The sequence below is a fragment of the Burkholderia sp. PAMC 26561 genome (genome assembly GCF_001557535.2).
Classification (GTDB): Bacteria; Pseudomonadota; Gammaproteobacteria; order Burkholderiales; family Burkholderiaceae; genus Caballeronia.
The window spans coordinates 1,205,749-1,263,419 of the sequence record NZ_CP014307.1; the positions used below are offsets into that span (position 1 = coordinate 1,205,749).

At 60.2% G+C, this 57,671-nt stretch carries 51 protein-coding genes (2 of these 51 only partly in view); 23 read left to right on the forward strand and 28 right to left on the reverse strand.

Annotated features, from left to right (window positions below):
• Both AXG89_RS21035 and AXG89_RS21040 read left to right on the forward strand, forming a co-directional pair.
• Positions 1-1,897, forward strand: partial view of a hypothetical protein gene (locus AXG89_RS21035; protein WP_062172283.1) — the 3' portion only. The gene continues 251 nt to the left of window position 1, outside the view; only the last 1,897 of its 2,148 coding nucleotides appear in the window; the start codon falls outside the window, past its left edge; its stop codon occupies positions 1,895-1,897.
• A 695-nt stretch (positions 1,898-2,592) separates the two neighbouring features.
• A complete protein-coding gene (locus AXG89_RS21040) occupies positions 2,593-3,717 on the forward strand; it encodes an alkene reductase (protein ID WP_062172284.1) in 1,125 nt (374 codons plus the stop codon).
• A gap of 734 nt (positions 3,718-4,451) precedes the next feature.
• Here the strand turns inward: AXG89_RS21040 and AXG89_RS44680 are convergent.
• Positions 4,452-4,898, reverse strand: a complete 447-nt coding sequence (locus AXG89_RS44680; RefSeq protein ID WP_442861750.1) for an FmdB family zinc ribbon protein — start codon at positions 4,896-4,898, stop codon at positions 4,452-4,454.
• Between AXG89_RS44680 and AXG89_RS21055 the strand changes: the two genes are divergently transcribed.
• Positions 4,819-5,187 (forward strand): hypothetical protein, encoded by a 369-nt coding sequence (locus AXG89_RS21055; RefSeq protein WP_062172286.1) that lies wholly within the window; start codon positions 4,819-4,821, stop codon positions 5,185-5,187. The genes AXG89_RS44680 and AXG89_RS21055 overlap by 80 nt on opposite strands.
• A 30-nt stretch (positions 5,188-5,217) precedes the next feature.
• On the opposite strand, the gene AXG89_RS21060 is transcribed toward AXG89_RS21055, so the two are convergent.
• Complete coding sequence (locus AXG89_RS21060) at positions 5,218-6,402, reverse strand: fumarylacetoacetate hydrolase family protein (RefSeq protein ID WP_062172287.1); 1,185 nt, start codon at positions 6,400-6,402, stop codon at positions 5,218-5,220.
• 115 nt (positions 6,403-6,517) lie between these two features.
• Between AXG89_RS21060 and AXG89_RS21065 the strand changes: the two genes are divergently transcribed.
• Positions 6,518-7,288 carry an IclR family transcriptional regulator gene (locus AXG89_RS21065; RefSeq protein ID WP_062002519.1) on the forward strand — a complete coding sequence of 257 codons (771 nt, stop codon included), beginning with the start codon at positions 6,518-6,520 and terminating at the stop codon, positions 7,286-7,288.
• A 134-nt stretch (positions 7,289-7,422) separates the two neighbouring features.
• Positions 7,423-8,367 (forward strand): cupin, encoded by a 945-nt coding sequence (locus tag AXG89_RS21070; RefSeq protein WP_062172288.1) that lies wholly within the window; start codon positions 7,423-7,425, stop codon positions 8,365-8,367.
• Positions 8,368-8,377: 10 nt separating this feature from the next.
• Here AXG89_RS21070 and AXG89_RS21075 read toward each other — a convergent pair whose 3' ends face one another.
• From AXG89_RS21075 to AXG89_RS21090, 4 genes are all read right to left on the reverse strand, one after another.
• Positions 8,378-9,349: a LysR family transcriptional regulator gene (locus tag AXG89_RS21075; RefSeq protein WP_062172289.1), complete on the reverse strand. Its 972-nt coding sequence runs from the start codon at positions 9,347-9,349 to the stop codon at positions 8,378-8,380.
• 91 nt (positions 9,350-9,440) lie between these two features.
• Entirely contained in the window at positions 9,441-10,454 is a 1,014-nt protein-coding gene (locus AXG89_RS21080) for a porin (protein ID WP_082771551.1), read from the reverse strand.
• Between the two features lie 167 nt (positions 10,455-10,621).
• Positions 10,622-11,968 (reverse strand): guanine deaminase, encoded by a 1,347-nt coding sequence (gene guaD / locus AXG89_RS21085; protein ID WP_062172290.1) that lies wholly within the window; start codon positions 11,966-11,968, stop codon positions 10,622-10,624.
• Positions 11,969-12,039: 71 nt separating this feature from the next.
• Entirely contained in the window at positions 12,040-13,323 is a 1,284-nt protein-coding gene (locus AXG89_RS21090; protein WP_062002522.1) for an MFS transporter, read from the reverse strand.
• Positions 13,324-13,420: 97 nt separating this feature from the next.
• Between AXG89_RS21090 and AXG89_RS44175 the strand changes: the two genes are divergently transcribed.
• Positions 13,421-13,555 (forward strand): hypothetical protein, encoded by a 135-nt coding sequence (locus AXG89_RS44175; RefSeq protein WP_256701203.1) that lies wholly within the window; start codon positions 13,421-13,423, stop codon positions 13,553-13,555.
• A 259-nt stretch (positions 13,556-13,814) separates the two neighbouring features.
• Here the strand turns inward: AXG89_RS44175 and AXG89_RS21095 are convergent, their stop codons facing one another.
• Both AXG89_RS21095 and AXG89_RS21100 read right to left on the reverse strand, forming a co-directional pair.
• Positions 13,815-14,942 carry a pyridoxal-phosphate-dependent aminotransferase family protein gene (locus AXG89_RS21095; protein ID WP_236873483.1) on the reverse strand — a complete coding sequence of 376 codons (1,128 nt, stop codon included), beginning with the start codon at positions 14,940-14,942 and terminating at the stop codon, positions 13,815-13,817.
• A gap of 171 nt (positions 14,943-15,113) precedes the next feature.
• A complete protein-coding gene (locus AXG89_RS21100) occupies positions 15,114-15,428 on the reverse strand; it encodes a DUF2917 domain-containing protein (protein ID WP_062172291.1) in 315 nt (104 codons plus the stop codon).
• Positions 15,429-15,573: 145 nt separating this feature from the next.
• Between AXG89_RS21100 and AXG89_RS21105 the strand changes: the two genes are divergently transcribed.
• A complete protein-coding gene (locus tag AXG89_RS21105) occupies positions 15,574-16,998 on the forward strand; it encodes an aminotransferase-like domain-containing protein (RefSeq protein WP_062172292.1) in 1,425 nt (474 codons plus the stop codon).
• 4 nt (positions 16,999-17,002) lie between these two features.
• On the opposite strand, the gene ydiK is transcribed toward AXG89_RS21105, so the two are convergent.
• From ydiK to AXG89_RS21125, 4 genes are all read right to left on the reverse strand, one after another.
• Complete coding sequence (gene ydiK / locus AXG89_RS21110; protein WP_236873435.1) at positions 17,003-18,142, reverse strand: AI-2E family transporter YdiK; 1,140 nt, start codon at positions 18,140-18,142, stop codon at positions 17,003-17,005.
• A 36-nt stretch (positions 18,143-18,178) separates the two neighbouring features.
• A complete protein-coding gene (locus tag AXG89_RS21115) occupies positions 18,179-19,009 on the reverse strand; it encodes an alpha/beta fold hydrolase (RefSeq protein WP_062172293.1) in 831 nt (276 codons plus the stop codon).
• Between the two features lie 100 nt (positions 19,010-19,109).
• The gene (locus tag AXG89_RS21120) at positions 19,110-19,475 is read right to left on the reverse strand and encodes a hypothetical protein (RefSeq protein ID WP_062172294.1); all 366 of its coding nucleotides are present in this window, start codon (positions 19,473-19,475) and stop codon (positions 19,110-19,112) included.
• A 314-nt stretch (positions 19,476-19,789) separates the two neighbouring features.
• Entirely contained in the window at positions 19,790-20,245 is a 456-nt protein-coding gene (locus AXG89_RS21125; RefSeq protein WP_075358932.1) for a hypothetical protein, read from the reverse strand.
• Between the two features lie 1,021 nt (positions 20,246-21,266).
• Between AXG89_RS21125 and AXG89_RS21130 the strand changes: the two genes are divergently transcribed.
• Together AXG89_RS21130 and AXG89_RS21135 are read left to right on the forward strand one after the other, a co-directional pair.
• Positions 21,267-22,781 (forward strand): AarF/UbiB family protein, encoded by a 1,515-nt coding sequence (locus AXG89_RS21130; RefSeq protein WP_062172296.1) that lies wholly within the window; start codon positions 21,267-21,269, stop codon positions 22,779-22,781.
• A gap of 70 nt (positions 22,782-22,851) precedes the next feature.
• On the forward strand, positions 22,852-23,079 hold the full coding sequence (locus tag AXG89_RS21135) for a hypothetical protein (protein WP_062172297.1): 228 nt from the start codon (positions 22,852-22,854) through the stop codon (positions 23,077-23,079).
• A 16-nt stretch (positions 23,080-23,095) separates the two neighbouring features.
• Here AXG89_RS21135 and AXG89_RS21140 read toward each other — a convergent pair whose 3' ends face one another.
• From AXG89_RS21140 to AXG89_RS21155, 4 genes are all read right to left on the reverse strand, one after another.
• A complete protein-coding gene (locus AXG89_RS21140) occupies positions 23,096-23,329 on the reverse strand; it encodes a hypothetical protein (protein WP_062172298.1) in 234 nt (77 codons plus the stop codon).
• Positions 23,330-23,461: 132 nt separating this feature from the next.
• On the reverse strand, positions 23,462-23,716 hold the full coding sequence (locus AXG89_RS21145; RefSeq protein WP_062172299.1) for a CsbD family protein: 255 nt from the start codon (positions 23,714-23,716) through the stop codon (positions 23,462-23,464).
• Positions 23,717-23,811: 95 nt separating this feature from the next.
• Positions 23,812-24,168, reverse strand: coding sequence for a response regulator (locus AXG89_RS21150; RefSeq protein WP_062172300.1), 357 nt, complete (start codon positions 24,166-24,168; stop codon positions 23,812-23,814).
• Entirely contained in the window at positions 24,165-25,664 is a 1,500-nt protein-coding gene (locus AXG89_RS21155; RefSeq protein WP_062172301.1) for an ATPase domain-containing protein, read from the reverse strand. The genes AXG89_RS21150 and AXG89_RS21155 overlap by 4 nt, the downstream gene beginning before the upstream one ends.
• 365 nt (positions 25,665-26,029) lie before the next feature.
• On the opposite strand from AXG89_RS21155, the gene AXG89_RS21160 reads away from it, so the two are divergent.
• The 3 genes from AXG89_RS21160 (at position 26,030) to AXG89_RS21170 (ending at position 28,308) form a co-directional block, all read left to right on the forward strand.
• A complete protein-coding gene (locus tag AXG89_RS21160; RefSeq protein WP_062172302.1) occupies positions 26,030-26,308 on the forward strand; it encodes a hypothetical protein in 279 nt (92 codons plus the stop codon).
• A gap of 196 nt (positions 26,309-26,504) precedes the next feature.
• Positions 26,505-27,212 carry a DUF2968 domain-containing protein gene (locus AXG89_RS21165; RefSeq protein WP_082771520.1) on the forward strand — a complete coding sequence of 236 codons (708 nt, stop codon included), beginning with the start codon at positions 26,505-26,507 and terminating at the stop codon, positions 27,210-27,212.
• Between the two features lie 394 nt (positions 27,213-27,606).
• Positions 27,607-28,308: an OmpA family protein gene (locus AXG89_RS21170; RefSeq protein ID WP_062002536.1), complete on the forward strand. Its 702-nt coding sequence runs from the start codon at positions 27,607-27,609 to the stop codon at positions 28,306-28,308.
• Between the two features lie 104 nt (positions 28,309-28,412).
• On the opposite strand, the gene AXG89_RS21175 is transcribed toward AXG89_RS21170, so the two are convergent.
• From AXG89_RS21175 to AXG89_RS21185, 3 genes are read right to left on the reverse strand one after another with little or no spacing between them, the layout of a single operon-like run.
• On the reverse strand, positions 28,413-28,916 hold the full coding sequence (locus AXG89_RS21175) for a methylated-DNA--[protein]-cysteine S-methyltransferase (RefSeq protein ID WP_062172303.1): 504 nt from the start codon (positions 28,914-28,916) through the stop codon (positions 28,413-28,415).
• A gap of 47 nt (positions 28,917-28,963) precedes the next feature.
• Positions 28,964-29,224: a hypothetical protein gene (locus tag AXG89_RS21180; RefSeq protein ID WP_062002538.1), complete on the reverse strand. Its 261-nt coding sequence runs from the start codon at positions 29,222-29,224 to the stop codon at positions 28,964-28,966.
• Entirely contained in the window at positions 29,217-29,996 is a 780-nt protein-coding gene (locus AXG89_RS21185) for a DNA/RNA non-specific endonuclease (RefSeq protein WP_062172304.1), read from the reverse strand. The genes AXG89_RS21180 and AXG89_RS21185 overlap by 8 nt, the downstream gene beginning before the upstream one ends.
• A gap of 173 nt (positions 29,997-30,169) precedes the next feature.
• On the opposite strand from AXG89_RS21185, the gene AXG89_RS21190 reads away from it, so the two are divergent.
• From AXG89_RS21190 to AXG89_RS21210, 5 genes are all read left to right on the forward strand, one after another.
• Complete coding sequence (locus AXG89_RS21190) at positions 30,170-31,237, forward strand: alpha/beta fold hydrolase (protein ID WP_062172628.1); 1,068 nt, start codon at positions 30,170-30,172, stop codon at positions 31,235-31,237.
• Positions 31,238-31,583: 346 nt separating this feature from the next.
• Positions 31,584-32,990: a circularly permuted type 2 ATP-grasp protein gene (locus AXG89_RS21195; protein WP_062002541.1), complete on the forward strand. Its 1,407-nt coding sequence runs from the start codon at positions 31,584-31,586 to the stop codon at positions 32,988-32,990.
• Between the two features lie 69 nt (positions 32,991-33,059).
• Complete coding sequence (locus tag AXG89_RS21200) at positions 33,060-34,013, forward strand: alpha-E domain-containing protein (RefSeq protein WP_062003617.1); 954 nt, start codon at positions 33,060-33,062, stop codon at positions 34,011-34,013.
• 23 nt (positions 34,014-34,036) lie between these two features.
• Entirely contained in the window at positions 34,037-34,834 is a 798-nt protein-coding gene (locus AXG89_RS21205; RefSeq protein ID WP_062002542.1) for a transglutaminase family protein, read from the forward strand.
• A gap of 163 nt (positions 34,835-34,997) precedes the next feature.
• On the forward strand, positions 34,998-35,867 hold the full coding sequence (locus AXG89_RS21210) for a proteasome-type protease (RefSeq protein WP_075358928.1): 870 nt from the start codon (positions 34,998-35,000) through the stop codon (positions 35,865-35,867).
• Positions 35,868-36,031: 164 nt separating this feature from the next.
• Here AXG89_RS21210 and AXG89_RS21215 read toward each other — a convergent pair whose 3' ends face one another.
• From AXG89_RS21215 to cobA, 5 genes are all read right to left on the reverse strand, one after another.
• A complete protein-coding gene (locus AXG89_RS21215; protein WP_062172305.1) occupies positions 36,032-37,192 on the reverse strand; it encodes a porin in 1,161 nt (386 codons plus the stop codon).
• A 359-nt stretch (positions 37,193-37,551) separates the two neighbouring features.
• Positions 37,552-38,853, reverse strand: a complete 1,302-nt coding sequence (locus tag AXG89_RS21220; protein WP_062172306.1) for a YihY/virulence factor BrkB family protein — start codon at positions 38,851-38,853, stop codon at positions 37,552-37,554.
• 334 nt (positions 38,854-39,187) lie between these two features.
• The gene (locus AXG89_RS21225; RefSeq protein WP_062172307.1) at positions 39,188-40,330 is read right to left on the reverse strand and encodes a CmpA/NrtA family ABC transporter substrate-binding protein; all 1,143 of its coding nucleotides are present in this window, start codon (positions 40,328-40,330) and stop codon (positions 39,188-39,190) included.
• 11 nt (positions 40,331-40,341) lie between these two features.
• The gene (locus AXG89_RS21230) at positions 40,342-40,917 is read right to left on the reverse strand and encodes an ANTAR domain-containing response regulator (RefSeq protein WP_062172308.1); all 576 of its coding nucleotides are present in this window, start codon (positions 40,915-40,917) and stop codon (positions 40,342-40,344) included.
• Positions 40,918-40,980: 63 nt separating this feature from the next.
• On the reverse strand, positions 40,981-41,736 hold the full coding sequence (gene cobA, locus AXG89_RS21235) for a uroporphyrinogen-III C-methyltransferase (protein ID WP_062172629.1): 756 nt from the start codon (positions 41,734-41,736) through the stop codon (positions 40,981-40,983).
• Positions 41,737-42,231: 495 nt separating this feature from the next.
• Here cobA and AXG89_RS21240 point away from each other — a divergent pair, with 495 nt between their 5' ends.
• Genes AXG89_RS21240 through AXG89_RS21255 form a run of 4 tightly spaced genes read left to right on the forward strand, consistent with a single transcriptional unit; the run spans position 42,232 to position 50,597 of the window.
• Positions 42,232-43,560, forward strand: coding sequence for an MFS transporter (locus AXG89_RS21240; RefSeq protein WP_062172309.1), 1,329 nt, complete (start codon positions 42,232-42,234; stop codon positions 43,558-43,560).
• A 13-nt stretch (positions 43,561-43,573) separates the two neighbouring features.
• Entirely contained in the window at positions 43,574-46,108 is a 2,535-nt protein-coding gene (gene nirB / locus AXG89_RS21245) for a nitrite reductase large subunit NirB (RefSeq protein ID WP_062172310.1), read from the forward strand.
• Positions 46,109-46,119: 11 nt separating this feature from the next.
• On the forward strand, positions 46,120-46,467 hold the full coding sequence (nirD, locus tag AXG89_RS21250) for a nitrite reductase small subunit NirD (RefSeq protein ID WP_062003619.1): 348 nt from the start codon (positions 46,120-46,122) through the stop codon (positions 46,465-46,467).
• A 5-nt stretch (positions 46,468-46,472) separates the two neighbouring features.
• On the forward strand, positions 46,473-50,597 hold the full coding sequence (locus tag AXG89_RS21255; RefSeq protein ID WP_062172311.1) for a sulfite reductase subunit alpha: 4,125 nt from the start codon (positions 46,473-46,475) through the stop codon (positions 50,595-50,597).
• A gap of 30 nt (positions 50,598-50,627) precedes the next feature.
• Here AXG89_RS21255 and AXG89_RS21260 read toward each other — a convergent pair whose 3' ends face one another.
• The 4 genes from AXG89_RS21260 to AXG89_RS21275 form a co-directional block, all read right to left on the reverse strand.
• Positions 50,628-51,353 (reverse strand): haloacid dehalogenase type II, encoded by a 726-nt coding sequence (locus tag AXG89_RS21260; protein ID WP_062172312.1) that lies wholly within the window; start codon positions 51,351-51,353, stop codon positions 50,628-50,630.
• Between the two features lie 71 nt (positions 51,354-51,424).
• The gene (locus tag AXG89_RS21265; protein ID WP_062172313.1) at positions 51,425-52,819 is read right to left on the reverse strand and encodes an MFS transporter; all 1,395 of its coding nucleotides are present in this window, start codon (positions 52,817-52,819) and stop codon (positions 51,425-51,427) included.
• 69 nt (positions 52,820-52,888) lie between these two features.
• Positions 52,889-54,139 (reverse strand): metal-dependent hydrolase family protein, encoded by a 1,251-nt coding sequence (locus tag AXG89_RS21270; protein ID WP_062172314.1) that lies wholly within the window; start codon positions 54,137-54,139, stop codon positions 52,889-52,891.
• A 159-nt stretch (positions 54,140-54,298) separates the two neighbouring features.
• Positions 54,299-55,477, reverse strand: coding sequence for an acyltransferase family protein (locus AXG89_RS21275; RefSeq protein WP_062172315.1), 1,179 nt, complete (start codon positions 55,475-55,477; stop codon positions 54,299-54,301).
• Between the two features lie 300 nt (positions 55,478-55,777).
• Between AXG89_RS21275 and AXG89_RS21280 the strand changes: the two genes are divergently transcribed.
• Positions 55,778-56,977 (forward strand): acyl-CoA dehydrogenase family protein, encoded by a 1,200-nt coding sequence (locus tag AXG89_RS21280; protein WP_062172630.1) that lies wholly within the window; start codon positions 55,778-55,780, stop codon positions 56,975-56,977.
• Between the two features lie 102 nt (positions 56,978-57,079).
• Positions 57,080-57,671, forward strand: partial view of a Gfo/Idh/MocA family protein gene (locus AXG89_RS21285; protein ID WP_062172316.1) — the beginning only. The gene runs 728 nt beyond the window's last position; 592 of the gene's 1,320 nt are visible here — the first part of the coding sequence; its start codon is at positions 57,080-57,082; its stop codon lies beyond the right edge, outside the window.

A 57,671-nucleotide genomic window follows, 5' to 3' on the forward strand; every position in this document is an offset into this window, starting at 1 on the left:
CTCCATTCCTTCGATAGGTGATCTGGCTTTCAAGCGACCCGACGGCGTGTCCGACATTCGCCTGCGCTTCCGTCAGGCATGCGTGAATCACGATTTTTGCTATCGACATGGCTTTGCCACTTATGGCTACACGCAGAATGATTGCGACACTGCGCTGCAGGAATCGGCTTACCGTTTGTGCCGGCAGATTCAGCGCGGAGGCGGCAACGACTCGAAAGGCGAATTCGAGGGCGGAATCAATCCTTATAGCTATTGCGAAACCGAGGCGAAGAAGGTGCTTCTGGGCGTCGCACTCGGCGGCTCCGGCTCGTATAAGGCCGCAGGCAGGTCGACTTATTTCGAATATGACCCGATGCCGGAGCGTGCCGACAACTATGTGATCGCTCGCGCGTTGCCTTCCGACGCCGTCGCGATGGATCCGAGCGACCTCGGATTTCGTGCCTTTCTCTATAAGCGGAATGCGGTCATGATGGCCGGGCAGCGTGAGACGAGCCCACCCGATCGTCCGTTGACTCCGATGAAATCTGATTTTGTCGCGTTTCCAGACGGTCGAGTGGCGACGCCGCCTCAAGTCACGCAAGGTTTGTTGGGCACGCCGCTCGCGGCCCTCGCACGCGCCGGTTTCACCGACACGAGTCTGGAGGTCGAGCTTTTCCGTCCGGCCGCGAAAGATGACACCAGCACGCTCACTATCGATTCTCGGCGTGATGTGATGTTGTGCAAGGGTAAAAAGGGACTTGTTGATTGCGACGCATCGGTCTACAAATTCACACAGAAGGATGATGTCTCCGAAGTCCTGTCGTTGACACATAGAGGGTCACTCGGTTCCGGCAACGGCCCCAGGATATTGGAGCATAGGCTCGTGCCTGGCGCCGAAAACGAAGTGCACGGACTCGATACCCAGGATGTACACAATGCGTACCGATTCCTCGTCCACGACATGCTCGTCGAAAAAGACTCGCGCGGCAACGCCACGCACGCCTGGGTGTTTGCGCGTGGCGTAGGTGTTGATCAAAGTGGCCACTACGTTACCGATAATGCTGCCTCGGACTTCTCGGAGCAGGTGCTCGTGACTCGGCAGGGACTCGGCGACGGCCCCGACGAAGAGACTCAACGTTTCATGATCGATGCCACGGAGAAGAACGAGCCGCTTAACTTGGTACGCGTGAGTAAAGACGGGACGACTGCATTGATCGGCGTGGATTGGCGTGAACAAGAAGCCGAGCGGCGCGGCATGACGCCCAGACTGAAAACATGGCTGCTCAGCAACAATGCGCTTGCCGAAAAGGGCACGCTCATCGAACTCATGGACGAGACCCGGAATTGCTACCTGGAGATTCCACCAATCGTCGCCCGCTTCCCGCAGATGAACGATGCACAAATGTTCTTCCCGCGTTTCACCAACGCCCGGCAACGTGACAAGGACATGTGCGCGACGCCCGACGACGCCACCGACTCGAGTTTTCAGTTCGATGTCCTGCTCGCGGGTCTGCATCTCAATAGTCGGTCCGAACTCGACGTTCTTCCCGGCGGTGGCGTCGTCTGCGAAATCGATTTGACCGCTCAACTCAAGAGTCCTTCCGCGGATAAGATTCGGGAGCGCGCCAACCGATCGTTCGCGACAAATTCCGCAGCTGATATCAAGCCCGGCACTTCCGCTTGGGATGCAGCGATGCTCGATCTGAGCCACCGATGGAGAATGAGCCAGGTGATCGCGTCGGAGCGCACGCTGGCTACCGGTGAACAGGAAGTCGCTTTAACGATCGTGTTCAGCGGCTTCACGGGAATGTCATTCCAGTTGCTGTTTCATCTCGATCCGCAACGAGGGCTCGCCTTCGACCGAAAGGCCGGCGGCGAGCAATTCGTCCGATCGTGCGGCCGCTCCAACGCGAACTAGAACGTCGTCGCAATTGGAGTCGGCTACCTGAAACCGTGACGGTGTACCCCGCAACCTGTTTTATGGCACTTGTATCCGATGCTGCCGTGACCGACGCGCAGAAACGCCACGCACGCATTCGAGCGGAAGTGAGGTTGCTCGCCGGTGATTTGCGGTCGTTGCATTATCGCAACGTTGCGTACTAGTTTTTGCAAGGACTCTGTATAGCGCAAACATCGATTCTCGCTGACGTTGTTCCAATCTGTTCCACCATTTTTGGGGGTAGTTTTGGGGGTAACTGGTCACAACCCACATCGAGAAGTTCTTATGTGACGGGCGTCCAGCGCGGGTAATGTGAATCCCACCCGGCCCACCAGGATTCCCGAGCGTTTCACGCTACTTCCATGTGCCGTTAAGCATCGCATACCCTCCTGGGGGGCATGCTTAACCGCACGATCGGCCATACTTTGCTTTCTCGGCGCTTTGAGGCGGGGCAAAGTCAAATTGTCGTCGCCGATAAGTCTCCCTGTACATTTCAAACCGCGCTGTGTCAGCGCGGTTTTCGCATTTGGGCGACGCCTTCCGATGAGAGGAGTCGCTGGCGAAAAAGCGGGCAGCCGATTCTTGCTTTACCATTTGAGACCGCATCTCCGCTTGCCTTTATATGGCGTGGATTTCGCCAGGCGCAGCCGAATTCATTCACCGATAGGAATAGCATGACGAAAGAAACCAGCAATGCCGCTATCGACGACTATCTCTTCGAACCCGTTCAACTGGGGCCGCTCTCGCTGCCCAACCGCATTGTGATGGCTCCTCTCACTCGCAGTCGCGCGAAAGAGGGCGATGTACCGAGTGAACTTGCCATCGAATACTATTCGCAGCGTGCGTCGGCCGGTTTGATCATTGCCGAAGCGACTCAGATCTCGCCGCAAGGCAAAGGTTATGTTTTCACACCGGGCATCTACAACGACGAACAGGTTAAAGCCTGGAGGCGCATCACTGATGCGGTTCACGACAAAGGTGGCCGGATGTACCTCCAACTGTGGCACGTCGGCCGTATTTCGCATCCTTCCATCCAGCCGGATAATGCATTGCCGGTTGCACCCTCAGCGATAAAACCCGAAGGGCAGGCTTTCACCAACGACGGTTTCGTGCCGCTCGTCACACCGCGTGCGCTGGAAACGTCAGAACTGCCGGGTATTGTCGAGCAATATCGAACGGCCGCGCAGAATGCGAAGACAGCAGGCTTTGACGGAGTGGAGATTCACGCCGCCAACGGCTATCTGCTAGACCAGTTCTTGCGCGACAAGACAAATCGACGCACCGACCAGTATGGCGGTTCGATCGAGAACCGGGCCAGGCTCCTGCTTGAAGTGGCTGACGCCGTGGTCGGTGTATGGGGCGGCGACAGGGTCGGTGTGCGAATCTCTCCACTAAGCAGCTTCGGCGATATCTCGGATACCAATCCGGAGCCGCTTTACACCTATGTCGTTGAAAAGATCAACGCGCGGAAGCTGGCTTATCTCCATGTCATAGAGGGTGAAACCGGCGGTACTCGCGACGTTCCAGGTGCATTTGACCTGCAAGTATTGCGTCGGGCTTTCGACGGCTTGTTCATGGCCAACAATGGTTATGACAAGGCGCTCGCACAATCGACATTGGCCACAAAGCGTGCGGACCTTATCGCGTTCGGTCGTCCGTACATTTCGAACCCGGATCTTGTCGAACGCCTGAAGGCAGGCGCCGCGCTCACCGAGCCGGATCAGGCCACCATGTATGGAGGCGATGCGAAAGGATATATCGACTATCCGTCAATGAGTGACGAAGCGGCTGTCCGGTAAATGGCAAGTCCCGCAGTCGCATCTGGACTGCGGCTAGGATTCCTGCACTTGTGCTGACACGCCGCTTCCGATACTACGCATTTGCCGCTCGTTCACTGTCGACGTACAACGGCGACGGGCGAGCGGCGTTTTTGTATGAGCCACAGGCGTTCCGGTGCGCTTTGCGCGACCGGCAGTCTCATTCGGACCTCGTCCGGGATAAGCTGCGCGGTTTTCTGCCGCTTCGACGACATCTAAAAAGCAGACACTGTTCGATGCGCGCATTCCGACAATGCAATGTACGAAAGCCACTGAATGTGATCATTCTTATCGGACGCTTCCATCCGTTAAAGAAAGCAGAATGCAAGATCGGGAGTGCTTTTCATATGTTGCTTTCCAAGCGCAAACGTAGCGACATCCATTTGAATCGGAGCCGCTGAGTACGTCTTAAAAACTACTTGGCAACCCTGTCCAAGACGAAATAGAACGGACGGAGGGCGCATGCAATTTGAATATCGCGGGTTCAACATCGAGTGTGCCGCCGTGCCCGGTGACGGCAACTATGCCGGGAGCGTGTCGGTATGGCGCGTATCGAATGGTGGCGACGATCCTTTCAATTCGTGCACTTCGAAGCCATTTCCGACGCCTTTACAAGCGATCAACTACGCACGCGTGTGGGCTGAGATATGGTGCGATTCTCAACTCGACACGGCCCGTCCTGCTGCGATCTTAAGAAGACGATGAGGCTCACGACCTTACCGGCAACACGCGCACCCACCCATGTGCCGCATCCCGTACCCCCCGCCAGGCTCGGGCGTCTCGCCTGACAACGACGGCGCACCGACCATTACTCGCTGCGCGGTCATCCCACACTGAGGGCAAGCGGTTGCGTCATTGCGCTCGGCAATACGTCGAGCGGTTTCGAACTGGCCGCATTCCGGGCATTCGTAATCGTAAACTGGCATGGTGTTGAGCGTAAGGCGACGGTTCACACGAGACATCTGCTTCAGGTGCTTAGGGTAACGTTTCCGATGAATCCGCGGAAGTGACGAAAGCCGGCGCCGGGTAGTGGAATGTGACTTGCTGTCAGTATTGACCACGGCAAACGGACAGGAACGCATCATGACCCAGACAGAACGCGAGAAGAATAGCGGCAAGCCGTTAGGCGACAGTGGTTCAGGCGCAAGCGGGGGTGGATCCATCGGCAACTTGCCGGGTGGCGCCGCAACGGGCGGTGATGCTCATCAGGGTGTACGTCAGCCCGACGCACCGTTGCACGAGCCCGATGCAAGAGTGGATACGCCCGATACTGAAGGAACGGACGCGCCACAGCGCCCTGCAACACCGATGGAAGGCAACGATTACGCCCAGGCCGAAAAGGCGAAAGGCGCATCGTCAGGCGGGGACGACTCGGCGAACAGCACACGACCGCAGACGGCGACGGAAGCTGCGTTACCCTCGACTATCGATAAAAACCCGCGCCCTTCGTAGTAAGGCGCGTGCTGGCAGCTTGTCCAAGCCTCATTTCTGGTCCAGCGCGATCCCCCGTGCTGCCAGATTCGCATACAGCGCCCGGACGCCGAACGTCCATGGCGTGATCTCTTCCGAGCGGCGCACGGTGTTCACCAGCGCGCCGAGTGCGGGTGCCGAGATTGTCACGGCGTCGCCCATGTGGTGAGTAAAACCGCCACCCGGGGTGTCGCGATCCTTGATCGGCGAGAACATCGTGCCGAGGAACAGCATCAAACCGTCCGGGTACTGGTGATGCGCGCCGATCGTCTGCTCGACGAGGTCGGCGGGGTCGCGGCTGATTTCGCTCATGTGGCTGATGCCATCGAGCGTGAAACCGTCGTCGGCGCCTTCGATCCGCAGCGAGACGCTGGCCTGGCGGACGGAATCGAGTGTGAACTGGCCGTCGAAGAGGCGAATGAACGGACCGATCGCGCATGACCCGTTGTTGTCCTTCGCCTTGCCGAGCAGCAGTGCGCTGCGGCCTTCGATGTCGCGCAGGTTCACATCGTTACCGAGCGTCGCGCCGACGATCTTCCCTGCGCTGTTCACGGCCAGCACGATCTCCGGCTCGGGGTTGTTCCACATCGACGTCCGATAAAGCCCGATATCCGCGCCAAGTCCCACAGATGACATCGGCTGCGATTTGGAAAACACCTCGGCGTCCGGCCCAATGCCGACTTCCATGTATTGCGACCACGCGCCGCGGCGCTCGAGTTCCGCTTTCAGCTTCTCCGCGCTTTCCGAACCCGGCACTATCTTCGAGAGATCTGCGCCGATCAGCGTGTTGATGGTCTCGCGCACTTCCTTGGCCTTGCTGGCGTCGCCGCCGGCCTGCTCCTCTATTACGCGTTCGAGCAGGCTGACCGCGAAGGTCACGCCGCATGCTTTCACGGCCTGCACGTCGCACGGCGCGAGCAATTTGACGCCCGTGGAGTGCGGATCGAAGCTCGCGCGCACGATGTCCTCGATCGAACCCAGGGATTCACCTTCGGCATTGCGGACGATATCGAGTGCATCGGTACGTTCGAACAGATCGGCCGTAGTCGGCGCGATATGCGTGATGTCGATGACCTGGCCATTGCGAACGCAGACCACCGATGGGCCATTGACAGGCGCCGGGCGCCACACGCGTCCAATGAGCACTGCACGGTCGAGATCGTCAGGAAGGCACGCGGACGGGGAAATCGAGGCCATGAATAGGTGTCCGGGCTGGTGGAAATCAGGGCCTTGATCGTATTATCGGGGTATCGAGTTGTCCATTATGTTGTAGATAATTCCAACCTGTTGGACAAAAAACCATCCCCATCAGATGAAAAACGATACCGCCGAACGCGTCTACGAAGTGCCCGCGCTGCGACGCGCCAACGACGTGCTCGAGGTCCTCGCCAACGCGCGAACGCCCGTGCGAGCGTCCGCGCTGCACGAGGCCACGGGTTTATCGCGCAGCACCTTGTATTTGCTGCTGGACTCGCTCGAGCGCCAGTTCTGGATCGAGAAGCGGGGCGATGGCTACATCATCGGCGTGAAGCTGTTCGAGTTGGGGAGCGCCTTCGTTCGCCACGATGGCTTTCAGGCGGCGTTCCGGTCGCAGGCGGCGGCGTTCGTTGCGACGCACAACGAAGTCGTGCAACTCGCCACGCTCGATGGCCGCGACGTGGTGTATATCGCGCGGGAAGATTCACGCCGGGCGGTACGGCTGGTATCGGATCTCGGGTCGCGGCTGCCGGCGCATTCGTGCGCGCTAGGCAAGGCCTTGCTGGCGACGCTGCCCGATGACCAACTGCTCCAGCTCCTGCCCGACAGGCTCACGGCTGCCACGCCGCGCACCATCACGCGACGCGCCACCTTGCTGCGTGAACTTGCGCGGGTCCGGGAGACGGGGCTTGCGAGCGAATGCGAAGAAGCGGCGGCAGGGCTCACCTGCTTCGCGGCGTACGTAGGGGAGACGCCGCACGGCAAGCGGCTCGCTGTCAGCACGAGTGTGCCGACGGGGCGCATGGATGCCCGGCGCGAGAAACGCATCTGCGTCGCGATCGCGCGTATGGCGCAGCAGATTGGGGCCAAATGCGCAGAAGCCTGAGCGGTCCCAGGACCGTCGCGTCTTCCATACCCCCTTTTACGCAAAGGTGATTTCGATGCAAGGCGCTTCTGCGCCAGCCATCCCTTCCTTAAAGTGGCGTTACCCCATTGAACGCCACTCGCAAGGAGCTCACCATGTTGAACAGGACATCCCCCGCCACGCTCGCCGAAGCATCGCCCGCGACCGATGACGCGCAGTACTTCGAATACACGTCGTCAGCGAATCCTATTGGCGCAAAGCTCATCTCGCGTGTGCCGTTCCGCAACTTCTCGCCTGCGCTTTATGCGGATGGCGAGACCCGCATCGTGCCGCTCGACTTGTCCGCTGAGCTGAACTGCCCGAGCCCTGCGACGGGTCCAAGCCTCAGCGCGAACTTCGTGCGCATCAACGCCCGCGATGAACTCAAGCTCGCGCAGACAGCGACATCGCTGGTGTGTTACGTGATCAGCGGCGCCGGACATGTCACGCAAGGTGCGGTGAATTTCCCGTTCGCACAGGGCGACTTCTTCACGCTGCCGGGCGGCGAATCCGCGAGTCTTCGTTCCGACATCACCGCCATGCTCTACTACGTAAACGATGCGCCTCTGCTGACCTATCTCGGCGTGACGTCGGTGCAACCACGTTTCGCCGCGACGCTTTATCCGGCGGCGCGGGCGCAGGCCGAGTTGAAGAAGGTCCGGGAGGACGCGAACGCCGCCCGGCGCAACCGCATCAGTGTGCTGCTCGGCAACGTCAATTTCCCGCAGACGAGGACGGTGACTCACACCCTCTGGGCGATGTTCGGCGTCGTGACGCCCAATTCGGAGCAGAAGCCGCACCGGCATCAATCGATTGCACTTGATTTCATCGCGGGATGTCAGGCGGGTTGTTATACGCTGGTTGGCACCGAGCTGGACGAGAGCGGCAGGATTTCAAACCCGACGCGGGTGGATTGGGAGCCTGGGATGGCGTTCGTCACGCCGCCGGGATACTGGCATGCGCATTTCAACGAATCCGATGGCGACGCCTACGTGATTCCGATCCAGGACGCCGGTCTGCAAACCTACTTGCGCACGCTCGATATCCGCTTCGCGCATTAAGGCGCATCGTTCAGACGTCAAGACCGTCGTCCCAGTACGGCGGCTCGCCGATCACTTCGGCGAGAAAATCGACAAACGCACGAACTTTCGACGATACGATTTTCTTCGGCGGATAAACCGCCCAGATCGCCGGTTCGGCACGCGCGGTGCGCGCTTCCCAATCGCCGAGCACATGGATGAGGCGCTTATCGCGCAGAGCTGTTCCGACAAGCCACGTGGGCAGCAACGCCACGCCGCAACCCGCAAGCGCGAGTTGCAGCACGGCCTCCGAATCGTCGCCGCGAAAACGCCCCTTCAACTCCACGAGCGTCTGCTCCACGAGCATCTGCTCCACGAGCGTACGCTCCGGCTTTTCGGGCGCGTCCTTGCGCTTCGTGAAAAACCACCGGTCATCGGGTTGCAGCGCGAGCCGCAGCGATTCGTGATGCGCAAGATCATCGGGTTCGGCGGGCGTGCCGTTGCGTTCGAAATATCCCGGACTCGCGCATACGATCCGGCGGTGCGGCGCGAGCCGACGCGCCATCAACAGCGAATCGGGCAACGCGCCGATCCGCACCGCGACATCGACGCCCCCTTCTATCATGTTCAGCGTCTCGTCTGTCACGACGATATCGACGCCGATATCCGGATAGCGCTTCATGAACGCCGGCAAATGCGGCACCACATGCCGATGCCCGAACGCCACGGGCATGGTGATGCGCAGCACGCCTTGCGGCGTCTGGTTCAGCGATGACGTCAGCTCGCGGGCGTCATCGAGTGCCTGCAGCGCAAGAAGCGCATGTTCGCGAAACACGCGGCCGCCTTCAGTGAGCACGAGCCCGCGGGTGGACCGGTTGAACAGGGCGATGCCCAGATCCTTTTCCAGCTCGCTCACATAACGCGAAACGGTCGATGTCTTGACGCCCATTTCGAGCGCCGTCTTGCTGAAGCTTTGCCGTTCGGCTGCATGAACGAACGCGCGTACCGCTGCGAAATAATCCATGGGTTTGTGCGTTTGCCCGTCGCGTTTCCTGAGAAACGCCAAGACTAAAGCAAAAACCCGTGGTGGACCTTATATCGGTACGCGCAGGGGCCTAGAACTTCGCCCGGACGCCGGCGCCGAAGGTCTCGCCCGTCGATTGACTGGTAATACGGTCGCTCATGTAGGCGGCGTAGAGATCAGTGCGTTTGGAGAGCGGATAGTCGTAGCCGAGTGCCCAGGTTTGCCGCGTCTGGTCGAGGCCGCCTGCGTCGCGCGAATAGGCGTAGGAGGCCATCACGGTGCCGGGGCCGAGAGGCACGGTCACGCCGCCTTGTGCCGTGTTGATATGGAAGTTGCCGGTGCGTACGGTGTTGTCGGTGTACATGTATTGACCGAAAAGCTTGACCACACGCAGGTCGTAGGACACGCCGAGCTGCGCCACGGCCTGGCTCTGCATGCCGGAAACAAGCGAACTCAGGTCGTCGGGCTGCGTGTTGAAATTCACGTATTGATAGACGCCCGTTGCCGCGAACTGACCGCTGAGATACAGGAACTGCGCGCTCAGCTTGTGCTGGCCGTTTTCGCCGGCCTTGTCGCCGAATGCGTACATGGCTGTCCCGCTCAAACCGTGATAATCCGGCGTCGAATATGAAATTGCATTGTCCCAGCCGGAGTCGCCGACCACGCCCTGGTCGGTCGTGTAGGCGGGGAAGGTGCCAAGGCCGAGGTACACGTGATAGACCATCGGCGAGAACGTGTAAGAGTCGGCGAAGGGATTGAAAAGTATCGTCGATACAAACAGCGACGTGGTCAGCCGCCCCGCGGTCAAGGTTCCATAGGGCGACTGGACGCCGACGTAGGCATCGCGCGAGAAGAACGAGTCGCCCTGGAAGCGGCCATATGCGCCGTTCTGCGGCCGGAAGAGATCTTCGAGCGCGAAGATCGCCTTGTATCCGCCGCCGAGGTCTTCCGCACCCTTCAAGCCCCAATACGATGTCGACATGCCGCCGCCGCCCAGCGTCCACGCACGATCGCCACCGGGATATTTCTGCGCGCCCACCCAGGCGTCCACTTGCCCGTAAAGCTGGACGCTCGACTGAGCGCTGGCGCCGCCGCTGCACAGCATCCCGGTCGCCAGCAAGGACGCAAGCGCCGCGATTCCCTTTGAATTAAAACCGAAGCAGTTCTTCACGCGTTCCCCCGACAGGAAAATGCAGGCGAACGAACGCGGATCGCACCGCGCAGTGCGGATCGGCCGTTCCAGCCTGCGTGAAATTGAAAGTGGTGCCCGGATCACGCAGCCAGCGGGTAACGGAATCCATCGCCTGACGGACTGCGCTCGTAGACCTGTTCGCCCGCTACGTAAGTGGCCTTGATCGCGCGGTCATCGCCGAGCGTCATCAGCACGAAAAGCTGCTCCACGATGTCCTTGCAATAGCCCGAGCGGAACGACATCAGCGGTGTCGCCTTGCGATCGAGGATCACGAGGTCGGCCTCATAACCCTTGGCAACGGTGCCGATCCTGTCCTGCAGGTACAGCGCTTCCGCCCCGCCGCGCGTGGCGAGATAAAACGCCTGGATCGCATTGAGCTTCGTCTGGTTCATCTGCGCGACCTTGTAGGCTTCGTTGAGCGATTGCAGTTGCGAGAAGCTCGTGCCTGCGCCCACGTCCGTGCCGAGGCCGACGCGTACAGGGCGCTTCGGGTTCTTGGCATCGAAGACACGGAAGAGGCCGCTGCCGAGGAAGAAATTCGATGTCGGGCAGTGCGCCAGCGCCGCGCCGGTCTGGTGGCACGTGCACAGATCGTCTTCGGTGAGGTGGATGCCGTGGCCGTAGATCGAGCGGGGTCCGACTATGCCGGCGTGCGCGTAGACATCGAGATAGCTCCGGCGCTCGGGGAACAGCGCCATGACCCAGGCGATTTCATCGACGTTTTCGCATAGATGCGTTTGCACGTAGGCGTCGGGCGTCTCCTTGAGCAAGGTGCCGCAGACGTCGAGCTGCGCGTCCGTGCTCGTGGGCGCGAAGCGCGGCGTGATGCAATACAACTGGCGTCCGCGCTTGTGCCACTTCGCGATCAGGTCGGAGCTCATGGAGTACGCGAGTTCGGCGGTATCGAGCAGCGCCGGCGGCGCGTTGCGGTCCATCAGCACCTTGCCGGCGACCATGCGTGTGTTGAAACGCGACGACTCTTCGAAAAATGCATCGACCGAACCCGGATGCACCGTGCAATAAACGGCGGCCGTCGTGGTGCCCGAGCGCAGGAGTTCGCGCAAGAACACCTTGGCGACCATGTCGGCGTGATTTTTATCGGCGAAATTCTGCTCGGCGACGAACGTGTACGTGTTGAGCCATTCCAGCAACTGCTCGCCATACGCACCGATCATCTCGGTTTGCGGATAGTGAATGTGGGTGTCGATAAACCCTGCCGACATGATCGCGTCCGGATAGTGCTGAACCTGCGTTCCCGCGGGCAGGCGAGGCGTTACTTCGGAGGCGGGGCCGACATCGACGATCTGACCCCGGTCGATGACGACGATGGCATCGGGTATATGAACGAGGCATTGCTCGGGCGACTGGAGAAACGGATCGCCGCTGAAGGTCACCACGTCGGCGCGCAAGGCTTTTAGTGCGGTCATGTCGAGTTCCTGGGAAGTGCGCCGGCCGCGAGGCCGGCTTTTGTATCGGAGAAGGGATCAGCAGAAGAAGGTCAGCGGCGCCGTGCCGGATGCGATTCCTTCATGATCAGCGCGAGCACAAAGGAGGCGATCAACGAATAGGTGATCGGCGTCGCCGCGTATTCCGCGATGGCCAGCGTGTGATCGGTCAGTCCCGCAGCCATGCCGGACACCACTCTCGAGCCGGGCGCCGCAATCATGATGCCGCCCGCAATGAACGCCAGGCCGTTCACAAACGCCGCCGACGTACCGATCAATTGCGGCGGGACCACGTCCGCGGCGCTGCTGAAGCAGAGCATGTGCGCGGCGTTTGCAAAACCGAACAGGAAGTTGAGCGCCATCGCAACAGGAATCGAGATGGACGGCAGATACAGCAACGCGCCCGCGCACGCGAGTTGAACCGCAATGCCGATCACGATGGGCATCTTGCGCCGCTCGATCTTGTCGGAGAGTGCCGGAATGACAAGGCAGCCTGCGGCGAGCCCGAGCCACAACAACGACGAACTGAATGCTGCCGTGGCGGGGGAAGCGCCGCGTGTCTCCATGAGCATGGGTGTCCAGACTACGCCCGCTGCAAGCATGCTGCCGAACAACGCAGCGCAGATGAGCGCCGAAATCCAGACGTGCGGCACCTTGGCGACCTGGAAAAGCGCATCGAGCACTGAGTGGATGAACGCGCTCGCGCCCCCCGCGCCCGTCGATTCGACAGGCGTCGGGTTTTTCAGAAAGAGGAATGCAAGCACCGACAACACCACGCCTGCCACGCCCACGAAATTGAACAGCTCGCGCCACGGCATTTCGCTCAGGCCCCACTGCAGCGCGTTGACCGAAAACGCCGATGAGAGTGACGCGCAAAACTGCACCAGCCCGAACATGAAGTTGAAGCGGCCCATGCCGAACCATTGGCCGCCTATGTACCCCGCGCCCACAAAGCCGGTACAGGCGCCCACGGCCATCACGAACTGCGAGACGAGCAGCGTGCCGTAACTCCCCGCGTTGGCGAACAGGAACACGCCGGCCGTGACCAGCACGACGGATATGGGCAGGACCTTGTGCGCACCCAGCCGGTCCAGCAACGCGCCGCCGAAGAACTGGCAGACGGCGAAAACCCATGTGTAGACCGCCGCGATGGACGCGACTTGCTCCACAGTCAGCGACGCGCTTTTCTTCACCTCGGGATTGACGATCGAATATCCCGTTTGAACGCTGAAGAGATAAATGACGAACGCCACGGACAGCGCCCAGATCCACCAGGCCCGGGGACCGCCAAGCTGAAACGTTGCGACTGGTGTGTGTTTCGATGAAACCGTGTTCATGGACTTTCTCCAGGCGAGTGCAACTCCGCGATCGGTTGATCGCAACTTAAAAATTATTAATTGATATTCCGGAGCTTCACGCCGATCGAGGCGCTGAATGAATCGCGAAGACGGTATTGATTACGAGTTTTTCATGAATGAAATCAGATGCGATACGTTGCGGCTTGTTGAACGGTTCGCCCTGCGGTGGATGCACGCATCCGCCCGTGCGGTGCGTGTGCAGTCACGTTGAGAGCGGTTGGGAATTCGCCTAACTTAACAACTGGCCCGTGCTTCTTCAAGCTTTTAATTTGAACGTTGACGGGAAGCGATTAAATGGCCCAGTCCATTTTAATTATGAGATGACCGGATTCGTTTCAAGAGCGCCGGATTGTTTTAAGCGGAAATAAATGGACGCGATAAAACAGGAAATCAATGTTTTAGTTTCATCGCGAGAAAAACAAAAAGCCCGCATATAGCGGGCCTTGATTGCAATCAGGAAAACGGATGCTTCAGGCCGCCGATAACGACCGTTCCAACGCGGCAACCCCGGACGGCAGATCGACCGGAACGCCGAGATCGACCATCGTGCGGCCGAGCGCGTGGATGGTGCGAAACAGATGATGCTCACGGCATTGTTCGCCCATCTGCCCGATCCGCACGATTGGCGCACCGAACGATCCTGCAATCTCCACATGATGCTTGCGCGAGATGTGCGCGCAAATATCCGCGCCCGTGACGCCCTTTGGCACTTCTATGCCGACGACCGAATTCAAGCGGCTTTCCTTCTGCACATAAAGCTTGAGGGACAGCGCCTCGACGCCAGCTTGCAATGCCCTCGAACAGCGCAGATGCCGCGCGAAACGCCGTTCCAGCGTCTCGGCGCACACAAGGCGCAACGCTTCATGCAGCGCAAGCACGCCCGAAACCGGCGCCGTGTAGTGATAAGACGCGTTATGCCAGAAGTTCGCCGCAAGCGATGCGTCGAAGCACCAGTGCGTGTGCGGCACCGGTCGTGACGTAATGCGGTCCCACGCTTTTTCGGAGAACGCGAGCAGCGACACGCCCGGAATGGACGACAGTCCTTTCTGACCGCCCGTGATCACCGCATCGATACCCCACGCGTCCATTGGCAGGGGCATGGTGCTGAGCGTACAAACGGCATCGACCACGACCAGCGCGCCCGCGGCGCTCGCCACCGCCGCGATGGATTCGAGGCTCCGGTTCCAGACGGTGTTCGATGTTTCACCGTGAACGATGGTCACGACTTCCGGCCGGAAGCGTTCGATCGCTTCGGCGACTTTCGCGGTATCGGCGGCGGTTCCCTCGCTGACCTTCAGCGTTTCCACGACCGCACCCGTGCGCCGCGCCATCTCGGCCATGCGCTCGCTGAAAAAGCCGTTGCAGATGCTGAGCACGCGCGAATCCTTCCACGCCAGGTTCGTGATCGCCATTTCCATCGCGCCCGATCCCGGCCCCGCCACGCCCATCACCCATTTCGATTCCGTCTGGAACACGTAGCGCGCCATGGTCTTCACCTGGCCGATAACCGCCGCCATGGTCGAGCCGAGGTGGTTGATCACCACGCCATTGGCCTTCGCGACGGCATCGGGGATCGGCACCGGGCCGGCGCCCATCATGAGGAGCGGCTCTTCGGGAAGTATCGATGAAAGCGGCAGCACCGTAGGGCAAGCCACGCCGAAGGCGTCAGATGTGCCCGAAGCGTCAAAGGAGTTGAAGGACGGAATTCGATCGTTCATTTTGTTTTATCTGCATTCGTTGAATGGCAGGGCTGGCCGGCCCCGCGCCATTCACATTGCTCGCGTCCTGCGCTGACCCATACGCGCCAGCATCCAGTAAAGCGGCAAAGCGAAACGGCGCATGCTCGAAAATACCGGCGCCGACGCCAGCATGAAGCGGCTGTCCGGCTCCGATGCGCTGATCCACACCTTCGATCGCGGCGCGAGCTCGAGTGTATCGCCTGCGCGCAGCCACCAGTCGGCAGTGTCACCTTCAATGGTAAGCCACACTGTTCCCCGGCACACAGTCAGGGTATGAGGGCGGTCGATCAGCCAGCAGGCTGGCGCTTCGCTGGGTTGCTGCTCCAAAGTCCGGATTTCACGCATGATGCTCTCCCATCCTGGCCGCTCACAGAGAGACGGCCTCTTGACTCCATTATTTATTTAAACTTCAATCTTGGAAATGTACAGTCACGAACAGTTGTGCCGCACTGTTCAGTGATTTTGCCTGCACACTTTTTGAGATGACACGATGAACCCCGGTATCGACCTCGCGATCAATATAAGCAGCGGCATTCCGATGACTGACCAGCTCGTGTCGGGCATCACGAACCTGATCCGCACGCGCCAGCTGCTGTCGGGCGCGAAGCTGCCGTCCATCCGCGCGCTGGCGGAGAGCCAGCAAATCAGCCGCTTTCCGGTGATCGAGGCGTATGACCGGCTTTCCTCGCTGGGAATGATCGTGCCGAAGCACGGTTCCGGATTTTTTGTCGCCAATCAAATGGGCGGTGACGACGCGGGCGGCGGTTCGGATCCGCGCCTGGCCGAAGAGGAATCGAACCAGATCCTCCAGCAATTCAACTATCCCGGCGAGACACTGAAACTCAGCAGCGGCTTCGTGCCCGAAGCGTGGCGCGATCTGGAAGGCATCATGCAGACCGCGCGGCAGGTCATGCGCATGGACCCGGCAAGCGTGATCGACTATGCAATGCCGCATGGCGATGCAAACCTGCGTCATCAGATCCAGATGCGCCTGGCGCACGTCGGGGTCGAGGCCGACGTGTCGAACATCATCGTCACGAGCGGGGCAAGCCAGGGACTCGACCTGATCGTGCGGTTCATGCTGAAGCCCGGCGATACCGTGCTGGTCGAAGATCCCGGCTATTACAATCTGTTCGGTTTGCTGAAGCTTCAAGGCGTGAGGATTGTCGGCGTGCCCCGATTGGCGACGGGACCCGATGTCGATTTCGCCGAGCATCTGCTGAAGACGATCAAGCCGAAGCTGTTTTTCATCAACACCGTGTTCCACAACCCGACCGCGACCAACGTCGCGCCGCAAGTCGCATTCAAGTTGCTGCAGCTCGCGCAGCAGCACGACTTCACCATCGTGGAAGACGATATCTACGCCGACTTCCAGGCAACGCCGACGCAACGGCTGGCATCGCTCGACCAGCTCGATCACGTGATTTATCTCGGCGGCTTGTCGAAGACATTGTCATCGTCGCTGCGCATCGGGTATCTGGCTGCTAAGCGCGAACTCGTGAAAGATCTCGTCGATGTCAAAGTGCTCACGAGCCTGGGCGGATCGCGTTTCAGCGAATGCGTGGTGGCGGCGCTGCTCGAGCGCGGGACGTACCGGAAGTATCTCGAGCGGTTGCGCAGAAGGGTGCGCGATGCGTTATCGACGGCCGTGCAGCGGATCGAGGAACACGGCTGGGAAGTCTTCGATGAACCCACCGGCGGCAATTTCATCTGGGCACGCGTGCCGCATATCGACGATTCCATGGTGCTGGTCGAGCAGGCGCTCAAGTTCGGGATCACGCTCGCGCCGGGGAGTTACTATCGGCCGAACGGGGAGTCGTCGGCGTGGGTGCGCATCAACACAGCCCACGCCGATGACCCGCGCGCGCTCAGGTTTTTCGAGCACATGGCGGGCTTTCGGATCAACGGCGGATGAGGCGCTAGATCTTGCCCGCGTGTTGCGCGGTGACGGCGCGTTCTTCGTCGGTGGCAATGCGCGCGACCGGCGCGGGTTCATCGATCCACGCCGTCAACAGGGTCGAGGTCACCGCCAGGATCACCGGTCCGATGAACAACCCGACAATCCCGAACGCGAACATGCCGCCGAGCACGCCGGAGAGGATCAGCAGCATCGACAGATTGACGCCGCGCTTGATCAGCATGGGCCGCAGAAAGTTGTCGAGCATGGCGACCATGACCGACCACACGAGCAGCAGGATGGCGGCGAGTTGCGAGTCGTGCCAGAAGAGGTAAGCCACGCCGCCAAGCAAAGGCAGCAACGGCCCGATCTGCGCAAGACACAACATGAGCATCAACGCAGCCAGGATGCCGGCCGCGGGCACGCCCGCGATCCACAAGCCGATGCCGCCCAAGGTCGATTGCACGACCGCTGTCACGACGATGCCCAACGCCACCGCGCGAATTGCGAGTCCGGCGAGCTTGACTGCCGCAGCGCCGCGCTCGTTGGCAAGCCGCGTGGCAAAGCGTGTGACGAACCGCGCCGCCTGGTCACCCTGGCTATAAAGAATGCCCGAGATGATGATGGTCACGAACATGTGGATCACGAACACGCCGACGATTGCCGCGTGGCCGAGCAGCCAGCGCGCGGCAATGGTCACATAGGGTTCGAGCCGCGCCAGGATGCCGCCCGGACCGGAGTCGGACAACGTCTGCCATTCATGCGCAACGCGATCGCCCGCAAGCGGAATCTCGCTGATCCAGCCGGGCGGCGGCGGTAATGCGTAGTTCGGCAGGCTCTTGATGGCGGCCATGATCTCGCCGCCGTGCAGCGCGAGGGTCGAGATCGCTTTATAGAGCGGCAGAACGATCACGATCCCCAGGATAATGAGCATGATGGCGGTGGCGGCCCATCGGCGATCGCCGACGCGGCGCTGCACCGCGAGCATGACCGGCCAGGTCGCGACCACGATGGTCGTAGCCCAGATCAGGCCCGGAATGAATGGCCGAAGGATATAGAGGCTGCCGATCATCAGTCCCGTCAGGATGACGATCACGAGCAGATGCCGCGCGATATCGACCGGCGGGCGCGGCTTTGCTTGTGGGTCCGCTTGTGGGTTCACTTGGTACTCCCGACTAGGATTTGCCAGCATTGTGCCTCAATGCCCTGGCAAGGCCTTCCCGGTAACGAACTCCGCGATCGTTGCATCGAGCGAATCGGAGCATTGCCTGTGCGGCGAGTGGCCGCCGGCGGGCAACTTTGCGAGCACGGCTTGGGGAGCGTGCAACGGAATGGCATCGATCTGCGCCATTGTTGCGTACTCGTCGTCCTTGGCTTGAGCCGCGAGAAGCGGGCACCTGATAGACGATAAAAGACGCGTGATATTCCAGTCCCTGAACGCGGGGCTCAGCCAGATATCGTTCCATCCGTAGAAGGCCGAGTCCACATCCGCGTGATACCGCGCCAGGCGGCTGCGCAAGTCGCCCTGCGTGTACTGAACTCTCGCCTGGCCGATCATCTCCACCGACATCGCTTCGACGAACACATGCGGCGCAATCGCAATAACGCCAGCCAGCGCGTCAGGAAACGCCGCCGCGTAGAGCAGGGCGATGGACCCGCCGTCGCTGTGTCCGATCACCCACATCCGGGCGCGCTCGGCGTGGCCTATGTCAAGAACATCGAGTAATGCCGGGAGCACGTCCTGTGCTTGCGCGTGCAGGAAATCAACCGGCCATTTCGTGCCGGCCTCGCGCGGCGTGGACGCGCCGTATCCGGGCCGCGAATACACCAGTCCGCGAAAGCCAAGTCGATCGCAAAGTGCCTGCGGCCAGTCCTTCCACATTGCAACCGAGCCGAGTCCCTCGTGCAGGAACACGGCGATGGAAGCATCGGTCAAGTTCGCGTTCAGCCATCGATATTCAATGCGCAGCGAATTGCGACCGTTCTCCGCTGATAAGTCTGCGAAGGAAGGCGATACCAGTTGATCCATGTTTGCGGCGGGTGAGTTAGATGTTCGCGCTTCTGGCGCGAACGAGCGCGCCCATTAGCGTAGATAGGGCGCCGCGCTAAACCGGTTGCCCGTCTTTTGCCTAATCCGCCGGGCGTTTGTCGGCGAGCGCGCGCCTGCATTCGTCGAGCACGCGCAGAACGAGTTCCGACTGATAGTTCAGATCGTCGCTATCCAGGATTTCTTCGACCGCGTCGCGGGCCCAGTCGGCATCGACCAGTTCTGAATGCCGTTGCGCGAGATCTGCCGCGATCGCCGACAATTTGGCAATGGCGAGCCATTCCGCTTGCCGTTGATGCCTGTCGAGCCATTTATGAGCGGCTTGTACATGAAAGGCCGCGGTGGGCCAGGAACCGTTCAGGTAATACGCGCCGAGGCTCCCGCACGTGAGCCAGCAGAGCAATTCCACGCGGTCGTTAGGGCCGAGACTGTGGCGTACGTCGTTCATGGCATTGCTCACCAAGATGATTGATGTTTTCCGGAAGTTTTGATTCCGACAGGAAAACGATATCACGCCACAGTGCAATGCGGAATCAGCCATTTGGGCGGTACGTGTGAGGCCCCGCAAAAGGCTGTGCTGCTGATGAGAGGCTGCGGTCGACACATGTTCCGATGTTACGTAACGACATGCGGTGTTGCGCAGGCCTTAATGATGCATGACGAGGTGCGCAGGCGCTCCCTGACGAAACTCCGGAGTGGCCATCGCCGCGGTGATCTCGCCAAACGATGACTGGAGCAGGTCGATTTTCTGGCGCAGATCATTTAGCCTGACGGCCGCGATGGTGGCCAGTTCGCGGACGTTGCGCAGCAGCTTTTCGCATAGCGCCGAGTACTGTGCCGCGACGATATCGAGCAGCGCGCGCGACGGCGCGCCGGGACATCGACGACTGCTTCCTGGGATTGGGCAATCCGCATGCGCTCGGTTGCCTGCGCGAAAACCTCTACAGGAGCGATAGCCGTGGTGATGGATGCGTCCACTTCGTCGAGCGCGGCGCGGAGGTCGAGCGCGCTTTCTTCCATGGACACGGTCAGTCCGTGCACCTTTTTTGCCGTCATCCAGCCGCGCTCCACAAGCGTTTCACTGGCGCTGACGAGCGCGGCAGTAATCGCCGATACCGCCACCCGTTCTGTTTCGACACGATCCTTGAGCTCCGTGCACTCGGCAAGCACTTCGCTGAAGGCTGTCATTTGTAATTCGATCACTTGGATGGTTGGCATGTGGCAATCAAAAATAGGGCGGCGGAAAATCGAAAATAACGCACGAACTATGCCAATTGACGGGCGGAGTGCAGATTAAAAAAATGCCTTGTTTATATTGCTTTAGGCCGACTGTCTTAAATGGCGAATTGCGATTGTCAGTCTGAGGCTCCGTGTGAATAACTGTAAAGTAAAGCTGTTACCCCAAGGCAAAATTTGTATAAATTTGACAATTTTTCAATATGCCGGGTTAAACCATAGAAACTGAAATTATCAGCGGTCTAGTTTCGTTGAGGCTATGCAAGCTATTGAATGTAGAGTGATTTATCGTAAATGCTCAATCCTCGACTTGGCAATAACGCCGATAGCGTTTTGTTTGCGATTTGTAGGGTTTTCGATGTCGAACGCGCCCCGGAATTCCCTGCCTGCCGCTTTTGAACATGCGCAAATTCCCTGCTGCCAGTGCCCCGACCGAACTTTGGTGGTTTGCTGAAATCGCTTCGTCTCACTCGTGTTGACTGTTGCGCCACAGGCCGTCACACGTTTCTTCACACCTTTAAAATTCTGGGTTATCTGAGATTGAGGCGATTTCGAAACTGTGTCTCAAAAGTGTTCGGTCTAGACGTGTTTAATAGATAGACAAAAATAAGACTTTGAGTAGGTAATTAGGGACTAGCGGTTTGATGAATTCGACTCGCGCCACCGATTCTCAAGTTTGGAACTGGGCTGTGGACATCTGGTGAAGTGCGGCGGGAATGAAATCATTTTTCAAACGGCATCACCGTGTCGCGCGAGACCACCCGTAACTGTTTCCTGTGAGTATGAGGCCGCAGCCTGAGGGCAGGCCGTTATCTCTCTCGCGTTATTTGCGCTTGCGCTGCGTGCGGATCGCAAGGACACGGCAATTTTCCGAACGCCCACGCGAAACAAGACAATTTGCGAAATGAACCTTGCTGAGGTTTAATTTGTGTTGCCGCTGGCTTTTATCGCGGCACCTAAAGGAGCAAGACATCTTCCATACACACCTTCCCCGGATAACGCCTTGACGCCGCGGCTGCGAAGCATCTGGCGTCTCGCCTTGTTGTTCGTTCGTGAGAGCCGGATGACGGACGCCGGCAAGTCCGAGCCGATCCACCGAGTCATGCGCTCGTTCACGGCCGGCATGCGCGCTCATGGCGCCACGAGTCTTTCCCAGCGCGCGCCATTGCTGCAAAACCTCTCAGGCGTGTTGAGCATGGCATCGGGCGTGCTCGAGCAGCATCCGGCATTGTCGGAAACGGCAGTGCGGGTTGCGCTGGCGGAACTCGATACGCTCAAGACGCCGTTGAAAGGCGCGGCATTGCGGCAGGCACTTGTTACAGCGTTGCCGCCCGGGCGTGCCGCTGCCTTGATCGAGGTGGAAGACGAACCCGAGCGCTGCGGAATTGCCGAGCAGACGCATCGCGCTTCGGTGCGGTTGAGTGAAACGAGCCTGGGCACCGCGAGATTGCCCGTCAGCGCCCGGCTCACGCTGATTCGTGCCGATACCCGCAAGGAGCTCGCGCAGGATCTCGACGTGGCGGGCGCGGCGGCGCGCCTGGCCGAACGCTTTTCCCGCGAGGTGCGCGCGCAGAACGTCGGCGCGCTGATTGCACGTCTGGGCGATACCGTCAATGCAATGCTCGACCTTCGCCAACGCGCCGCCGATCAAAGTTTCCTGCGCTACCGGCTGCACGAGGTGAACAACGACGTCCGTGTCGTCGTGCCCGAAGTGCTCTGGGATTTATGCAGCGATACCGCGCTTGTTACCCGATCAGTGCGTAGTGTGCCGTTATCGGACGTGGCTGCGTTGCGCGCTCACGGCATCGAACCGGTCGATCTGATCGCAACGTGGATCGAGGCGTTCTTCGAGATCGCGCTGGGCGAGGGCGTCTATCACGCCGGTCTTGAAGCGGCGGGGGCGGCGGTCAGCATCGAGCCGGATACGTTCGGCCGGCTGGTGCTCGATGGCGACTCGCCGCTCACTTTTTTCGCGGCCCATGAACGCAGTTTCCTGGTCACCGGATCAGATGCGCTTTTGCGAGGCGACCACAAGGCGGCGGCGCGCGAACACATGCGCCACGGCACGCCCTGCAAGCACGATGGGCACGAAACCCAGCAGACGGTGCGGGTCGAGGCGACGTACCGGCGGGAGGCAGAGCGTTTTGCCGGCGATGCACCCCGCCACCGCACCGTCTCCGATCTGTTCACGGCGCTCGGCAAGGGTCCCCTGGAACATGCTTTCGCCGACGCCCATACGGGCATTGCATCGCGGGCGGCATTGCTGGCGCGCTCGGCCCAGAGCATCGAGGAGATGGCGCAGCGGATTGCGCCGGATATCGATGTCTGGAAGATTGCCCGGCGCGTGATCGTGCGTCTGTCGCTTGATCAGTTCAGCTCGCACGGGGTCATGGCGCAGGTCGTGAAGGAAGCGGTGCACTGGCCGCACGCATTGCCTCGCGTGCCAAATCTGCTTTCCGACTGGGTGGCGCGGCAGAGCCGGCGTGGCGTCAGGGCGCGTTCGGATCCGATCCGTTAGGCAGCATCCTCGTCGCCGGGGAACGGGTGTTGCTGCCTTGGGTTCTGTACCCATCCAAAAGGAGCAGATCATGAGCGCAACAACGAAGTCAGAACCCGGCGAACCTGATAACCGCGACCTGAAACAAAACCCGAAGCAAACCGCCGAAGTGCCGCTTGGCAGCGGTGACTCGCCCGAGCCGAGCGGAACGGGCGGTTTTGGCTCGCACAGCTCTGAGCCGGAAGGGGTATCGAAAGGGACGTCGAGGAAATCGAGCCTGCCTTCCACTGATCGCGTGGACGGCAAACCCGAAAAGTAAACCGCGGCGGCTGCTCTCAGGGCATGCCACCAAGCGAGGGCGAGATGATGCTTCCAGGCGGAAGGTCGTCCGCTTTTTCCTCATTCGCGGCGCGGGATGAAACCGGCGCGTGATTGGCGCTGCATGTATCGACGGATTCCTGGCCGATACAACGCAAGAAGGCGTCCGCGACTGTGCTATCCGAGAATGTATAGACAGTTGTCTCAACCAGCACTTCAGTGTCCGACAGCCGGTTTGCAGTAATGGTCATGATGTTCCTCCGAAAGTTTTTACCTTCGGGAATTCAGCATCAACCGCGCCCGGCCTGCGCGTATGGAAAAAATGGGCGAAAAAAAACCGGCCACGCCTCGAGGCGCGGCCGGATTCCTCAACACAGCTCAAATTACCGCTGCCGCGCCCAGATCGCGCCGAGTACAAAACCGATCGCACCGGCGACCAGCACGCCGTTGATCGGCTGCGAAATGACCGCTTCGCGGACGTTGTCGAGCGTCTCGCCGTAATTGCGCTGAATCGTGCCGAGCGCTTGCCGCGCCTTGCCTTCAGCTTGCGTCGATGTATCGCCGGTAAGTCCGCCTACCGCATCCTGAACCTTGCCAACGACGGTTTGCGCCGCGCCTTCTACCTGATCCTGCACCATGGTGCCTCCCGTTCTAGTGAAGCGGTTTATCGAAGAATCCGGCGTACCGGAAAACTCTTTTGAGCAGGGTTCGTGCCCAGGCACGGTGAAGCGGCTCAGGCCGGACCAATCAGGCGCGTCACGATTGCAATCAGCGAGTCAATGGACAGCGGCTTGCGATGAAACTCCAGCTTTGGGTGTGTCACTTCCGGTGTGCGCGCAGCGGCGCTCGAGAGTACGACAGGGATCTGCGCCAGGGTGTCGTCGGCCGCGAGCGCGTGGCACAGCGCAAGGCCGTCCATGATCGGCATCATCCAGTCGGTCACGATCAGGTCGGGCGGATTCGCACGCACCGATTCCAGCGCCCGCAAGCCATTGGACGCAGTGCCGACCTCATAGCCTTCCATCTGCAGCACGAGCCGCCAGGTGGTGAGCAGGTCGAATTCATCGTCGACGACGAGGATCTTTTTCATGTCCGCGTGCCGGCGTCCTGTGCGGACAAGGTCGGCGGAATCGTGCCACGCGCTGATAAAAGCGTGGTCGTGCCGACGAACCCGTCGCTCAGGTGCAAGCCGTTTTCATCGATCAGAAAACGCCGGATCGAGGGATCGTGCGCCGCCTCGCGCTGCTTGACGATCGAGACGATCCGGTACAACGATGTGGTCGTCTCGACATAGCGCAACAGCACGATGTTCTCCGTCATCGCCGACGCCCGAATGGACCCACCGTGCGTCATGTCGCCGTAAAGCGGGAGCTCCTCGGTCAGCAGCGTGGTGACGCTTTCCTGACGCAAACGGTGTGTAAGCGCGTTCAGGAACAGGCCAAAACGCTCGGTGCGGTTCGCGGAATCGTGGAAACCTTCAATGCCGTCGACCACGAGCCGCGACGCGCCTACCCGTCTCACCACGGACAGCAGCTCGGCCGCGAGTTCATCGATTGCGAGTTCCACGGCCGGACGCCATTCGATGATCAGGCGGCCATCGGCGACGGCCTCGGCAAGCTTGATCGACACCCCTTCCGCCTTCGCGATCAGGCGCTCCGGCGATTCATAGAAGCCGAAATAAACGCAGCGCTCGCCCCGGGCGGTGCCTGCTTCCAGAAATTTCAGCGATATCAGCGTCTTGCCGATTCCCGATGGCCCGATCAAGGTCGTGGTCGATCCCTTGACCACGCCGCCGCCGAGCATGGCATCAAAATCCGGCAGCGCGAACGCGAGCTTCGACTTCAGGTCGGGCGCGCTTTCGCGCAGTATTGAACGGGCTTCCAGGCGGGGGAATGTGACGAGGCCATCGGCGGTGATCTTGAAGGAGTGCCGTCCCAGCAGGTGATCGCGGGCGCGCAGTTTGTGCACTTCGATTTCCCGTGTGCGCCGCATGCCGGTCGCGAACCGGTTCAGTTCAACAAGGCCATCGACAAGCGTGTGTTCCGGATGCGGCTCGTTGCCTGACAGAGGCGCAAGGATCAGCGTGGTGCAGCCTGCCGCCGATACAAACGCGCTCAATTCGTGGATGAACTGCGACAGCTCGAGCTCGGTCGAGCTGAATTCACGCGCGCTGCGAAATCCATCGATAACCATGAAACGCGGCCGGTTCGTCTTGATGGTCGAGGCGATCAGCGCAAGAAAACCGCTGAGGCCGTCGCGCATCAACTCGTGATAACCGGAGACGAAGAACATCTTGTCCGAAATGGCGTCGGCGTCATAGAACGACAGTGCTTTCAGATGCGACAGCAGCTTGGAATGCGATTCGGCGATCAGCGTGATGTAGAGCACCGTGTCGCCCTCGGCCACGCGATGAAACCCGATCTGCGTCGACAGGATGGTCTTGCCCGCGCCTGCCATGCCTTCTATCAGATACAAGCCGCCCTTGAGCAAACCGCCGCCAAGTATGTCGTCGAGTCCCGGCACGCCGGTGGTGACGGTGTTCGGATCGGAAACGGGCGGGGTCGAGGGGATTGCTTGATCTGTCATGAATATCTCGGGTGGAGTAGCCCGGCAAGGATGGCGCGTAAAGCGGGATTATCGCCGAGAAGACCCACTATGTCGGCATTTGTGAACTTCTTTGAAATCATTTCGATGCGGCGACGCTGTGACCAAGCCTATCCGCACGTTCCGCGCCCGGGGGCGAGAGCCGCCGCAGCGCCTCTGCAACCGATGTCTTGTGAGAGAAATTAAGAACTTGCTCATGGTCCGAAAAGCAGGCGAATGGTCTCATCTTGCTTTGCCGTACACGTGTTGCGTCGATCCCCGCACACGCGTTCGTTTCCAAGTTTCACGCCTGTTCGAGTCCGCAGTCCACTGGCCGTTCGCGCAGGCATCCGGCTGCGAGACCGCTCATGTTCCAAATTACTGCTTTGTCCCGTTTCGTATTGATGGCCACAAGCCTGTTCGCCCTTGGCAGTCTGGCGCACGCCGAATCCCGCATGGCCGCGACGTCGGTCGATCCAGGTATCTACTCCGGCGCGCCGTTCGCGTACCGGTCGGATGGCGCGATCATGTCGGCCGTACCCGACCAGCCCGCTGATAACCGCATCTTCTCGCCGGTCAGCAACATGGGCGATATGCATCCGCGCCAGCCCGGTCCGGATCATCCCCGATTGCGCCACGATCTCTAAAGCGCAGGTTGAAACGCTTCAGGAATTCTTGCCGAAGTTGCTAAAGAATCGCTTCAGGAATCGTTCTAAAGCATGGAGTGTTTCAGGTGGCGAAGTAGTTAAAAAAAGCGGGCCTACGCATTTTCCGCTTTACCTTTTCTATCTGCCATAATTCCGATGTTTTCGCATTCTTAATTGCGTTCAACCCGGAAATTCCATGAACTCCAACAAAACAACGAGAGGCGGGGCGCTGGTCTTGGCATGGTTCATCCTGTGCGGCGCGGCGTTCGCGGCGGGGCCTGCAGCGTCCGCGCAAAGCAGCGCCGCACAGGACGATCCCCTGGGCGGTTTGGGGACGCGGCGGAGCCTTCTGACCAACGGCGCCGCTGATGAGCCGCAGGCCACGGCGAACGGCAACATCGCGGAATTGCAGCAAATGATTCGCGACGGCAAGGTAAAGGAATTGCGCACGACGTATAACGGCAGTTATGGCGCAAGCATGTTGTTTTACCCGGACGAAATGACTTTCTACATTGCGTTGTTCCAGCAAAAGAAATTCTGGCGCGTCATCAAGACTCAAGCCGACGCACGGGCGGAAACGGTTTATGCGGACTTTGCAAAGAATAGCGCCGCGCTTGCCGATACAGAAATCCGCCGAACCAAACTCGAGGCGGAAAAGAACTTTGCGGATCGGCTGATCGCGGTTCAGCAACAGCGCGCGAACCGCTTGCAGGCTGACCTTGAAGTGGCGCGTGCACAGCAAAGCCAGGTGGTGGACCGCCAGGCGGAGCAGCAGGAGGCAATCCGGTCGCTGCGTGCGGAGCAGGATTCGGCGCAAGCGCAATTGCGCGCGTTGCAAACCAAGGTGCAGGACCTGCAACGTCAGTCCGACACCGACCTGATGCCGTTGCCGTTTCCAAAGTAACGTGCGTCTGACGGAGCGAACGTTGTAGAGCGTTCCGCCGCTGCCGGGTTCCGGCAGCATTCCAAGTTGTGAAAAAACGGCTGCCTTCGCAGCCGTTTTTTATTGCTGCAACAGTAATAACCTGCCAAAACTTTTCTTAATATTTACATTTAAAGCTTGTTTCCAAAGTCGTCGCGCGCTGTTTCATTAATTAGGAATTATCCAGTAAGGAATGCTTGATTCCACGTGCTAACATTTCGCGCGATTTCGGATTCCAGATCATTTTAGGATTATCCGAATCGAAGGCTTGAGGCGAATAAGGTGGCTGTGGAAATCGGGTAATTGTCTGATGGCCCGACCAGTACGCGTTTGTCTCGATATCTCAGTCACATGTAATTTCGAAACGGTAAACAGGATGTCTAATAAATTAATCGCTGCAGGCTTGTTGTCAATCGGCGCCCTCGCTGGCTGCTCCAGTGCTTCGGGTCCCACGTTCAACGCAAATCAGATCCAGACCGCCAATGGCGCGCAGGTTTATCGCGTGGAATGCCATGGTTTGTTTGAAGGCGTCGCTGAGTGCGTGAAACAGGCGCAGAAGATTTGCGGCGACAAGCCCGCATACAAGCTGGAGACCATGGAACGCCTGCGCGCTCCCTCGGAAGATGCTCTGGACCCGCGCGTCCTGACGTTCCAGTGCGGCGCACCGGCTCAACCGGAAGTGGCCCCCGCACCGGCTCCGGCACCCGTGCCGCAAGCTGCGCCGGAAATGCCGCGTCAGATCGACCTGAGCGGCGACGCGAACTTCGCAACCGACAGCGCCACGCTGACGCCGCACGCGAAGAGCACGCTTGATGAGTTCGTTGCTGCTGGTCAGAACGTTCAGTTGCGTCAGGTCGAAGTATCGGGTTACACCGACTCCACAGGTTCGGCATCGCACAACCAGCGTCTGTCGCAGCGCCGTGCGGAATCGGTCATGCAATACCTGAAGAGCAACGGTCTGCGCTCGCAAAACTATTCGGCGCAAGGTTTCGGCGCGGCGAACCCAGTGGCGTCTAATTCGACGGCAGCGGGCCGCGCGAAGAACCGTCGCGTGGAAATTCGCGTCAGCACGCAGTAATCGCGGCGGGCGTTTCTACCAACGCCACGACGTAAAAACCCCGCAAGCGCCTAGCGCTTGCGGGGTTTTGTACTTGGGGCGACGCTGCTGTACGTTTTGACAGGCTAGAACAACGTGAGTTGAGCGCGGCCGGGGCCGCCTTCCAGCGTCAGCAAATGTTGTTTGCGCTCCATGCCGCCCGCGTAGCCTGTCAGTTCGCCATCAGCGCCAATCACGCGATGACACGGCACGATAATCCCCACCGGATTGCGCCCGTTAGCCGCGCCCACCGCTCGCGATGCCCCCGGCGCATAGCCCATGCGGCGCGCGAGATCGCCGTAAGTCCACGAATTTCCGAACGGAATTTCCAGCAATGCCGCCCAGACGCGTTGCTGGAAGTCGGTTCCATTCAAGCGTAATTTGACGGAAAACGCGGTGCGTTCGCCGGCGAAGTACTCGGCGATCTGCTCCATCGCTTCAGCGATAACCAGCGACCGCGGCGCGCCGGTATCGGTGAGACCTGCGGGAAAATGTTTCTGCCCGACGAAGAACAGGCCGGTGAGATGTTCATCCTCTGCGCGATACGCCAGATGGCCCAGCGGACTCGGTGCAATGTGACATTCAATCAACAGTGTCTCCCATCGTTTATCAAGTCTGGATGCAGCTGGTTTGCAGCCTAGATAAACGGATTATCGGTCTTGCCGGCCGGTTTCACCGGCTCGGCGGCCAGTTTGACAGGTAGCGCGGCGTCGTTTTGCAGTGCATCGACGATTGCGTTAACGGCTTTCTGCAGCGCCAGCGCAGTCGCCAGCCCGGCCTTGTCGCGGGTGATCGTCAGATCGCCGGACACGGACAAGCGCGCGGGATCATTTGCGATCACGAGTGCGTCGCCGTCGATGTTGAGTGTGTCGGTATCGTTTGAGAATGGCTTAAACACCTTTCAGTCCTCCAATGCGTTGATCTTTCAGCGAGTCGGGAATGCCTGGAAACTGCAGCCCGCTCATGGCTTCCAGTTCGTGGACCGTCTTGACCGTGTATTCGTTCGTGGGCGTGTTGTCCACGACGACCGCGAACGCCAGCTTGCGTTGTGGCATGTACACCACCTTGTACAACTGGGTAGGCACCAGCACGCGCGACTCGCCGATGGTCTGCAACTGCCGTCCGGAAAAAATCGGTCCGGTCACGACATAGGCCTCGCCGGATTCTTCCACCAGCCGTCGCACCGCTTGCTCGATGCGCGACCAGATGCGCCGGTTGTTCGACGGGTTTTGCGGCACGACGTTCGCAAGCGAAAACGATTCGGCCATGCTTTTCTTGTCCCATCGGTCGCCGGCCGGGCTCATATGGCCGCGATCGTAACCGCTGCGCTTGTAGTCGGAGAGCGTGGCGCTGTCGCCGGGCGGCAATTGTTTATCGACGAAAAAGCGGTTCGTGCGCGCGTTGTCGCGAGCGTCGTCGATGTGTTGCGCCGTCAGATGTTCAGCCGACCACAAAGGCCCGTGTGTCACGCCGGAATGGAGGACCGCGAAATCGGAATAGCAAAGCTGCTGCGTCGATGCCCGCATCTTCGCGTTCACCACGATGGGCGCGCGGCCGTCCGGGCTGAACTGCGGGCAATCGGCCGCAAGCGCGGTCAGGGATAGCGTGCAGCCGAGCGCGGCCAGGAAAAGTGTGAAGCGTGTCTTGAACTGCGAGATGCGGATCTGCATGTGAAAGGCGGGATGGTCGTTTGTGCGAGGCGGCAGTATAAGCGCACGGTATGCGAAAAGCGTTCGTTAGCGATCAGCGCTCGCACACGATAAAATTCCCTCGCCGCGGCAGCGTGGCCCAAGCGCCCGAAAATGTCGGTCCTTCCTGTTTTTATCTGCGAGTTCTTGCGCCCATGACTGTGACCCGCCGCATGTTCTGCGCTGTTGTAGCTTCGGTTTCCTTGCTTGCATCGCCGGTGTTTGCCAACGCCGTGTCAACGGACGAGCCGGCATCTGCCACCGCGCCCGCCACCGATAACGACGGTCCCGTCTACGGTCCCGAATTGCAGGGCTTCGACTATCCGTATCCCGTCGGCCAGTTCGCAATTTCATCGCAAAGGCAGATCGTGCGCATGGCGTACATGGATGTGGCGTCGAAGAACCCAAATGGCCGGACCGTGGTCCTGCTTCACGGCAAGAACTTCTGCGCCGCGACGTGGAAAGAGAGCATCGATGTGCTGACGAACGCGGGTTATCGCGTGATTGCGCCGGATCAGATCGGTTTTTGCAAATCGACCAAACCCACGCGTTACCAGTACACGTTCCAGCAACTCGCCCGCAACACGCACGCGCTGCTCGAGGCGCTCGGCGTGAAGAAGGCGACGCTCGTGGCGCACTCCACCGGCGGCATGATCGCCGTCCGATACGCGCTCATGTACCCGCAGGAGACCGAGCAACTCGTGCTCGTGAACCCGATCGGCCTTGAAGACTGGAAGGCGAAGGGCGTGCCGTCGATTTCCATCGACGACTGGTATACGCGCGAGCTGAAGACCACCGCCGACGGCATTCGCAAGTACGAGCAGTCCACCTATTATGCGGGCCACTGGGACGCGCGCTACGAGCCGTGGGTGCAAATGCTGGCGGGGATGTACCGCGGGCCGGGGAAGGATCTGGTGGCGTGGAACTCGGCGCTGCTCTACGACATGATCTACACGCAGCCGGTGGTGTATGAATTTGACCAGATCCGGACGCCGACCCTGCTGCTGATTGGCGACAAGGACACGACGGCGATCGGCAAGGATCTCGCACCTCCGGATATCCGGCCTACGCTCGGGCGATATCCCGAACTGGCGAGGCAGGCTGCGGCGGCGATTCCGGGCGCGAAGCTCGTCGAGTTTCCGGATTTCGGCCATGCGCCGCAAATGCAGGATCCGCAGGCGTTTCACAAGGCGTTGCTCGAAGGGCTTTCGGCGCGCAACTAGTTTCAATGCAATGCGCGGCGGTAAATGCCGGCCGCGCGTTGGACACCGCCTCGAAAATCCACGTTCAATAATCCGTGACCTGACCTGCCGTGCACCAAACGGGGGCAGGGCGCGGATGACGCTTGGCATCGGCGAAATCCGGTCGCACCTGTTTGAAGCAGCGCCCCCGCATAACCCGCCAAAACAATGAGTAAAAACAAGTATTAAAAAATGGCACGGCTGTTGCTTTATTGGGGATACTGAAACTACGAGAGCGTCGGACAAAAGGCGTGGCCAGGCGGCAGCATCTATACCGCCAATCCACCCACGAGCGGCATTCGCGCCGCGATCAAAAAAGGACGCACAGATGCAGATCTACGACGAAATGCGTCACGAAGAAACCGTGCGGGCGCACTACGCGCGGTTTTCCCGGTGGCTTTCCACGCAAAGCCCCGAAACCATCACGCGCAAACGCGCCGAAGCGGACCTGCTGTTCCGGCGCGTGGGCATCACGTTCGCCGTAAATGGCGACTTGTCCGGCACCGAGCGCCTGATTCCTTTTGACATGATTCCGCGCATCATCCCCGGGGATGAATGGCGCAAGCTCGAAGCGGGTCTCAGGCAGCGCGTGCGTGCGCTGAACATGTTCATCCGCGATATTTATCACGATCACGACATCGTCCGGGCGGGGAAGATCCCGGCTGAGCAGGTGTACACCAACGCGCAGTATCGGCCGGAGATGCAGGGCGTGGATGTGCCGCTCGATGTCTATGCGCACGTGGCCGGTGTCGATGTGGTCCGCGCCGGCGACGCGGGCGAGTTCTACGTGCTGGAAGACAATCTGCGCGTGCCGTCGGGCGTGTCGTACATGCTCGAAAACCGCAAGATGATGATGCGGCTCTTCCCGGAACTGTTTGTGCAGAACCGCATTGCGCCGGTGGCGCACTATCCGGATTTGCTGCTGGAGACACTGCGCTCAATCGCGCCAGCCGGTGTGGACGATCCCAACGTGGTCGTGCTGACGCCTGGCATGTACAACTCGGCGTATTTTGAGCATTCGTTCCTCGCGCAGCAAATGGGCGTGGAACTGGTCGAGGGCAAGGATCTTTTCGTCGATGAAAACTATGTCTTCATGCGCACGACCCAGGGGCCGAAGCGCGTCGATGTGATTTACCGGCGGCTCGACGACGACTTCATGGACCCGCTCGCGTTTCGCACGGACTCGGCGCTGGGCGTGCCGGGCTTGCTGACGTCGTATCGCGCGGGCCGTGTGGCGTTGGCGAATGCAATGGGCACAGGCATCGCCGACGACAAATCCATCTACCCGTTCGTGCCCGACATGATCGAGTTCTACCTCGGCGAGACGCCGATCCTGAACAACGTGCCGACGTTCCAGTGCCGCAAGCCTGACGATCTCGCGTACACGCTCGCGCATTTGCCGGAGCTCGTCGTGAAGGAGGTCCACGGCGCGGGCGGCTACGGCATGCTGGTCGGGCCGGCATCGACGAAAGCCGAGATCGAGTCCTTCCGTGAACGCCTGATCGCGCGGCCCGATGGGTACATCGCGCAGCCGACGCTTGCGTTGTCCGCGTGTCCAACCTTCGTGGAATCGGGTATCGCGCCGAGACATATTGATTTGCGGCCGTTCGTGCTGTCCGGCAAGGAAGTGACGATGGCCGCCGGCGGCCTCACGCGCGTGGCATTGAAGGAGGGTTCGCTGGTCGTGAATTCGTCGCAGGGCGGCGGCACGAAAGATACCTGGATGGTGGATTAATCACTCGAAGGGCTACGGCCTCGAGCGTGGCGCGGTTTCAGCGCTGCATAACAACGGAACGCCATCATGATGCTAAGCCGTACAGCCGATCACCTTTTCTGGATGGCCCGCTACATGGAGCGGGCAGAGAACACGGCACGCATGCTCGACATCAACCTGAAGGGCATGCTGCTGCCGCAGACGCCCGAACAGATCGCGCGTGCGCAGCGCTCAGTGTTACGTATTTCGGAGCTCGAATCATTTTTCGAGCAGCGTTTCCCGGGTTCGGATTCGCTCGAAGACATGCTGCATTTCATGGTTGCCGACTCGGGCAATCCGTCGAGCATCATTTCGTGTCTGCACGCGACTCGAGAAAACGCGCGCGCCGTACGCGGCACATTGACCACTGAAGCCTGGGAAACCATCAACTTCACCTGGCTCGAATTCGGCGAAAAGCTCGCCGCCGGCGAACTCGAAAACAGCCCGGATACGCTTTTCGAATGGGTCAAGTACCGCTCGAACTTGTGCCGCGGCGTCATGGTCGGCACGGCGCTTCACGACGACGCCTTCTGGTTCATCCAGCTCGGCATGTACCTGGAACGCGCGGACAACACGGCGCGCATCCTGGACGTGCGTTTTGCCGATGCCGAGCCCAACTCCCGCGAAGCCGCCCGGCAACTCGAAGACTTCTATTACTGGACATCGATATTGAGTTCGGTGTCGGCGCTCGAAATCTACCGCAAGGTGTATCGCGATGTCGTGACGCCTTCGCGCGTGGTCGAGTTGCTGATCCTCAACGCGCAAATGCCGCGTTCGTTGCTGGCATCGCTCGATGGCGTTTGCGAGACGCTCGACAAGCTGCGCACGAACGGATCGAACGATTGCGAGCGCTTTGCCGGCAAGCTGCGCGCCGACGTGCTGTACACGGATATCCGCCAGATTCTCGAAACCGGTGTGCACGCCTATTTGACGCAATTCCTGAAACGGGTCGATGAGTTGGGTGTACGCGTGATGCGTACGTTTCTCATGTTGCCTCTCGCCTGAACGCATCCGTACTGGGAAAAATCATGCTTCTGACCATTCGGCATCACACAAGTTACCGTTACGCCGTGCCCGTGCAGTATTCCATTCAGCAACTGCGCATGACGCCGGCCAACGGCTCGGCGCAGATGGTGCGGCGCTGGCATATCGATACCGTCGGCAAGCTCGACGTCACTCGCGATGCGTATTCCAACACCCTGCATACGCTCGTGCTGACCAAACCGCATACCGAGATCAACCTGTCGGTGACGGGGCAGGTCGAGACCACCTTGCTGGACGGCGGCCGCCTCAACGACGGCCCCGGCCGGATTCCGCTGCAGCATTACACGTGTCACACGGCGTTGACCGAAGCCGATGCGTCGATCCGCGAACTCGCGCATTCTGTATCGAAGATCGACTCGCCGGCGGCACTGATTGCGCTGGCTGAGAACATCGAAGGGAAAGTGCAGTTCAAGGCGGGCGTGACAGCCGTCACGAGCACGGCGGCTGAAGCGCTGAAACTCGGCAACGGCGTGTGTCAGGATCACGCGCATCTCATGCTCGCCTGCTGCCGCTCGCGTGGCGTGCCCGCGCGTTATGTGAGCGGTTACATCGATCCGGGCGATGTGCCGCATGCCGCAAGCCACGCGTGGGTGGATGTGTGGCTCGACGACGTGTGGGTATCGGTGGATGTGACGCACGCCGCGTTCGCGAGCGGCCGATACTGCCGGCTCGCTGTTGCGCGCGACTACGAAGCCGCGGCGCCGGTGCGCGGCTCGCGGGTGGGCGGCAAGGAAGAGCGCATGAGCGTGGATGTATCGGTGCAGGCAATGGCCGATCAGTAACCAGGCGGCACCGTTGCTTTTCGCTCAAGTGCACGCCGGATTTGCCGATATGTTAAAAGTAAATGAACGGTGAGTTTCGGCACACGTTTTTCAGCACCTTTCTGGCCCGGTTCGGCGAGAGCGCGCTTACAATACTGGTTTGCTTCTTTCAGGGATTCGACGGATGACTTATTGCGTGGCAATGCGCGTTGACGAAGGACTGGTTTTCCTGTCCGATACACGCACGAACGCCGGGGTCGACCACGTCAGCGCGGCCCGCAAGATGGCGGTCTTCGAACAACCCGGCGATCGCGTCCTGGTGCTGCTTGCGGCCGGCAACCTGGCCTTGACGCAAGCTGTCATGCAGTTGTTGTCGGAACCGGCTCCTGAAGACAAGCTCACGCTCTACAACGCGCCTTCCATGGCGGATGCGGCAAGGCTCGTTGGCGAAGCCGTTCGCGAGGTCCACAGGCGGGACGCGGCGACGCTCGCGGAATTCAGTGTAGACTTCAATTGCAGCTTCATTCTTGGCGGACAGATTCGCGGCGCGAACACGCGCCTGTTCATGATCTATTCGGCGGGCAATTTTGTTGAAGCGTCGCTGGTGAGCCCGTATTTCCAGATCGGCGAATCGAAATATGGGAAGCCGATCATCGATCGCGTGATCACGCCCTCCACGCCGCTCGACGAAGTCGCCAAGTGCGCGCTGGTTTCGATGGATTCCACGTTGCGATCCAATCTGTCGGTAGGCTTGCCGCTCGATCTGCTGGTCTACGAGAAAGACTCGCTGCAGGTAACGCGTTTTTCCACGCTCGATCACGACAACCAGTATTTCCAGATGATCCACCGCACGTGGGGCGAACGCCTGCGGCAGATCTTCGGCGAGATTCCGAATCCCACATGGGCCGATCCGGCAAATGTGCCGCTGCGGGCGCGCGAGACGGTATCGAGCGTGCCGCGCGTGGTGCACGGCGACGCGTTGACGCAGCCGGATACATCGGCGCCGCCGTTCCAGACGCTGATGCAGCCGGATACCGGACGATCTCAGCAGTAGGTTTTCCGCCGGATGCCGACACGAAAAAAGCCCGCTGTCGAAAGACGGCGGGCTTTTTGCTCGATGGTCGTCACGTCTTGACGGTGGCAGATAAAAAAACAGCCATCGACCTGTAGCCGATGGCTGTTTCTGAACCGAAGCCGTAATCGGCTTCGAATCCAGCTTTAGAACTTGTGACGAATACCGACGATCACGAGTTCCTGGGTGCTCGTACCAGCGTAGCCGTACGAACCGATCGAAGCTTGTGCCGACTGATTGACGCGAACTCCGTCTGAAGTGTACGTAGCTTGCGTACCGCTTGCGTGCTGATAAGCCGCAACCGCGTAGAAGTCCGTGCGCTTCGAAACCGAGTAGTCCGCGCCCAGCGAAGCCTGATGGTACTTGGCCGACGTATCGCCGTTCGCCTTTTCGTACGTGTAGCCTGCGCCCACCAGCAGAGCCGGGGTAGCCTGGAAGTTCACGAACGCGTTGCCGATGTTGTACTTCTGCGTCGACGTGTATGCCGAGAAACCGTCCGGTGCGTACTGCGCATTGCTGTACGACGCGCCGACCGTTACCGGGCCGATTGCGTATTGAGCAGCAGCGCGAGCGATACCGATCGAGTGTGCCGTGGTATAGCCGTTGTTGATCGGGCCATTGAACAGCGAATCCGACGACGGGCTGTTCCATGCCGGACCGCGACCGCCGCTCGGGTTGCTCGAGTAGAAGTAACCAGCAGCCAAGCCCAACGGGCCGTTGTTATACGCAACGGCGCCCGACCACGTCTGGCCTTGACCGGTCGTGCCAGCCAGGTTGCTGAAGCCATACAAACCTTCGAACTGCAGGCCGGCCCAGTTCGGCGACACGTACTTGACAGCGTTCGACACACGCAAGCTGTTGTCGTAGTTGTCTACGTCGCCCGGGGATGCAAACGGCGAACCGAAGTAGTTATCAGCCGTGATGGCTTGGACCATGTCGACCAGCGGATCGTATTGACGACCGATCGTGACCGTACCGTATTGGTCGGCGGTCAAACCAACGAACGCCTGACGACCGAATTCGCGGCCGCCCTGGTTCAGACGGCCAGTGCCGACGTCAAAGCCGCTTTCCAACTGGAAAATCGCCTTCAGGCCGCCACCCAGGTCTTCCTGACCCTTCAAGCCCCAACGATCGCCCGACAGGTTGCCGTTGATCATGCCGACCAGTTTCTGATCTCCAGTCTGGTTGTGCACATAGCCGATGCCCGAGTCGATCACGCCGTACAGCGTCACGCTATTTTGCGCTTGGGCTGCGCCAGCTGCGCCGAGCAGTGCCAGCGAAAGGGAAGTCAGTGCGAAACGTTTCATCGAGTTCTCCACGCGAAGATTTAAATTCGTTGTTGCCGGCGCAGAGAATAACGCAGCGTTACAACAGTGAAGAACCAGAAAATAAAACGTGTCTCGAAAATCAGACACTTTGCGCGTTGAACAGGAAGAAGCATTGCAGTCAAGCCTGTCAAGGGCTTAGCGCGGGATTCATCTATTGAAATAAGCGGGACTGGACTTTCCTGCGAAAGTTCCCGTTAATGAATGGCCGGTAGAAGTCGGTCCAAATCTTTATTAGTTTTTTACTAATTCAGCGTTATAGCAATACGTTATGGCGTATTACTCGATACAGCCTTTTTGAAGAAAGCCGGCACCGCAGAACGATGCCGGGCATTGCCCCTTTAGTCCATGCGCGGCGGCTGATCCCGCCCCGACAGCAGCGCGAGCGCAATGCCTGCCCCACCCGCGAGCAGCACGGCGCGCCACGGATGACGCCGCACTAGGTCATTCGCCCGCACCGCCTTCCTGCCGCAACCAAGCATGGCTTGCGCCGTCGCTCTGGTGGCGGTCGTTTCCGCTTTGGCGAGCTTACGGCTGAGCGTGAGTGCCGTACTCAACGCCGAGACCTTTTTCCGTGCTTGCTGCGTGAGCTTCTGCGAGCGCTCGGCACGCTGTTCTATCGACGTACGCGCCGCGCCAGCTGTGAGCGCAGCGCTGTGGGATTCGACGACAGATGCATCCGTGGAGCGTCCGCTGATAGTGGACCCCGCAAGCATCGATCCGATCTTGGCGCGGCTGCCGGGCGGAACACGGCCGCTTTGCTGGCCCCATGCGCCGCGCGGATCATGAAGGCGTGCGCGCGCAGCAGAGAATTCCGCGCCAAGCAGCAACACCGCCGCCGAGAAGTACAGCCACATCAGCAATACCGCGAGCGAACCCGCTGCCCCAAACGAATTGGCCGTACCGGCATGGGTCAGGTAAAACGCGAACAATTTCTTGCCGACAGAAAACAGGATGGCCGCGACCAGGCCGCCTACCAGCGCGTCGCGCCACTGCACGCGGGCATCGGGCAGGAATTTCAGCAGGGCGCCGAACGCCATGGACAAGATGACAAGACCCACGCCAAGCTGAACAATGTCGCCGATGATCACGAACGACGAATCGCCCCACAGCCATTTGCCGACGGCCTGGATGGCGGTATCGAGCACGAGCGACACGATCAGCAGGAAAGCCACGCCCAGTACGAGGCCGAACGAGATCAGCCGGACGCGCACCAACGCAAAGACGCTTGACCTTTGCTCTCCGGCGAGCGGCCAGACAAGATTCAGTGCTGTATTGAGCGATGAAAATGTCGCTGATGCACCCACCGCCAGCAGCACGAATGAGATGACGGCCGCGATCCCGGTTCCGCCGCTGCGATGCGCATTTTCAACAATGCTTTGCACGCTTGCTGCGGCCTGATCGCCCAGCATGCCGTTGACCTGGTGGAACAACTGGCCGCGCGCCGCTTCGGCGCCGAATACCCAGCCGGCGACTGCGATCACCATGACCAGCGTGGGAGCGAGCGAAAACGCGGAGTAGAACGCGATGCTTGCTGCCATTGCCGCGCACCGGTCCTCGCCGAATTTCTTGAGGGCGCCCATGACCCAGGATGCATCCTTCTTAACGACAGCCTGGAGTTTCTCGGTCGACAACGTGCTCATGGCAGCCTCAAATTCGTTTAGCGGTAAGTTCTGACGGTTTGTAATGCCACGAAGCACGATGCGTTCCACGGTATCGACGCGGAGAGCGCCTAAGCCGGGAGGGCGTAACCAATCAAGCATCGGCTAACAGGAGGGGTGTTGGCAATGGTAAAGCGGATGCATCGGCCATTCGGTCGAGTGCAGCGCCATCTTTCAAATCGGAGTGTCCAATCGAGGCAGTCGACCGCTTACGCGGTTTCGTCGACCATGACTGTTGGATGGCGGAAGAGAAACGCGCACGTATGTCTCTTTTTATTAGATGATTGCGGCGTTTTTCAGGCAAACCTGCTGAAGGCTACGCGCGTAAATCAAATCCATCGAGATAAGCGGCCGGATCTTGCCCATCCCACATTTGGCCATCGATAAGAACATCGGCGCGTAGTTCTTCGGGTACGCGCACTTCCATCAACGCAGCCGCCTCGCAATACAGCGCTGTCTCCGAGAGCGCGGCGGCGATCGCGGCATCGTCCTGATCGCCAGAGAGCATTCCCCATCGGCGGTATTGCGTGAGGAACCAGAGGCCATCCGAGGCGCGCGGATAATTCACGGCACCGTCGTCGAAAAAACTGACGCCCGGCGGCTGCACGGCGAACTGCGCCGGGTCGTAGTGGCCGAGCAGCCGTTGCTCGATCAGCGCTTGCGGCGCGTCGACCACATCGGGTGCCGCGAGCCACGCTGAAATATCCATACGATGCTTCGGGTAATCGAGCCATCGGCAAGCTTCCAGCATGGTCTGGATCAGCGCGCGCGATGTGTTCGGGTTTTGCGCCACAAAATCGCGGCGGCTCGCGAGCACTTTCTCCGGATGCTCCGGCCAGATCTGGCTCGTGACCGCGACCGTTTTGCCCGCGCCGCGCGCTTCGGCCACGGCGTTCCAGGGCTCGCCGACACACAGGCCGTCGAGTTCTCCGTCAATCAGCGCGTCGACCATTTGCGGCGGCGGGATCACGACGCTGCGGATATCGCGTATTGGATGCACGCCCTGAGACGCGAGCCAGTAGTAAAGCCACATGGCGTGGGTGCCGGTCGGGAAAGTCTGCGCAAACACTGGACGACGCCCTAGCGTGGCAAGCGCGTCTTTCAGGTTGCCGTGCTGTTTCAACGCCGCGGTCAGCCGGTTCGACAACGTGATCGCCTGCCCGTTGCGATTCAGGACCATGAGCACGGCCATATCGCCCTGCGGTCCGCCGATACCCATTTGCACGCCGCACACGAGACCATATAGCGCATGCGCTGCATCGATCTCGCCCGAAAGCAGCTTGTCGCGCACCGCCGCCCACGACGGCTGCCTGCACAACTCGAGCGTCAGGCCATGACGATGACCAAACTCGAGGACCTTGGCGGCGACGAGCGGCGCAGCGTCGCTCAACGCCACGAAGCCGAGGCGTATATGCGTTTTCTCGGGCTTGCCGATGGAAGAGGGCGAGGAAATATTCATGTCGTTGCAGGCTACCCCAATAGATCAGCCATCGATACCAGTTGCCGGGCGACTTCAGCGAGCTTCATCCCCTGGTCCATCGCGCTTTTGCGTAGCAGGGCGTACGCGTCCTGCTCGGACATCTTGCGCCGGTCCATCAGGAGGCGCTTGGCTTTGTCGATGAGCTTTCTGTCCGCGAGTTCCGTCTCGGCATCTGCCAGGCGTTTGAGTAATTGCACTTCGCGTGCGAAACGCGCGAGCGCGACCTCTAGAATCGGCGCGAGCTTTTCCGCTTCGAGCCCTTCCACGAGGTACGCGCTGACGCCGGCGCCGACGGCATCGCGGATCAGTTGCTGGTCGCCATCGTTGCTGAACATGAGGACCGGCCGCGGCGCGGTCTCGTTCATCACGGCGAGCTGCTCGAGTGTGTCGCGCGATGGCGATTCTGTATCGATGATCACTACGTCCGGACGCTGCTCTTCCACCACTCTCGGCAAGGCCGCCGGGGTCGCGACTTCGGCGAGCATGTCATAACCCAGGCGTGCAAGTGCCTGGCGCAAATCGCCGATGGGTTTGTCAGTGTCGGTGACGAGAAGCACGCGAAGCATGGGGCAAGTGCCGGTATTTTTATTCAGGAGCAGCGAAGGCACTTCAGGGGCAAATCGCGCAGATCAAGCGGCGCGCTGGACATTGGGCGCCGGTTGTTCGACCCACTGCATGGCCTCGCCAATCGCGTTGCCTATCAGAATCACGGCAGGGCTCGTCAAACCGGCTTCGGTTGCACCGATAGCCAGCCGATCCAGCGTCCCGAGCCATCGATGCTCTGCCGGCGTCCCTGCCCACTGCACGACGGCCGCGGGCGTGGAAGCGGGCAACGCGCTCATGAGCGAAGCGCACAGGTTTTCGATGCGGGTCATGCCCATATAGATGACGAGCGTTGTTCCGGTCGCTGCGAGCGCGGTCCAGTTCGGCTCTCCGTGGTCCTGCTTGTGCGCGGTGACGAAGGTCACGCCCTGGCAATGCTCGCGATGCGTCAGCGATACACCCAGGCTCGCCGCCGCCGCAAAACCCGACGATATCCCGTTGATGATATCGACGGGAATTTGCGCACGTCGCAACGCCGCGAGCTCTTCGCCGGCACGGCCGAACAACAGCGCGTCGCCACCTTTCACGCGCACGACGTGCAGGCCCTTCAACGCATAACGCTGCATCAGCCGTTCGATGAAAGCCTGCGGCGTCGATTTGCATCCGCCGCGCTTGCCCACGCGAATCACGCGTGCGCGTGGCGCCAACGAGGCGATCCCGGGGTTAGCCAGATCGTCGAGCAAGACAATATCGGCGAGTGCGAGCGCTTTCGCGGCCTTAATGGTCAGCAGGTCGAGGTCGCCCGGGCCTGCGCTTAGCAAAGTAACCTTGCCGGTAGTCATGATGATGATGTCCTTTGGCGGCGTTCCAAAACAAAACGGCATCCGCTCGTGCTTGTGCACGAAGGGACGCCGTTGTCCTGGATCGCCGAAAGTAAGCGCAAGACGTCGTTGCCATGCGCTTGAACGTAAATGCAATAAGCAGGCCAACACGCGCAAGCAAGCACGGACGTGAACGCCATTCGTCTGCTCGCACGTGTGCAGTGCTGCAGCGCACCGTAGCTGTGCTTTGCTGCATCAAAAAGCATCGGCACTCATTCCGTGAATTGACGACAAACCCCGTAGAGCCCCGTACTGCCGTATCCGAGCCCGCATGGCATACACCTTGCGTTCGATATCGCCAACGGATCAACGACGATCTCGTCTTTTTGCCTCACGCAGCACCGTACTGCAGCACCCTATTGCAGCAGCCCCTATGGGCTTCTTGGACAACGGCGTCCCCTGAATTCAGTCAACTGGCTGGAATCACGGGACGCCTTTTTGTTTTGTGGAACGGCCATGTCAGATAAAGCAACGCGGATCGACCTCTTCAGTTTTCGCACGGCGCCAATGCGCGCTTTTCATCTCACGTGGATGGCATTCTTCGTGTGCTTCTTCGCGTGGTTCGCATGCGCGCCGCTGATGCCATTGATCCAGCGCGAGTTCGGTCTGTCGATCGATCAGGTTGCGAACATCAACATTGCAGCGGTCGCGGCGACCATCCTCGTACGCCTGATCATCGGCCCGATGTGCGATCGATACGGCCCGCGCAAGGTCTATACGGCGTTGCTTGTCCTGGGCGCTTTTCCAGTGCTGGCGGCAGCGCTTTCAGGCGGTTACACGAGCTTTCTTCTTGCGCGTCTGGGGATCGGTGCAGTGGGCGCGAGTTTCGTGATCACGCAATATCACACCTCGGTGATGTTCGCGCCGAACGTGGTCGGCACGGCTAACGCAACGAGCGCCGGATGGGGCAATGCAGGCGCGGGCGCGGCGCAAGCGCTGGTGCCCTTGTTGCTCGCAGCAATGCTTGCCCTGGGCGCAAGCGATGCATCGGCATGGCGCTACGCGCTCGTGGTGCCGGCCCTCGCCATGCCGCTCATGGCGGTGTTCTACTGGCGCCTGACGCAAGACTGCCCGCAAGGCAACTTCGATGAACTGCGCGCGCAAGGCATCACAATCGATGGCGGCAAGAAAGGCGGCTGGGCGAGCTTTCGTGCGGCGTGCGCGAACTATCGCGTATGGATGTTGTTCGTGACCTACGCCGCGTGCTTTGGCGTCGAGGTGTTCATCCATAACATCGCCGCGATCTATTACGTCAACCATTTCCATCTTTCGTTGAAAACCGCGGGCCTTGCAGCGGGAAGCTTCGGCTTGCTCGCGCTCTTCGCACGCGCACTGGGCGGCTGGCTGTCCGACAAGTTTGCCGCGCGCCGCGGACTCGATGTGCGCTCCACCTTGTTGTTCGTGCTGATCGCAGGCGAGGGCCTCGGCTTGTACTGGTTTTCGCGTGAAACCAGTGTCGGGCTCGCCGTTATCGCGATGCTTTGCTTCGGTCTGTTCACTCACATGGCGTGCGGCGCGACATATGCGCTAGTGCCGTTCATCGACCGCAAGGCGCTTGGCGGCGTGGCCGGGATCATCGGCGCGGGCGGCAACGTGGGCGCCGTCGCGGCAGGCTTCCTGATGAAAGGTCTCGGCAACGTCCAGCAAACCCTGGCAATGCTCGGCGTGCTCGTCTCGATCTCCGCACTCTGCGCGCTGGCCGTGCGCTTCAGCACCGAGCACAAGGCACGCGAAGCCGAATTGCGCGCGGACGCATTGGGCATCAATAACAGCATTGCAAACTGAGAGCGTTCACATCATGAAAATCGTCGTCATCGGTCATGGAATGGTGGGGCACAAGCTTCTCGAATGCATCGCCGAAAAAGCAGGGCATGGACTCGACATCACCGTACTTTGCGAAGAACCGCGACCCGCCTATGATCGCGTGCATCTGTCGGAATTTTTCTCCGGCAAGACGGCGCAGGATCTGTCACTGGTCGAAGCGGGATTCTTCGAGCGCGAGAACGTGCGGCTCGAGCTCAACGCGAAAGCGGTGTCGATCGATCGCATGGCGCGGACGGTGACCGTGTCGAGCGGCGAAGTGCTGGGCTACGACAAGCTCGTTCTCGCAACCGGGTCCTATCCGTTCGTGCCGCCGGTGGCGGGTAACGACCGGGCTGACTGCTTTGTGTATCGGACGATTGAAGATCTGGAAGCGATGAAGGAATGCGGCGCGCGATCCCGGACCGGTACGGTCGTGGGCGGCGGTCTGCTGGGACTGGAATGCGCGAAGGCGTTGCGCGATCTCGGACTGCAGACACACGTGGTGGAATTCGCACCGCGCCTGATGGCCGTACAAGTCGATGACAGCGGCGCCCGCGTGCTGCGCAGCAAGATCGAAGAGCTGGGCGTGACGGTTCATACGCAGAAGAATACGGTCGCGATCATTGACGGCGAAGCGGGCACGCACCGCATGCAATTCTCCGATGACACGCATCTCGATACCGACATGATCGTGTTTTCGGCCGGCATTCGACCGCGGGACGAAATCGCTCGTATCAGCGGCCTCGAAGTAGGTGCGCGCGGCGGTATCGTGATCGACAACAACTGCGTGACGAGCGACGAACACATCTACGCGATCGGCGAATGCGCGTTGTGGCAAGGGCAAGTGTTCGGTCTCGTCGCGCCGGGTTACGACATGGCGCGCGTGGTCGCGAAGCAGTTGCTCGGCGAAGCGCATGCGTTCGCGGGAGCCGACATGAGCACGAAACTGAAGCTCATGGGCGTGGACGTGGCAAGTATTGGCGACGCGCACGGCAAGACGCCGGGCAGCCGTGCGTACCAGTTCAGCGACGAACGCAAGCAGGTCTACAAGAAGATCGTCGTGTCGGATTGCGGCAAGTTCCTGCTCGGGGGCGTGATGGTCGGCGACGCGAACGAGTACGGCACTTTGCTCCAGATGATGCTGAACCGCATCGAGTTGCCGGAGTCGCCAGAGTTCCTGATTCTCCCTTCTTCCGATGGCCAGCAGAAGCCGGGTCTTGGCGTCGATGCGCTTCCTGTCTCGGCGCAGATCTGCTCGTGCAACGACGTATCGAAGGGGACGATTTGCGAAGCCGTGTGTGCCGGCGCGATGAGCATTGGCGCATTGAAGTCGGCGACCAAGGCAGGAACATCGTGCGGCGGGTGCGTGCCGCTCGTCACGCAAGTGATGAAGGCCGAGATGAAGAAGCAAGGGCTCGCGGTCAACAATCATGTGTGCGAGCACTTTGCGTTTTCGCGGCAGGAGCTTTATCACCTTGTGCGCGTCGAGCGCATCAAGACCTTTGGCGAATTGCTTGCCAAACACGGTCATGGACTGGGCTGCGATATCTGCAAGCCGACAGTGAGCAGCATTCTTGCATCGTGCTGGAACGAGTTCGTGTTGAAGAAGGAACACGCGAGCCTGCAGGACTCGAACGACTACTACCTCGCGAATATCCAGCGCGACGGAACGTACTCCGTCGTGCCGCGCATGGCGGGCGGCGAAGTGACACCCGATGGTTTGATCGCCGTCGGACAGGTCGCGAAAAAGTACGGGCTTTACACGAAGGTAACGGGCGGCGCGAGGGTCGACCTGTTCGGCGCGCGGGTCGAGCAACTGCCGTTCATCTGGGAAGAACTGATCGCCGCCGGGTTCGAATCGGGCCACGCGTACGGCAAGGCGGTGCGTACCGTGAAGTCGTGCGTTGGTTCGACGTGGTGCCGCTTTGGCGTGGGCGATTCCGTGGGCCTCGCGATCGATATCGAGAACCGCTACAAGGGCTTGCGCGCGCCGCACAAGATCAAGTTCGGCGTCTCCGGCTGCACGCGCGAATGCGCGGAAGCGCAGGGCAAGGACGTCGGCATCATCGCGACCGAGAAGGGTTGGAACCTGTACGTCTGCGGCAACGGTGGCATGAAACCGCGCCACGCTGAACTCCTTGCGGCGGATCTGGATGCGGTGACGCTCGTGAAATACATCGACCGCTTCCTGATGTTTTATGTGCGCACCGCTGACCGCTTGCAGCGCACGAGTGTCTGGCGCGACAACCTCGAAGGCGGTCTCGACTATCTGATCGATGTTGTCGTGCACGACAAGCTCGGCCTCGCCGCCGAACTCGAAGCCGAGATGCAGCACGTCGCCGATACCTACGAGTGCGAGTGGAAAAAAGCCGTCACCGATCCCGAAACCCGCAAGCGGTTCCGCCATTTCGTGAACAGCGACGCGTCCGATAACAACGTGAGTTTTGTCGAGGAGCGCGGGCAGATTCGTCCCGCTACGCCCGCTGAACGCAAGTTGATCGGCATCCCTGTCGTTGTCGAAACCGTTTGATGGAGGGCGTCATGAACATTGATCGAATTCCCGCAGCGTGGGTGCCCGTATGCGCGCTCGATGACATCCTGCCGAACACCGGCGTATGCGCGCTGATCAACGGCACGCAAGTCGCGGTGTTTCATCTCGCCGATGGCGAAGGCGGCGTGTTCGCCATCGATAACTTCGATCCGGGATCGCAGGCCTCGGTGCTCTCGCGCGGACTGATCGGCAATCTGGGCGATCGCATTGTGGTTGCATCGCCGATCTACAAGCATCACTTTGACTTGCGCACCGGCGAGTGCCTCGAGATTCCCGCGAACTCGGTCAACGCGTTTGCAACGCGCGTTGAAGACGGACAAGTCTGGGTCGCGGTCTAACCGATATGAACACCGGTACCGTCAAGTCTGTTTGCCCCTATTGCGGCGTTGGCTGCGGAATGGTCCTGCATGTCGAGGACGGGCAAGTGGTCAAGGTGTCGGGTGACAAGGAACATCCTGCCAACTTCGGGCGTCTTTGCACGAAAGGACAGTCCGCGCACGTTGCCTTGCGCAAATCGGGGCGCCTTGAAAGCGCGTTTATTCGTCACGCACGCGGTCAGGACCCAGTACCGCTTCCGATGACACAGGCGCTGACCGACACCGCTCACCGCCTGCGCGCCATCCTGGACAAACACGGCCCCGATGCGCTTTCTTTTTACGTCTCCGGCCAGATGTCGATAGAAGCGCAGTACCTTGTCAACAAGCTCGCAAAGGGGTTCGTGGGCACGAACAATATCGAGTCCAACTCGCGGCTGTGCATGGCGAGCGCAGGCAGCGGCTACAAGCTTTCGCTGGGAGCGGACGGGCCGCCGGGGTCGTATCAGGACATCGACAAGGCCAACCTGTTTTTTGTGATCGGCGCGAACATGGCCGACTGCCACCCGATCCTGTTTCTTCGCATGATGGACCGCGTGAAGGCGGGCGCGAAGCTGATCGTGGTTGATCCGCGCCGCAACGCTACCGCCGACAAAGCCGGTCTCTTCATGCAGATCAAGCCCGGCACCGACCTCGCGCTGATCAATGGTTTGCTGCATCTGTTGTACGAAAACGGGCATACGGATGCAGGTTTCATCGATGAAGCGACTGAGGGTTGGGACGCAATGCCCGCATTTCTCGCGGACTATACGCCCGCCAAGGTCGCCGCGATCACCGGCATTCCTGAAGCCGATATCCGTCGCGCGGCGCAATGGATTGGTGAAGCGCCGGAGTGGATGAGCTGCTGGACCATGGGCCTCAACCAGAGCACGCATGGCACGTGGAATACGAATGCCATCTGCAATCTGCATCTCGCGACGGGCAAGATCTGTCGTCCCGGCAGCGGCCCGTTCTCACTCACCGGTCAGCCCAACGCGATGGGCGGCCGCGAGATGGGCTACATGGGTCCGGGCTTGCCGGGGCAGCGCTCGGTGCTCGTCGATGAAGACCGCAAGTTCATTGAAGACCTGTGGCGCATTCCGGAAGGCTCGCTCAGGACATCGGTGGGGAACGGCACCGTGGATATGTTTTCGCGCATGGCCGCCGGCAGCATCAAGGCGTGCTGGATCATCTGCACGAACCCGGTCGCAAGCGTGGCGAACCGCCAGACCGTGATCGCGGGATTGCAGGCCGCGGAGCTCGTCATTACGCAGGACGCCTTCCTCGATACCGAGACCAACCGCTACGCCGATGTCCTTCTGCCCGGCGCGTTATGGGCCGAAGCCGAAGGCGTGATGATCAACTCCGAGCGCAATATGACGCTCACGCAAAAGGCTGTCGATCCGCCGGGAACGGCCATGCCCGACTGGCAGATCGTCGCGCAAGTGGCGTGCGAAATGGGCTTCGCCGATGCGTTCAGCTATGCATCGGCAGAAGATGTGTTTGCGGAGATCGTGCGGACATCGAACGCGAAGACCGGCTACGACCTGCGCGGCGCGAGCCATGAACGGCTGCGCGAGTCTCCACTGCAATGGCCCGTTGAGAGAGACGCGGCATCTGATCGCAACCCGGTGCGTTATATCAACGATGGTGTACATCAGACATTGAAAGTGTCGCCCGATGGCAGCCGTCCTCGGCTCGTGTTTCCAACCGCGAGCGGCAAGGCTGTGTTCTTCGCGCGCCCGCACGTGCAGCCAGCCGAGATGCCAGACGTGGAGCGTCCTGTCGTGTTGAACACAGGTCGCTTGCAGCATCAGTGGCACACCATGACGAAGACCGGCAAGGTCGCAATGCTCAACAAGCTGAACCCGAAACCCTTTGTGGAAATCCATCCTGAAGATGCGGCGGCGTTGGGCATTGAAACGAAGGACGCCGTCGAGATCAGGTCGCGTCGCGGTCGTGCTGTGTTGCCGGCCGTCGTGACAGATCGCGTTCGCGCCGGCAACTGTTTTGCGCCGATGCACTGGAACGATGTCTATGGTGACGAGCTTTGCATCAACGCGGTGACCAATGATGCGGTCGATCCCATTTCGCAGCAGCCCGAATTCAAGTTCTGCGCCGTTGCGCTGAGTCGCGTTGCGCCTGGAACGAGCGACGTCATACCCGATACGCACGACGATCACACCGACATCACTCAGGAACCGGACATGTCCCGCATAGATGCTCTTTCCACGTTGCTCGGCATTCCGGAAACGCCGGCGCCGCAACTCAGCGACGCGGAGCGTTTGTATGCAGCCGGATTCATGAGCGGGTTGCGTTCGAACGAAGGGCGCGCGACTCACGGTGTTCCCGTGCTGCCGGTGAGCGCCCCGTTTGCCCCGCAGACCCGCCTTTGGTTCGATGGCGTGCTCGCCGGTCTGTTCAGCCGCGCGGAAGGGGCCTCAGCCCTCCAGCAACCGGTACAGGAACCGGCGGTTCGCATCGTGCGGGCACGGCCGAAGGTCACTTTGTTGTGGGCATCGCAAACAGGCAACATCGAATCGTTGACCGAGCGCTATGCGACTCAGCTCATGGAGTCGGGCTTCGAGATTCGTACATCGTGCATGGATGATTTTGCGGTATCGGGCCTGGAAAAAGCGCAATACGTGCTGCTGATGACCAGCACGTTCGGCGATGGCGATGCACCCGATAACGGCCAAAGCTTCTGGGCCGAACTTCAAGCCGATAACGCACCGCGTCTGGACACCGTGCATTACGCGGTGCTCGCTTTCGGCGATCGCAACTACGACGCGTTCTGCGGCCACGGACGAAAACTGGATGCACGCATGCTGGAGCGCGGCGCTAGACGCCTCGCCGACCGCGTGGACTGCGATGTCGAATATCAACCCGATGCCGACGCCTGGCTCGAACGGATTGCCGCGCGCATCAAGGCGGAAGACGAAGCGCTGCATGCAGTTGCCGCCGATGGAATGATCCCTTCCGTTTTGCCTGGGACTGTTGCTTCGAAGGCGCATCCGGCTACGTCGCGGCTTGTAAAGAACTTGCGGTTGAACAAGCAGGGCGCGACGAAGGACACACGGTATTTCTCGCTAGCATCGAAGGACTCGGGCCTTGAATACGAAGTCGGCGATGCCTTGGGCGTGTGGCCGAGTAACTGCCCTGAACTCGTCGATGAACTCATCGGCCTGAGCCATCTTTCGCCCGATGCGCCTGTCACAGTAACGGGTGCGGGCGAGATGCGCCTGGCCGATGCACTTGGCAAGCATTACGAAATCGCGCGGCCAAGCGCTGACGCGCTTGCGTTCATTGCGGCACGGACAGACAACGGCACGTTGAAGGACATGCTCCGGGAAGATCGCAAGGCTGATCTGAAGAAATGGCTCTGGGGCCAGCAGTTGGCGGACGTCCTGCACGAGTTCCCGGTGAAGCTTTCCGCGAATGAACTGACTGGAATGTTGAAGCGCATGCAACCGCGCCTTTATTCGATCGCGTCGAGTCCCAAGGTGCATGCCGACGAGATCCACCTGACCGTGTCGGCGGTACGCTACAACAATGGGCGGCGTCATCGCAAGGGTGTGTCATCGACTTTCCTGGCCGATCGCGCAGAAGACGCCAACGTCCCTGTTTTCGTGCAAAAGTCGGCGCATTTCCGCCTACCGCGCAATGGCGATGCACCCATGATCATGGTCGGTCCCGGTACGGGCGTGGCGCCGTTTCGTGGCTTCCTGCATGAGCGCGAGGCCCGCGGCGATACCGGCCGCAACTGGCTGTTCTTCGGCGAGCAGCATGCCGCAACCGACTATTACTACGGCGATGAACTCGATGAAATGCGTCGCAAGGGCCTGCTGAACCGCCTTGATCTTGCGTTTTCTCGCGACCAGGCGGAGAAGATTTACGTGCAAGACCGGATGCGGGAGCAGGGCGCCGATCTTTGGAAGTGGCTCGAGGAAGGCGCGCATTTCTATGTTTGCGGCGACGCCAGCCGCATGGCGAAGGATGTGGATGCTGCCTTGAGATCCGTGGTGGTTCAGCAGGGCGGCATGAGCGACGACAGGGCGCGCGACTACGTGGGCCGCATGGTGAAGGAAAAGCGCTATGTGCGGGATGTTTATTGAAGCGGTCCGACAGCGACCCGTCTGAAAAAATCAGCCTTTAGCCAACGCTTCCCGATGCGCTTGCGCAAGCTCTGCCATGCTCGTGAACTTGAAGTCGATGCGAGGTTGCTCGCCCGGATTCATGGTCGCGCCAAAACCCTGTTGCGCATGACGTCGATAAATCCAGCACGATGCCAGTCCAAACGCATTAGCCGGCTTGTGGTCATGAAACAGGCTCTCCGCGGTGTGCAGAATTGCGCTCTTGGGAATGCCCATTCCGCCGAGCTTGTCCAGCATGTACTCAAAATTGCGCGGTGACGGCTTATACGATCCCACGTCCTCGGCGGTAATCACAGCGTCGAACGAAACCTTGAGCTTTGCATTGCTATAGGCAAAACTCTCGTTGTCGATATTGGAAAGAATTACCAGCTTGAAATGCTGCTTGAGGTATTGCAGTGCCTCCGCCGAATCCTCGAACGCAGGCCAATGCTGAACGGACTGCCCATACGTCGCGCATTCTTCGCGCGTGACGGGCACATTCCATTCTTCGGCGATCCGCTTATACACAATTGGAAGCAGATCGCGATAGCGCGTGGCCGGCGTGTAGAGTTGCTGCAACGACTCATGACGTGCGTGCGCTTCGAGCACGGCGTCGCGCGTAAGCGGTTGGCCCACGCGCTCGATCAGCGGCCTCAGGCCATTCATGATGCCGCTTTCCCAATCGATAAGCGTGCCGTAGCAGTCGAAAGTGAGAGCTTTGTAGTCGGTGAGTTTCATATGAATTGGCTAATGGAATGATCCGCTAGTCTAATGGATGGCACCGCGATTCATCCATCAAAAGCGGGGGCTTAGCCGCGCAGTTGCGTAGCTGCTATGTCCTCGAGCGAGCGGCCGCGGGTGGGCACACCCATCACCACGACCGCCAGCGCGCCGACGACCAACACGAAAGTCGTCGCGCCGAACACACCACCGAAACCCAGTATTGGATAGACATACCCCACCAGGATGGGCGCCGCGATCGCCCCCAGCCGTCCAATGGACGAAGCCATGCCTACGCCGGTCGTGCGCACGTCGGTGGGGAACACCTCGGGCGTGTACGCATAAACGCCGGCATACGTGCCGTTCATGAAGAACGACAGCAACACCCCGGACGCCATGATGCCGGCATCGCTGCGCGTGAGCGCAAGACCAAGCGCGGAGACGCCGCCGAGGACCATATACGATGCAATCGTCGCCTGCCGTCCGATTTTTTCGTTGAGCCACGCGCCCGAGAAATAGCCGGGAATCTGAGCGATGTAGATCACGAGCGAATATGAAAAACTGCGCGTGATCGTCATGCCGTTCTGCACGAGCAGACTGGGAATCCACGTGAAGAATGCGTAATAGCTGAAGGTTATCGATAGCCACATGATCCACGTCATCGCCGTGATGCGTGCGAGATTGCGCGACCACAAGGCCTTCACGTTCGCAAGCGCGGACGCGCGTTGAGCGGACGCGCGTTCAGCGGCTATCGGCACGACGGAGTCTGCGGCGGCATCGGTCTCGGGCAGCGATTCGAGCTTGACGCCCGCAGCTCTCAGCTCGGCTTCGGCTTGCGCCACGATTGCTTCGGCTTCGTCGTGCCGACCGCGAGCGACGAGCCAGCGCGGCGACTCCGGCAACGCACGCCGCCACCAAAGCAACATCACGATCGGGAGCGCCGTGATCACCATCACCCAGCGCCATGCATTGGGCGAAAGCGGAATCACCAGATAACCAAGCAATGCAGCCGCCACGAAGCCAAAGGAGAAAAAGCCCGCAAGGCTACCCGTGAACGCACCGCGATACCGCCGCGCGACGAACTCGGACAAGAACGGCGCCACGATCGCGCTTTCCGCGCCCGTGCCGAGCCCGGCGACGATCCGCGTGGCGAGGAAAAACGGCCAGTCGTGCGCGACCGCGCTCGCAAGCGACGCGATGCAGTAGATCACGAGCGCATACATCATCACGCGCTTGCGGCCAATCAGGTCGCCAAGAATGCCCGCGAGCATCGCGCCAAGGAAGTAGCCGATAAACGTGCCGCTACCGAGCACGCCGGTTTGCACGCTGGTCAGCATCCATTCCTTGCGCAAGACCGGCAGCAGGAAGGCGAGCACCGCGGCGTCCATGGCGTCGAACGTGTAGCCCAGGCCGCCCATCAAAAGCAGCCTGCGATGAAACGAGGAAAACGGCATACGCTCGATACGCGCGGAAATCGTCGACATGCTTGCGTGCCTCGCTGGCAGAAGTTGCGGTTGAGATCTTGTCTTCGCGGTGCTGCTCAAGTTGCTGGATCAGGCGCGTTCGAGTTCGTCGAAATGAATATGGCCGCCTTTCATCACGAAGGGGATGTGCTCGCCCTGACCCAGCAGGCAGTCGACGGACTTCAGCGGATTGCCGTCGACCACGAGTACGTCGGCGAATGCGCCCGGCATGATGCGGCCGAGTTTATCGGTCATGCCGAGCACTTCCGCGCCGACCAGCGTGGCACTTGCTATGGCCTCCGCTGGTGAGAGGACGTCGGCTCGCAGCCGGAATTCGTCGCTTTGCATGTGCTGCGCTTCGCCGAGCAGATCGGTGCCGAAGCCCATCTTCACGCCCGCACGTTTCATGATTTCGAGCGAGCGCAGGCCGGCCTGATGCACGTCGGCGACTTTCGCAAGGCTGGCCGGGGGCAAGCCGTATTTGTCGCCAACGCTTGCCAGCGCTTCGTAGGTCACGAGCGTCGGCACCACGAATGCGTTGTGTTCGACGATCAGCCGGGCGGTGTCCTCGTCGATAAGATTGCCGTGCTCGATAGTGCGCACCCCACACCGTACTGCCCGAGAGATGGCCTCGGGCGTGTAGGCGTGTGCCAGCACATAGGTTTGCCGGCCACGCGCTTCGGCGACGATCGCGCGAATTTCGTCTTCCGAATAGCCCCATGCGCCAACGGGATCTGTCGGCGATGCCACCCCGCCCGATGCCATGATCTTGATCTGGTCCGCGCCCATCTGCAGTTCTTCGCGTACGGCGCGGCGCACTTCATCCACGCCGTCCGCCACGCGCCCGAGCGCACCGACACGCACGCAGCAACCGCATGGTGCATCGGGCGGCATGTAGTCGGTGCGCGCGCGCATGTCGCCGTGACCGCCTGTCTGGCTCAGCGCGCGGCCGGAGACGAACATGCGTGGACCTTCGGCCAGTCCCGCTTCGACCGCTTGTTTGAACGGATATCCCGCGCCGCCCGCATCACGGATGGTAGTGAAGCCGCGCCGCAACATGGCGCGCATCAGCGGAACGGCGCGCAGCGTAACGAGCACGTTGGGCAGGGTCGCGACGCGCGGCAGGTTGAATTCGACGGCAATGACGTGAACATGCAAGTCGATCAATCCGGGCATCAGCGTCTTGCCCTTCAGGTCGATCACGCGGGCGCTGTTCGATTTGATCGGCTGGTCGGAAACTTCCTTGATCAGCCCGTCTTCCACGAGTACTTCATGGCCGGTGAGAAGCTCAGGTTGTGTCGGGTCCAGCAGCGAGCCGTTTCTGAATAACACGGACGACATTGCAAGTCTCCAGGGACGATTGAATCGAACGCGTGAGCTGCTCAAGGCGACGCGCTGGTTTGCACGATGAGCAGACTATACGCCGCACATAAACGTATGTGCCATGCACGGACGCGCTCGAAATCGTCGGACGGAGAGGGAAGAGGGAAGTTCCTTGGGTCAGGACCGGCGTTGCACAGTCGCGGTTGCCTGATTGTCGATGGTGTTGATGGTGTCGCCGGATGTCGCCGCATGCGAGAAGCCTGCGCGAATGCGTTTTCTCATGGGTTCTTCGTAGAACCTGAAGATCACGACGCTCGCAGCGACAGCGAATACGACCGCGAGCCATCCGTTCGACTGCCTGAACCCGGCTATGTAGGCAAGATACGCAATCGGTACATGGATCAGGTACAGCGAATAACTTGCTTCGCCGAGCTTGATCAGGATGCGCTGGTTGAGGAAGTTGATCACCGGGCGATCCATCAGCGCGAGCCCGAGTATCAATGCGGCGAACAACGGCGAAGCCAGATAGAACGCCGGGGAAAACGGATGCCAGAGAGCGAGCACGACCAGCGTGATCAATGCTCCGCTGATCAATTTGAGCGCCAGCGCATGCCTGTCCGCACGCGCTTCACGCAGCTGAAGAAACAGGATCGCGGCATAGATTCCGGCAACGAACTCGAACAGACGCGTGAGCGGCAGGCCGACGATAAGAAAACCGCTGCGCGACGCGGGCAGGCAGGTCTGCAAAAACAGGATCCACAATCCTTGCAGCAGAAAGAACCCGACACATGCGAGCGTCAGCCGAGCAATGGGCACGGGCAACATCTTGCGAAGCATGAGCGGAAACAGGAGGTAGAAGAAGGCTTCGCATGACACGCTGTCCGATGGCCCGTTCCACGGCTGGTTGATCGCGGCGAATGGAAACCACGCGTTCAGCAGCAGCAACTGGCAAAGCAGGCTTGCGCCTATCGCCAAGTGCACGGAGCTTTTTACCGCGTACCACTGGAGCAGCAAGGACGGGTTATCGCCATGAAGCAAATAGAGCGTGGTGGGCACGCATAGAACGAGACCCAGCAACACGACTGGATAGATGCGCGCAAAACGGGCCTGATAAAACGCGGCATTGCCTTTGATAGCCAGTTGATCGCGATAAGTGAATGTGAGGATAAACCCCGACAGCACGAAAAATAACGATACCGCTGGACGGCCGCCATCGAAGAATTCGAATATCTCCCTTGGCAGATTAAGTAATCCGAGCTCGGAATAATGTGAGACCACGACAGTGATCGCCGCGAGAAAGCGGATGCTCGTCAACGCGGGAAGCGAACCGCCTGAGCTGGAAATCGGCGCGTGCACTGTTCTCTCCCGTGGTCCGGAATTTACCGTGTACGCAGCCTATCACCGACATTAAAGGAATGAATTACCGGACTGGTTCCGTGCGTTCGTTTGGCGGGAGCCCGCTTGAAAATGGCGAGTTTCCACGTGGCATGGCGAACGTTCAACGGCATTTAGGTAAGCAACCGTACCGCACAGGTCGTCCGGACATCGTGCTTGTAGCTATGGCTCGCGCAGTGTGCATTGAGGCATCATTGCCGGAGTACACGCCATACGGTCCAATCATCAAGCCCCTGAACAAAGGAAACACCTATGAGCAGCATGGAGGTTGTGCAAACGGAACGCGCCAAAGAGATCGCATCGCGTGTCGAAGCGTTCGTGCGAACGGTCGTAGTCCCATACGAACGGGATCCGCGCTGCGGCAGCCACGGACCGAGTGAGGACCTCGTGCGCGAATTGCGCGGCAAGGCACGCGCTGCCGGGGTGCTGACGCCGCATATCCTCGCCGATGGTGGCCATCTCACGCAACTCGAGACGGCAACGGTTTTGAAGCGATCCGGTTTGTCGCCGCTCGGCCCGGTCGCGGTCAACACGGCCGCGCCTGATGAAGGCAACATGCTGCTCATCGGCAAGATTGGAACCGATGCACAGAAGACGCGTTTTCTCGCGCCGCTGGTCTCGGGCGACGCGCGCTCGGCATTTTTCATGACCGAGCCGGCGGTGGACGGCGGCGCAGGTTCCGATCCATCGATGCTCAAGACGTCGGCCCGACGCGATGGAGATCACTGGGTGATCGATGGAACGAAGGCGTTCATCACAGGCGCTGAAGGCGCATCGGTTGGCATTGTGATGGCGCGCAGCAACGCGGACGACGATACCGACAAGGTCAAGGCCACCATGTTTCTGGTCGACCTTCCGAATCCGGCCATACGTCTTGAACGAATCCTTGACACTATCGACAGTTCGATGCCGGGCGGTCATGCCGTCGTGCGCATCAAGGGCTTGCGGGTTCTGGACGACCAGGTGCTGGGCGAAGTCCATGAAGGGTTCAAGTACGCGCAGGTCCGCCTGTCGCCGGCGCGGCTATCGCATTGCATGCGCTGGCATGGCGCGACCACGCGCGCGCATGAAATCGCAACGCAATATGCTTGTACGCGCCGCGCATTCGGCAAGTTGCTGATCGATCATGAGGGCGTTGGATTCATGCTGGCCGAGAACGCGATCGACCTGCAGCAGGCCGAACTGATGATCGACTGGTGCGCTGCGGTGCTCGACAGCGGGTCGCTCGGGACATCGGAGAGTTCCATGACGAAGGTCGCGGTGGCCGACGCGTTGTTCCGGGTCGCGGATCGCTGCGTGCAGGTGATGGGCGGCACGGGTGTATCGCGCGATACGATTGTCGAACAGGTGTTTCGCGAAATCCGTGCGTTCCGCATTTACGACGGTCCGACAGAAGTACACAAGTGGTCGCTTGCGAAGAAGCTCAAACGCGACACGCTTGCGGGTATGCAACGCAGCTAAGGCGTGACGAAGGCACTTGTACGCAGGGCATGAACGGGCGAGGAATGGCAAATGCTTTGTTGCCTCCGACCCGATCGATTGCCAGGCTTGCAAGGAGCACACATGGACCAAACGGACCGCCCTGACTCACAAGACCTCATCCCCGAGGATAAACCGGCTTCTCAATCCGGTCGCCGCACATTTCTCCAGCGCAGCAGCGCGGGCCTTGCGGCAGCGCTTGCAACCGGCGCGGCGGGCACGGCATGGGCTGCGGGACCACCTGCCGCCGCAGCCAATTCGGTCAAGCTGCCCCTGATTGCGGACCCCAGGACCGAGCAGAAGGAAGAAACGCCGGATGCAAACCTGCCGCCCGATGATCGCATCGGATATGCAATCGTCGGGCTGGGCCACCTGGCGCTCGATCAGATCCTGCCGGCGTTGTCGAACTGCAAGTACTCACGTGTGGCGGCGCTGGTTTCGGGCGATCGCAACAAGGCATTGAAGATCGCGCGTCAGTACGGCGTGCGCGAAGCGGATATCTACGACTACCAAAGTTTCGAACGTCTCGCCGACAACCCGCGCGTGCAGGTTGTCTATATCGTGCTGCCCAATGGGATGCACAAGGAGTTCACGCTGAGGGCAGCGAAGATCGGCAAGCATGTGCTGTGCGAAAAACCGATGGCAACGAGCGTGGCCGATTGCCAGGCGATGATCG

Coding starts and splice junctions, on each gene's coding strand:
- AXG89_RS21040 (WP_062172284.1), top strand. CDS start 2,593: ATGACGAAAGAAACCAGCAATGCCGCTATCGACGACTATCTCTTCGAA.
- AXG89_RS21055 (WP_062172286.1), top strand. CDS start 4,819: ATGACCCAGACAGAACGCGAGAAGAATAGCGGCAAGCCGTTAGGCGAC.
- AXG89_RS44680 (WP_442861750.1), bottom strand. CDS start 4,898: ATGGATCCACCCCCGCTTGCGCCTGAACCACTGTCGCCTAACGGCTTG.
- AXG89_RS21060 (WP_062172287.1), bottom strand. CDS start 6,402: ATGGCCTCGATTTCCCCGTCCGCGTGCCTTCCTGACGATCTCGACCGT.
- AXG89_RS21065 (WP_062002519.1), top strand. CDS start 6,518: ATGAAAAACGATACCGCCGAACGCGTCTACGAAGTGCCCGCGCTGCGA.
- AXG89_RS21070 (WP_062172288.1), top strand. CDS start 7,423: ATGTTGAACAGGACATCCCCCGCCACGCTCGCCGAAGCATCGCCCGCG.
- AXG89_RS21075 (WP_062172289.1), bottom strand. CDS start 9,349: ATGGATTATTTCGCAGCGGTACGCGCGTTCGTTCATGCAGCCGAACGG.
- AXG89_RS21080 (WP_082771551.1), bottom strand. CDS start 10,454: ATGCTGTGCAGCGGCGGCGCCAGCGCTCAGTCGAGCGTCCAGCTTTAC.
- guaD (WP_062172290.1), bottom strand. CDS start 11,968: ATGACCGCACTAAAAGCCTTGCGCGCCGACGTGGTGACCTTCAGCGGC.
- AXG89_RS21090 (WP_062002522.1), bottom strand. CDS start 13,323: ATGAACACGGTTTCATCGAAACACACACCAGTCGCAACGTTTCAGCTT.
- AXG89_RS44175 (WP_256701203.1), top strand. CDS start 13,421: ATGAATCGCGAAGACGGTATTGATTACGAGTTTTTCATGAATGAAATC.
- AXG89_RS21095 (WP_236873483.1), bottom strand. CDS start 14,942: ATGATGGGCGCCGGCCCGGTGCCGATCCCCGATGCCGTCGCGAAGGCC.
- AXG89_RS21100 (WP_062172291.1), bottom strand. CDS start 15,428: ATGCGTGAAATCCGGACTTTGGAGCAGCAACCCAGCGAAGCGCCAGCC.
- AXG89_RS21105 (WP_062172292.1), top strand. CDS start 15,574: ATGAACCCCGGTATCGACCTCGCGATCAATATAAGCAGCGGCATTCCG.
- AXG89_RS21115 (WP_062172293.1), bottom strand. CDS start 19,009: ATGGATCAACTGGTATCGCCTTCCTTCGCAGACTTATCAGCGGAGAAC.
- AXG89_RS21120 (WP_062172294.1), bottom strand. CDS start 19,475: ATGAACGACGTACGCCACAGTCTCGGCCCTAACGACCGCGTGGAATTG.
- AXG89_RS21125 (WP_075358932.1), bottom strand. CDS start 20,245: ATGCCAACCATCCAAGTGATCGAATTACAAATGACAGCCTTCAGCGAA.
- AXG89_RS21135 (WP_062172297.1), top strand. CDS start 22,852: ATGAGCGCAACAACGAAGTCAGAACCCGGCGAACCTGATAACCGCGAC.
- AXG89_RS21140 (WP_062172298.1), bottom strand. CDS start 23,329: ATGACCATTACTGCAAACCGGCTGTCGGACACTGAAGTGCTGGTTGAG.
- AXG89_RS21145 (WP_062172299.1), bottom strand. CDS start 23,716: ATGGTGCAGGATCAGGTAGAAGGCGCGGCGCAAACCGTCGTTGGCAAG.
- AXG89_RS21150 (WP_062172300.1), bottom strand. CDS start 24,168: ATGAAAAAGATCCTCGTCGTCGACGATGAATTCGACCTGCTCACCACC.
- AXG89_RS21155 (WP_062172301.1), bottom strand. CDS start 25,664: ATGACAGATCAAGCAATCCCCTCGACCCCGCCCGTTTCCGATCCGAAC.
- AXG89_RS21160 (WP_062172302.1), top strand. CDS start 26,030: ATGTTCCAAATTACTGCTTTGTCCCGTTTCGTATTGATGGCCACAAGC.
- AXG89_RS21165 (WP_082771520.1), top strand. CDS start 26,505: ATGAACTCCAACAAAACAACGAGAGGCGGGGCGCTGGTCTTGGCATGG.
- AXG89_RS21170 (WP_062002536.1), top strand. CDS start 27,607: ATGTCTAATAAATTAATCGCTGCAGGCTTGTTGTCAATCGGCGCCCTC.
- AXG89_RS21185 (WP_062172304.1), bottom strand. CDS start 29,996: ATGCAGATCCGCATCTCGCAGTTCAAGACACGCTTCACACTTTTCCTG.
- AXG89_RS21190 (WP_062172628.1), top strand. CDS start 30,170: ATGACTGTGACCCGCCGCATGTTCTGCGCTGTTGTAGCTTCGGTTTCC.
- AXG89_RS21195 (WP_062002541.1), top strand. CDS start 31,584: ATGCAGATCTACGACGAAATGCGTCACGAAGAAACCGTGCGGGCGCAC.
- AXG89_RS21200 (WP_062003617.1), top strand. CDS start 33,060: ATGCTAAGCCGTACAGCCGATCACCTTTTCTGGATGGCCCGCTACATG.
- AXG89_RS21205 (WP_062002542.1), top strand. CDS start 34,037: ATGCTTCTGACCATTCGGCATCACACAAGTTACCGTTACGCCGTGCCC.
- AXG89_RS21210 (WP_075358928.1), top strand. CDS start 34,998: ATGACTTATTGCGTGGCAATGCGCGTTGACGAAGGACTGGTTTTCCTG.
- AXG89_RS21215 (WP_062172305.1), bottom strand. CDS start 37,192: ATGAAACGTTTCGCACTGACTTCCCTTTCGCTGGCACTGCTCGGCGCA.
- AXG89_RS21220 (WP_062172306.1), bottom strand. CDS start 38,853: ATGAGCACGTTGTCGACCGAGAAACTCCAGGCTGTCGTTAAGAAGGAT.
- AXG89_RS21225 (WP_062172307.1), bottom strand. CDS start 40,330: ATGAATATTTCCTCGCCCTCTTCCATCGGCAAGCCCGAGAAAACGCAT.
- AXG89_RS21230 (WP_062172308.1), bottom strand. CDS start 40,917: ATGCTTCGCGTGCTTCTCGTCACCGACACTGACAAACCCATCGGCGAT.
- cobA (WP_062172629.1), bottom strand. CDS start 41,736: ATGACTACCGGCAAGGTTACTTTGCTAAGCGCAGGCCCGGGCGACCTC.
- AXG89_RS21240 (WP_062172309.1), top strand. CDS start 42,232: ATGTCAGATAAAGCAACGCGGATCGACCTCTTCAGTTTTCGCACGGCG.
- nirB (WP_062172310.1), top strand. CDS start 43,574: ATGAAAATCGTCGTCATCGGTCATGGAATGGTGGGGCACAAGCTTCTC.
- nirD (WP_062003619.1), top strand. CDS start 46,120: ATGAACATTGATCGAATTCCCGCAGCGTGGGTGCCCGTATGCGCGCTC.
- AXG89_RS21255 (WP_062172311.1), top strand. CDS start 46,473: ATGAACACCGGTACCGTCAAGTCTGTTTGCCCCTATTGCGGCGTTGGC.
- AXG89_RS21260 (WP_062172312.1), bottom strand. CDS start 51,353: ATGAAACTCACCGACTACAAAGCTCTCACTTTCGACTGCTACGGCACG.
- AXG89_RS21265 (WP_062172313.1), bottom strand. CDS start 52,819: ATGTCGACGATTTCCGCGCGTATCGAGCGTATGCCGTTTTCCTCGTTT.
- AXG89_RS21270 (WP_062172314.1), bottom strand. CDS start 54,139: ATGTCGTCCGTGTTATTCAGAAACGGCTCGCTGCTGGACCCGACACAA.
- AXG89_RS21280 (WP_062172630.1), top strand. CDS start 55,778: ATGGAGGTTGTGCAAACGGAACGCGCCAAAGAGATCGCATCGCGTGTC.